Genomic DNA, 55,749 nt, shown 5'->3' with positions numbered 1-55,749 from the left:
CCTGGCAGCGTCGCTATGGCTTGGTCACCCCGCAACGCACCCCCAAAGGGCATCGCCTCTACTCTGAGCAGGATGTTCAACACATTCAGGAGATTTTGTCTTGGTTAGACAAAGGGGTACCAGTCAGCCAAGTGAAAGAGTTGCTTGGGGTAAACGAGAACCATGTCGAGAACGTCCAAAATTTGCCGGAATGGGATACGTTAAAAAATCTGGTGACCAATTTCGAAGTGAAAGCGTTGGAAGCCAGGCTTTATGAGCTCACCAAAAACTACCCCATTCAGGTATTGGAATCGAAGCTGTTCGAACCGTTAACCGATTGGTTTGACAAACAAACCTCTGAAGCCGGTGCCTTGTGCGCACAGATATGGCGTGCGCAACTGAACAACGTACTGGTTCACTGCTTGCATATGAACAAGAAAGTGAAGGGCAAACAGAAGTGTTGGATTGTCAGTGTTACGCGGGACCAAAGCTTCCGCTTTTACCTGAAAGCGCTGGCGCTACAGTCTGAGGGTTACACTGTCACTACTCTTGGTGGTGTGGGTGCAGGGTTGTCCATCCTCGGTAAAAGCATGGTGGATAAAGGGGTTTCACGGTTTGTTATTCATTCCGATCAGGCCTTTACGCCCGCGATGAAAAGGGAAATTGCCGAATTAATGATGTCGGCTGATCTCCAGGTAGAAGTATCAGGTGAATGCACCAAGATTCACCCAGAACTCGCAATGGCAAGCATGGGCTTGGCCAATAGACCACATAACAGCATGTAGAGGGAGCGTAAGGATGAAGCTGGTTTGGTTTAGGAGAGATCTCCGAATAAAGGACAACATCGCGTTGACCGAGGCCTGCCGCAGTGGTGAGCCTGTGATTGCCATATACTATGAAACGCCAATTCAGTGGCGTTCGCATCGTCTGGCTCCTATCCAGGCAGATTTAATCCGTCGGCGTTTAGTGGTGCTTCAACAGGAATTGGAAGCGCTGAAAATCCCTCTGTTGGTGCGTTCGGTAGATACTTATAAAGACATCAATTACTCCCTTGCGCAGTTGTGCCAGCAATATCAAATTGCCGATATCTACTGCACACGGGATTACGAGTCTGACGAAGTTGATCGTGATAACTCGATTGCAGGCATGCTCAGCTTGACAGGGACCCAACTTCACCGCTTCGATTACAAATGCATCTTTGCACCTGGCACGGTCACGAACGGTGCTGGCAACACCTATCGTGTATTTACCCCGTTCAAGAAGGCGTGGATTGCCAGAGCAAGAGCGGAAAACATAGCACCACTGAGTGCGCCAGAACCAGTGCAAACTAATGCGCTCACGTCCTCGCTTCTACGTCAGCCTAGTAATGTGTCTTTCAGGTATCCGCAAAGAGATTCTGTAGGCTGGCCGATTGATGATAGTGCCATCATTCAGCGCTTACGAGACTTCTGCCGCTATCGTGTGGATCAGTATGACACCACACGAGATTTCCCAGCTGTTCCTGCTACCAGTCAGCTGTCTCCATACCTTGCGATTGGCGCAGTATCGCCACGTCAGTGCTTAGCACGATTGCTGGTGGAAGAGCAGAGCTGTTTTGATAAGGACTCAGGAGGGGCCAATGTTTGGCTGTCAGAATTGGTGTGGCGGGAGTTTTATCAGCACATCGTCGCAGCATATACCGATATCAGCAAAGGCAAAGCATTCCTCGATTGGACTGAAACCATCGAATGGAACCGCGATGAACTGCTGTTCGAACGATGGAAACAAGGCCGCACGGGTTTCCCTATTGTGGATGCCGCTATGCGCCAACTCAAAGACACAGGATGGATGCATAACCGCCTTCGTATGATCGTGGCGAGCTTCCTGGTTAAAGACCTTCATATAGATTGGCGATGGGGTGAGCAGTACTTCATGTCCAAGCTGATTGATGGCGATTTTGCCGCAAATAACGGTGGTTGGCAGTGGTCTGCATCAGTAGGTACCGATGCCCAACCTTATTTTCGTGTGTTTAATCCCACCGCTCAAAGTAAAAAATTTGATCCTAATGTGCGTTTCATCCGTAGATGGTTGAAAGAACTGGAGTCTGTTCCAGACAAGGCGCTTCACGAACCCCATGTTTGGGCAGAGAAAAATGGTATTGAGCTCTCCTATCCGAAGCCGGTCGTTGACCACAAATTGGCAAGAGAGAGAGCCATCCAAATGTTCGAGATGGCGAAGAGCTATCAGAACACGCACAGGGCAGAATCATGATGCAAACAGCAGCCACATCACAAAGCGATACACTAGACAGATTCATTTCTGTCTACACATCTCTACGCAAGGACAACCTGAACTCCTTGGATGAGATTTACAGCGAAGATGTTGTGTTTGAAGATCCCGCTCACCGCATTGAAGGGTACGACAATCTTTCACGGTATTTCGAATCCATGTACACCAATGTCACTGACTGTCGATTTGATATTCATGACCATGCTGTAAATGGTGACGTCGCCTTCATCAGCTGGACCATGACGTTATCTCACCCAAAGCTGGAAGGCGGTGCTGAGCGCGCAGTGAAAGGATGTACTCGGCTGGTATTGAAAGAAGGGCGTGTGGTTGTGCACCGCGACTATTTCGATTTGGGTGAAATGCTGTACGAAGCGTTACCTGTACTTGGCTCTGCCGTCAAAATGATCAAAAAGAGACTGGGCCAATGAAACGTGTACTCATTACAGGGGCAACATCAGGTATTGGTTTGCAACTAGCAAAAGACTACTCCGCTGATGGCTGGGATGTCACGGCATGTGGCAGAAACGTGATTGCTTTGCTTTCCTGGTCAAAAGGGCGTGACAACGTCACCGTCTTGAGTTTTGACGCCACAGACTCATCGGCCACTAAACAGGCGTTAATGCAAAACGAAACGCCTTTTGATCTCATTATCCTGAATGCTGGCACCTGTGAGTATATTGACCATGGTGAAGTTGACGTATCGCTGTTTAGACGCGTTTTCGACATCAATTTGTTTGGCGTACTGAATTGTATAGAAGCGCTTCAGAGCAACTTCCAACAAGGCACCCATTTAGCTCTCATGGGCTCAACCGCTGCGTATCTTGGTCTTCCCAGAGCAGAAGCATACGGCGCATCCAAAGCGGCAATTTCCTATCTTGCACGCTCTCTCTCGGTAGACTTAGAAAACAAAGGAGTGACGGTGTCACTTATATCGCCAGGTTTCGTGAAAACGCCGCTCACCGATAAGAACGACTTCGATATGCCTATGCTGGTGACGCCAGAAGAAGCGTCAGAATCCATTCGGCATGGGTTGGCCAAAAAGAAAGTAGAAGTGCACTTTCCGAAGAAGTTCAGTTACTTCCTAAAATTTCTTTCTTCACTTCCAATGGCAATGCAACTCGCGCTGGTAAGAAAAATAACAAGGAAAGCATAATGAAAATTGCAATTATCGGCTCAGGCATTTCTGGCCTGACGTGTGCGCACTACCTGCATAAAGAACATGACATCACGCTGTTTGAATACAACGACTACATCGGTGGACATACCGCAACAGTAGATGTCGAAGTCGCCAGCGGTCACTATGCCATTGATACCGGCTTTATTGTTTTCAACGATCGTACTTACCCAAATTTTCAGCGCTTGATGGCGGACATCGGCATCGGTGCGCAAGAAACCGAAATGAGCTTTAGCGTCCACAATGATGATAATGGCCTCGAATATAACGGCCATAGCGTGGCTTCGCTGTTTGCCCAGAAACGGAATCTTTTTAACCCGCAGTTCTATAAGTTCATCTCTGAAATCCTGCGGTTCAATAAAGAGGCGCGTGAAGCTTATGCGCTTTCTACCCATGGTGATCCGCTAATTGAGCAGACGCTGGGAGACTTTCTGACCCATCGCAATTTCAGTGAGTATTTCTGCCAGAACTACATCCTGCCTATGGGTGCTGCGATCTGGTCATCGACGCTGTCTGATATGCGAGCTTTCCCATTGAAGTTTTTCCTGCGCTTTTTTGCCAACCACGGCTTGCTGGAAGTAGCAAACCGCCCGCAATGGTATGTCATCCCAGGAGGCTCTCGAGAGTACGTGCGTAAGATGGTGCCTGCTTTTGAAGATAGCATTCGTCTCAATGCCCGAGTAAAACAGGTGATTCGATACCCTGACCATGTCGTTGTTGAGTCTGAAAAGGGTGAAGAGTACTTCGATAAAGTCATTTTCGCCTGCCACAGTGATCAGGCGCTTGCACTTCTGGCTGACCCAAGCCAACACGAAACGGAGGTGCTTGGAGACATCGATTACCAGGACAACGATGTTGTTCTGCATACCGATGAAAAAATGCTGCCAGAGCGTAAAGCCGCATGGGCGAGCTGGAACTATCATCTCGGCAAGAATGACGGACGCGAATCCCGCGCCGCTGCGCTGACCTACAACATGAATATCCTTCAGGGCATCAAGTCTCCTGAAACCTTCTGCGTGACGCTCAACCAAACCGATCACATAGACGAATCCAAGATCCTGAGAAAGTTCGTATACGCCCATCCGGTGTTTGACCAGAAATGTATCGCGGCACAGAAAAAACGCGAACTGGTTTCCGGTGTAAATAACACCTGGTTCTGCGGCGCATACTGGTACAACGGATTCCATGAAGATGGCGTTCGAAGCGCACTCGACGTTGTGGCAGGCATTAACAGCAATGTTGAGCCAATGCCGCTACGGAGTGCGTCATGAGTGGTGATTCGCTCAGCGGCCTGTTCGTCGGCAGCGTTCGGCACCGCCGATTTACGCCGGTAGAGCATGTATTTTCGTACCCGATGTTTATGCCCATGATTGATTTGGATGAAGTCGACTCGCTCACTAAATCGGTAAGAGGTTTCACAACCAAAAAGTGGGGAATGGCGTCGTTTCACAGGCCTGACTACATGGAAGGTCGGGAGGATACGAAGAAAGCGGTTCAAGACAAAATCTACACGCTGACCGGGAAACGCTACAACGGCAAGGTATTAGCGCTTTGCCATCTCCGATACTTCGGCTTGTATTTCAGCCCAGTGAATTTCTACTACCTCTATGACGAGGAAGATCGTTGGACTTATATGCTTGCAGAAGTCAGCAATACGCCGTGGAACCAGCGACATTACTACGCGGTTCCTGCGGGTAGACATTGGGAGAACAATAAGGCATTTCACGTCTCTCCCTTTAACCCGATAGATCAAAAGTACGTTTGGAAGCTGCGTCCTGTTGATAAAACAGCCTTTGTTCATCTCGAAACGCATCGGGAAGGGCGGGAGTTTGACGCCACACTCGCCATGTCGAAGAAGCCATTCACTTCGTCTGAGCTCACCAACCTTATCGCTAAAACGCCCGTGATGACGGTAAAGGTCGTGTTTTCGATCTACTGGCAAGCGCTAAAACTCTGGATAAAAGGCGCGCCATTTTACGGTCATCCTGAACAGGCAAAGGAGTAATTATGTATTCAAGCAATATCGAATCATCAGCCTGGCCAGTCACGAAGAAGGATACCTTCGCAAGAAGCATGTTGGTTTCCACGTTTGGCTACCTTGAAGGCGCTTCATTGACCTTGGTCGATTTCGACGGGCAGACTCAAAAGCTGGGTGATCCTAATGCTGATCTTCCTGCAGAAGTGATTATCCGCCACCCAGGATTTTACCGTCGTGTGCTGACAGGCGGCAGTATTGGCGCAGCCGAGGCATATATCGATGGTTGGTGGGACTCTCCCGATTTAACCGCTGTCATCCGTGCTGTGTGCAGAAACCTGCCAGCTTTGGATCGACTAGAAAGCAAAGTGGGATGGATTGCCAATATTGCTACCAAATTTGCGCATTGGAAAAATCGCAATACCAAAGAGAACTCGCGTTCTAATATCTCTGCGCATTACGATTTGGGTAACGATCTTTACGAACGTTTCCTGGATCAGGAGATGCTTTATTCCAGCGGTATTTATGAGAGTGACACCGATACGCTAGAACGCGCTCAGTTCCTCAAAATGGATCGTTTGTGCCGACAGCTCAAACTGACGCCTTCTGACCACCTCTTAGAAATAGGTACCGGCTGGGGCGGTATGGCTATTCACGCGGCTAAACATTACGGCTGCCGCGTGACAACAACGACGATTTCCAACGAGCAATATGAGTGGGCGAAAAGTCGCGTCGAGCAAGAGGGGTTAAGCGATAGGATCACGCTACTGAAAGAAGATTATCGTGATTTGGAAGGACAATACGACAAGCTTGTTTCCATTGAAATGATCGAAGCGGTAGGCAAACAGTTCCTGACGACCTACATCAAAAAGTGTGAATCTCTATTAAAGCCAAATGGTCTGATGGCCATTCAGGCGATCACCATTGCTGACCAACGTTACGAGCACTACAGCAGCAATGTGGACTTTATTCAAAAGCATATTTTCCCTGGTGGTTTCCTGCCTTCCGTTAGCGTGTTGCTGGACCAATTTACGCGCCAGAGTGACCTTGTGGTGCGTGACTTGAAGGACATTGGCCTGGATTATGCCAAGACCCTTGAAGAGTGGCACCAGCGCTTCAACGACAACCTGACAGAGCTGGCCGAATTGGGTTATGACGAGCGTTTCGCGCGTTTGTGGCGTTATTACTTCTGCTACTGCGAAGGCGGGTTCAGAGAACGTACCATCAGCACTGTCCAGCTGGTGCTAAGCCGTCCTGATTGGCGTGATTAATCCCGATGTAACTAAGGAGGAAGCATGCGAGTTGTCTTGATATCACTGGCGTTCAATGCCTACTGGTTCGCTGCTGTGCTGGGTCAAAACAGTATGCTTCCTTTCCTGGTGCTTTCCCTTATCGGTGCTGTGTTGCTTGATAGAGGCGTGTTGTTTGCGACACCGCTTTTTACGCTGATCGGTGTGGCTGGCGACAGCGTATTAACCCACTTACAAGTGTTGAATTTCGACACCTCCTACATGCCTCTATGGCTTGGGTTCCTTTGGGCAGGATTTGGAACGTACATCTGGCTGGTTCGTGATTGGCTGATGGAAAAGCCGCTCTGGCTACTAGCCATTGTTGGTGCAGTCGGCGGTGCAGGGAGCTGCTTAGGAGGAGAGCGCCTTGGCGCGGTTGAGTTCTCTATGACGCTTGTAAACACTGCCCTTGTCCTAGCTGCAGCTTGGTTCATCTACAGTGTTGTATTCCTTGTCATCTTAAAACGTCTTTCAGGGAAGGGGGAGACATGTTCAAAATCACATCTTTCCATGACAGAAAAATCGCTGGCCGAAAAAGAGTAACGGCACTTTTTTCTGCATTCCTCTTAGCGTTCACGCTGTCTGCATCAATCTCAGCCAGCCCCACAGGCATGCAAACCTCAGAAGATTGGGCTTGGTGGAAACCTGTTGGCGCGGCATCTCTGACTTGGGGCTTCTGGAAAATCTATGACAGCGAACTCCGCACGCCGAGTGGTCAGTTCGAACCAGCCAATGGTGATCCGCTCGCGCTTGTTATTACATACAGCCGTGACATTGATGCGGACGATCTTCTCGATGCAACAGTAGAACAGTGGGAGCACCTTGGATTCAGTCAACAGCAAATTGAAGCATGGTTGCCGAACATGGAGGGCGTATGGCCAGACGTCAAAGAGGGAGACAGATTGATCTACGTGCTTTCCCAGGACAAAGGCCAGTTTTTCTATCAACCCAAACAAGGAAAAGCAGAGCCAACAGGCACCCTGAACAATGCCAATCTCGCTAACGCTTTTTCCGCGATTTGGCTATCACCAGCCACTGCCTACCCATCACTTCGTCTTGCTTTAATTGGAGGAAATACTGAGTGAAGAAACTCATCGCTGCTTTTGCATTGATCACCGCATTGGTTGGTTGTTCAGCGTCGTTAGAAGATTACAAAGCGACGAGTCCCGCCTTTAATCTGTTTGAGTATTTTGAAGGAGAGACCTTGGCTTGGGGAATGGTGCAGGATTATACCGGGAAGCAAACCCGTCGTTTTGAAGTCAGCATTGTCGGCACCGTTGAAGGTAGCAAGATCACCTTGGATGAAGACTTTATTTTTGATGATGGTGAAAAACAAAAACGGATATGGACTATTACTCGGCTCGAAGACGGCAGCTACGAAGGCACGGCGGATGATGTCGTGGGAATCGCGACGGGAAGTGAATCTGGCAATGCCCTGAACTGGGTTTACGATCTCAGTGTGGAAGTCGGCGACAGTAGTTATGTGCTGACACTCGACGACTGGCTTTACCGTCAGGACGAAAAGCGTGCTTTCAACTTAACCTCAATGAAGAAGTTTGGTATTGAGGTAGGAAGGATCTCCATTTTCTTCGAAAAGCAGGATTAACCCGCTCCCCGCGCCATACTCACCACCCGCTGCACTATCCATCTCAGAAGCAGCGGGATATCATCTTCTAAATGTTGCTCCGTGTATTCGATGATGGCTAATGCGGCATCTGGTTTGGCGTACTTTTTCAATGCACGCGCAATGATTTTCTTAGGAGCAATGTAGGTATTACCTTCAATGTGCGCCATTTCCCGGAACAGTGGTTCGTATCCGTGGTTAAACAGGTAATGCTCGATGTCTCTGTCTGGAAGCACAGTCAGTCGGTGCTTTTCCTTTTCCCCGTCTAGTTTGCTCCGCGCTGTGTGGGCATATTTTTGGCCTGCCATGTCACCGTCTGCAATCACATGCCATTCCATGCCCAAAGCAATCGCGAGTTTGATAAGGGGTTTCAAGCCACTCTGAGCAAACTCTATCAGTTGGACACCTTCCGCCGCTAAGTCATAGCCTTGAATGCGTGCCATCTCATTGAACAGCCAAACTTCTGTTTCACCTTCTACCAGAAGCCAACATCGAGCGAATAGGGCGCTTGGGCGGTGAAAACGGACATGAAAAGACACTCTACGTTCTTCGTCTTTGCTTAAACGATTCGGTGGAACTTGATGGGATTCTGTTTGTGTCGCGCCACGTTCCAAACGTCGAATACTGTTGAGTGGCACTGCAGATAGTAAATCACCACTGTTGGTGGTCAGGATTTTCTGCATTGGCATGATGCTGATAAGTCGCCACGCCTGATTAAGCAGGGTTGGATGTAGTCGACTTTCCGGATCTTCGAAGATCACAATAGGACGCGCGTTGGCTTTTAGCTGTTTTGGCCCACGGGCACGAACGAAAGTACTTAGCAAACCCATTAACAAAAGACGACTGTGATTAGAGGTGTTATTGGCCACCATCTCAAGTGGATGCACATAATTCGCACGCATGTTCAGGTGTCGGGAAGGTTCGATTTCCGCGGGTGAGCGGTTGTGGCTGTCAAACGCAAAGTAATGGTCAAGCAAGGTCCGCATGGCCTTCAAGCCGCTGCGGACTTCGCCTTTATTCACGTGACCGGGTTTCTGCTGCAGTCGTTTAACCGTATTTTCCAGCCGTTTTTCCAGCCTGGTTTTGTTGCCATTCAAATCAAGGTCGCTGTCGCGCAAACGACGTGCATCCTGAATACGGATAATAGGATGCAAAAGAATCAGCTTACGGGCGAGGGCTTCACTGTTTGGGGTCTCAATGACCTTCCCTTGCTCATCGAGAAAGTCGCGGGAAATGGTGATTTTGCCGTCAACGTGAAGCGCATTAATGTGGAAGTCTAGTCGGCGAAGTCCATTGTCATCACTCCCGTTCCATACTTCATTAAACTGGCGGTAACGGCGTGCTCTATGCTCACCGGAAAAGGTCTCAATCCAACGAAAAATGATCTGGATTTGGTTGGTTTGCGCGTTGCCAAGCGTATGGTCAATATGGAAATCAGAGCGAACAAATTCGTAATGCTCACCTGATGAGGGTAAACAAAGGGAAAGAGCGTCTAAGAGTGAGCTTTTACCCCAAGCATTTTCGCCGATGAGCACGGTAAGCTCATCAAGACTTAAAGACAGGCGGCGAATGCCTCTGAAACCAGAAATCTCAATGCGGTCTAACTTCATAATCACCTCTTTATTAAGCCTAAGACACATAACGAGCGAGTGGAGGTGTGTGTTTCACGGATTTACTGATGTAGAAGATTTTTCTGTTTTCTATCAGCTGATTGTGACACATTTGAAATAGTCATAATTTTTGGTGTATCCCGAAACGAATACAAAATGACTCTTATCGGGTCATATAAAGACCTAAGCCCGAAACGACATCAAAAATGGCTTTGGAACTAGAACAAGGAACGAATTAACCCATGCTATCTTTCGAAGCTCTTCAAGTACTGGATGCAATCGACCGCAAAGGAAGCTTTGCGGCTGCCGCTGATTCTCTTAATCGCGCGCCTTCCTCTTTAAGTTATCAGGTTCAAAAGCTCGAACAGGAGCTGGATTTGGTGATCTTCGACCGTTCCGGTCACAAAGCGATTTTCACCGATGCAGGGAAATTGCTGCTTGAAAGAGGCAGGATCCTGATGAATGCCGCCGATGAATTGGTGGCGGATGCTAAGTCTCTGGCTCATGGTTGGGAGTTGGATATCACCATTGCATTTGATGGCTTACTCACTGCGAGACACTTTTTCCCGCTGGTGGATAAGTTGGGTAGAGAGGCCAGCACGCGTGTTCGTTTACAGGAAGAAATCCTCGCCGGTGCCTGGGAATCTCTGGAAGAAGACCGCACGGATATTCTCATTAGCCCCAAACCGCCTGCTGCGCCGCCAGGTATTAAAATGCAGGAAATCGGCTTTTCAGATGGTTATTGGGTAGCGGCAGCTAATCATCCTATTCACCGTCATGCCAATCCTTATGATGCGGATGTTCGTCGGCTTTATCGCAGTATTTCGGTTGCTGATTCTGCGCGAAATGCCAAGACGTATACGTTCAATATCCTAGATGAACAGCCACGCCTAACGGTTTCTTCGATGACGGAGAAATACCACGCTATTCTGGACGGTTATGGTATCGGAACCATGCCAGACTGGTGGGTGAATAAAGATATTGAAGAACGGCGCTTGAAAGTCATCAAAGGTAGCGAACCTTACAAGCTCTATTGGGTAATGGCTTGGAAACGCAACCGTATGGGAAATGCGAAGAGCTGGATGATCCGCGAAATTCCGCGATTACTAAAAGTGATTCAGCCAATCCCGTCAGAGAAAGTAGGATAAACAGGACTTGAGGTTTTCTTTCACCTCAATGGAAATCGCCTTTAAATCACTGCATGGAGCACCTCATGATCAGACACTTGCTGTTGGTAAAATTCAAACCGACTTCTAATGAAGCCGATCACGAAGAAATCCGCGAAGAGTTTATGTCTATGCCCGAACGTGTTGAAGGCGTCGTCTCTGTTGAATGGGGGGAGAATGACAGCCCAGAAGGGAAAAACGAAGGTTATACCCATGTTGTCTTCATGACCTTTGCTGATGAAGAAGGGCGACAGAATTATTTGTTTCACCCTGAACACGAGGCGTTGAAAGAAGTGTTTGTTCCACACATTGAAGACATCATTGTGGTGGATTACACCTTACCTGCCTGAGATGGACTATTGAGATAACAAAAAGCCGCATTATGCGGCTTTTTTGGTTTTGACTGTTTGTTCCGGAAGTGCTTATAGTGCCATGTCCATCTCGACGATGCCGTCTTGCAATTGCACGTCAATCTCAAAGCCCACTTTCTGAGCCAGTGCAATCATTCCGGAGTTTGATGGCATGGTCATACCGTTGAAACGTTTGATGCCACTCACTCGGCCATAGCTGATCACCTTCTCCATCAAAATACGGCCTAGGCCCATTCCTTTAAGATCAGAACGAACCAACACGGCAAACTCAGCATCTGTGTGGTCTGGGTTAGCAAGCGCCCGGACAACGCCCAGAATTTCATCGCTTCCATCATCCAAACGGTGAACGGCGACAAAGGCCATTTCTCGGTCGTAATCAATTTGCGTCAGATTCGCCAAGGCTTCGTGGTTCAACTCGCCCACATCGGAGAAAAAACGCTTGTAGAGATCTTCAACAGAGACATGCTCGATAAAAGACTTATGGTTAGGTTCGTCTTCGGGAAGAATAGGACGTAACAGAATGGCTCGGCCATCTTTCAGTTCAGCACGTTCTTCCAGCTCTTTCGGATATGGGCGAATCGCCAGTCGTGTGCTGCCATCGCCATCAAAAGGGCTCAGCTTGATAGAAGCATCCAACACAGTGAAGCTGTCGCCGGTCACGAGTAATGGGTGGATATCAAGTTCTGTGATTTCAGGAAAATCAATCAACATCTGTGACAGTGTCACGAGAAAATGGCAAAGCGCATTCACATCTAAATTGTACGGATGGCCGCGTTGACGTAGCTTTCCACTCTTAATGGCACCAATAACCAAATACCTTGCAAGCGCCATGTTGAGTGGTGGAATGGCTACTGCAGCATCTCGGTTTACATCCCACTCGGAACCGCCTTCACCCAATAGAATCACTGGGCCGAAAACGGGATCATGGCGAACACAAACGCGAAGTTCCTGTGAGCCCGCGCGGTTAGCCATGCTTTGGATTTGCAGGCCTTCAATTCTTGCCGTTGGGTAGGTCATGCTGACTCGGTTCAACATTAGCTGTGCTGCATTAGCCACTTCGATGGCGTTGTTTAAATCTAGCATCACGCCATTTACATCGGACTTATGAGCGATGTCAGGTGAACGAAGTTTAACCGCGACAGGATAACCGACCTGTTCAGTGATTTGCGCGGCTTCAGCAGCATCAGATGCCAACCAGGTTGCCATCACGTTAATACCGTATTTTGAAAGGAAAGGACGGGCTTCATGGGTGGTTAAGGTGCGCAGATTTTCTTCCAGTGCCTGCTCAATAAGCGCTTTCCCACCTTCAACGTCATAATCTATTTGGCCGATAGAGGTTGGTGTTTCCATTAATTGCTTCTGGTTTCTTCTGTACTCAACCAAGTGCATGAATGCGGTAACAGCACTTTCTGGTGTGCGGTAAGCCGGGAAGCCTGCGTGGGCGAAAGCGAGTCGTGCTACGGTGGCATCATCACTTTCACCTTGCCAGTTAGTGAGAATATTGAAGCGCTTTGCTCGTTGAGACTTTTTCAGCATGTCTGCCAGTGCTTTTGCTGTTTTTAAGCCAGGCGCAGTCACAGAGGGAGAATGAAGAATCAGCAGTGCATCGGCTTCATCACTCTCTAACAGTATTTCAGTGACCTTCTTGTAGCGCTCCGTGTCCGCATCACCCACGATATCGACAGGGTTACACTGAGACCAACTTGCAGGAAGGATGGCATCCAGCTTGGCTTTGGTTTCTTCACTCAGTACAGCCAGTTTGCCACCCATTTCCAACAAGGTATCAACGGCCATCACCGCAGGGCCGCCTCCGTTGGAAATAATCGCTAATCGCTCACCACGCAGTGGCACAGAGTGCGAAAGAGTTTCTACAGCCGCAAACAATTCGTGCGTGGTGCGCACACGCAGCATACCGGAACGTCGAATCGCAGCATCGTATGCGCCATCGAGCCCTATTTCATTCTCCTGCAAGTGAGGAAGAAGCGATGCACCTTCCGGCGTACGCCCACTTTTTAGAACCAAAACACGACGGTTACGGGAAGCCGCTCTTGCTGCGGAGATAAAGGCGCGGGCATCTTGAATATTGTCGATATACAAAAGAATGGCGTCAGTTTTACTTTCGCGGCTCAGATAATCGAGCAGTTCGGGAAAGTCGATGTCACTGGCTTCCCCTAAAGAAATAAACGTAGAAAAGCCAATTCGGCGGTTGCGCGCCCAATCCAAAATGGTGGTGCATACCGCCGCGGACTGTGAAACAAACGCGATATTCCCGCGGTTAGCGGGGATGGGAGAGAATGACGCGTTCAGGTTCAACCAAGGCAGGATCAATCCGAGGCTATTCGGGCCAATCACCCGCATCGCGTATTGAGAGGCGATGTCTCTCATCACTTCAAATTCGCTGCGACCGTCTTCTGCTTTGGTCTTTTTCATGCCGGCAGCCAGAATAATAGCCACCTTGACGCCTTTTTCGCCTAACTGGCGAATGAGTTCGCTGTTGCGAGAAGCCTGTGTGCAGAGAATGGCGAGATCAGGGACCAGAGGCAGAGCTTCAACAGTTGGATAAGCAAGGATTCCCGCCACAGCCTGATATTTGGGGGTAACTGGCATGATTGGCCCTTGGAAAGCACCAGACTGTAAGTTGCGAATAATCACGTTACCTGCGCGTCCCTGTGTGTCAGAAGCGCCGATAACGGCAATTGATTTTGGTTTAAACAGCGTATCCAGGCTGGTCATTTCGCTCTCCGACTTGGTAACCCGTAGACAGTTTACTGTTTTTCACGGCACTATGATTCAATCGGTTAGCGTGGCTGTGATCCGTAACGAAAAGCATCGCGCGATTGCCCATAAAGGCAAAATGATGTGTGACATGTGGCAGATACTTATCAGAGTGCGCTTGGTTTAAGTTGAATGAATGGCAGGGTGGGTACAGAATAAAGGCAGTGGCTCCTAAAAGTAGAATATTCATGAAGAAAATCCTTTCGATCGCTTTCACACTTGTGCTTGCTGGTTGTGCTGGTGGAACCAGTACCACACAGATTTTGACCCAGTCTTCGGAAGAAGAAGTCATGCCAGTGACTGACACTATGGCACCAGCTTCAAAACCAGAAATGACGAAACCTAAGCCAAAACCGGTAGCAGCTAAGAAACCTAAAGCGCCAGCGCCAAAACCAGTTATGACGGCTCAGAAGAAACCTAAACCGACACCAAAGCCGGTGAAAAAACCTGCTGCAGCGTCATCCACGTACACCATTCAAGTGATTGCACTGAGTCATAACAAAGGCTTCAGTGAGTACATGAACAAATTGCCTTCCGATAAGCCGGTCTGGTCAAATAAAAAGATGGTTGATGGCTTACCTTGGTACACCTTACTTTATGGCGAATTTAATTCGAAATCTGAGGCACAAAATGCGTTAAAGGCACTGCCGAATGATATCAAGCAATATGGGCCGTTTATCCGTTCCTTTGCTTCGATTAAATCGTCTGCGAACCCTGAAGTTAAGCGTTTGAACTGAATGGCGGTATCGGAGTAGTGATTCACAGAAAAGAGAGCTAATGCTCTCTTTTTTGTCGCCTTTAAAAAGCAATCGAGACAAAACGTTGGCTTCTCAGCCAGTGGTCGACGGGTTTTTGCGCGATCACGCAAAAATTGTCAGTTATTTGCGTTTGATTGAGTGAAAGCGCGAATGTGTTTGGGTATTGTAGTTGCCTCACGGATTGTGCGATTGGATTTTTTATCCCTGAACGAATTATCAGGGCGAAGTAGGAATGGTCATGAAACCAACTCAAGTATTGTTGCTGTGTGGTGGCGGTAGCGCTGAACATGAAGTATCGATGGTGTCAGCAAACTATCTGGAATCTGAATTAAAAAAGCTGCCATCCGTTTCAGTTATTCGCGTTGAAATCACCAAAGAGGAAGGCTGGAAAGACGGCCAAGGACAAGATTGCCGACTGAATCTGGATAAAACCCTCAAAGTCGGTGACGAGATCATTAATATCGATTATGCCGTCCCTTGTATTCACGGCTTTCCTGGCGAAACGGGAGATATCCAGTCCTTGTTTGAACTTGCAGGTGTGCCATACATGGGCTGCGATTCGTCAGCCAGCAACGTTTGCTTCAATAAGATCACTTCAAAATTGTGGTTTGATGCGATTGGCATACCCAATACTCCCTATGTTTTCCTAACTGACAACAACGAAGAAAGCATTCAAAAAGCGGAAGAGGCTTTTGAGCGTTGGGGTGCGATATTCGTTAAAGCTGCGTGTCAGGGCTCTTCTGTTGGTTGCTATAAAGTGACGGATAAAAAAGCCGTGCGAGAATCTGTCGAAGGCGCATTTGGCTACTCCAATCAGGTACTGGTTGAGAAAGCCGTTCGTCCACGAGAATTGGAAATTGCGGCGTACCACTATAACGGTGAAGTCGTTGTCACGCGTCCAGGTGAGATTGCTTGTCCTGAGGACACTTTCTATACCTATGACGAGAAATACAGTGCGGGAAGCCACAGCCAAACGACCGTAGAGCCGGAAAATCTAACGGAAGATCAAGTTGAGAAAATGCGCGAATACGCTGAGAAAGCGTTTGTTCACCTGAAGCTCAAAGATTTGTCGCGTATCGATTTCTTCCTGACGCCAGAGGGTGAGGTGCTGTTGAATGAAATCAACACCTTCCCTGGTATGACGCCGATTTCCATGTTCCCAAAACTCGTTGAGCACAATGGTCATCCGTTCTCTGAGTATTTGGCTAGCTGCATTCGCTCGGGAGTTAACGTCGGCTAAAGCCAACGGCTCCTAATCTTTATCCAGCTTACGTTTAAACTTATCCATTGCCTCGTCACGAGCCTGCTTATTTCCCACATATTGAGCTGGCATGGCGGGGCTTTTCCATCTGCCCTGTTGTTGAATCTCTTTGATAGTCAGACCTGAATCTGACAAATCCTGACTCGCGCCAACCCGCGGTGATTGACCCGAAAACGTCAATGTACCTTGAACACCTAACTCTTCGGCTGCGCGCCTGAAAACACGATAAATCGATGAGTGATCCATGGGTGCATCACCAAGCTGTTGGTGTTTATTGATTCGGCGCAGCAATGGGCCTTCCGATATCGCCGTCATTTCAAACCATTGTTCAATCAAAGCCGAAGCTTCCGAAGAAAGCTCCATGACGCTATCTGAAATGCGGAGCGTATAACCGAGGTCGGTTTTCTCAATGTCGTCATATTGGATAGCAGCCAGTTCGCTTCGTTTTAACATGCATTCGAAGCATAGGGTCCAAATGAGTAAGTCCCGGATATCTTTGAGCCGATCACTGTTGCTAAGTCTTGAATGTAGCGATTGAAGATGATGGTAATGAAAAGCGTTGGCTTGACCGGCTTCGTCTGCTTTCTCTTGGTAAAGTTTATTGAGCGTAAAACGCACTTCTCTGTGACGAGTTGGATCAGAAAGCGCATGGATGCGATGCAACATTGAAATCGTAATGATATAGCGCTTAATGCTGGATGCTTTACGCGTTGTGGCTTTGCTCTCCACAAAGCGACGAACAGCAGTGACGGCAGCGGGCAGGGGGGAAACATTTACCTCTCGGCAATATTCAATAAATACCTGCCAATCGTTTTGAAAACTGAGTAGTGAATTCTTGCTATACAACCCGAGTGTCAAAGCCTGCCAATCTTCTAAAGGCACATCTCCTTGTTTAAATAGGGAGATGCTGTTTTTGGCTGTTACCGGGTCAGAAATAGGGTCTATTTTTTTCACTTTAATGCACTATAACTAGAGTTTTCTGATTCAATTATTTCATTCGTAAGGCGATATGGAAAGCGCGACTGATCACATAAACTCATGAAGAATTGTCAGTATTTCTAGTCTAACAAAGTCAGAAATTTGGTTGTTAACGTTATTTTGGTCTAATTTACATAGTGAAACGTGGTTTGTTTCATATCATTCTTTAATTTGTATCCAAGACGGGTTCTACAAGAAGGTAGCAAGCGCTTGGATTTTGCTCCAAGAGGAGAGAGTCGATGAGAAAGCGCTTATATCATCGTGGATACAACATCGAGCTGGATGATGAAAAGACACAACAATACAGTGCCCGTTTAGGTGGCAAGCGTGTGACCGGTACTTTGCTGGGTGTTAAACAGTCTATTGATTGGTGGTGTGAAACCAACGTTGTTTGTATGCCGGATGAATTCGAAAAACAAGAATTCAGTGCGCCCAAAGAGAAGAAGACGGAAGAGTACAAAGGCATTCAAATCATGAATGACAGCCCAGTAGATGAAAAGGGCTGGTACATGATGGTCAGGGGAAAACTCTTGAAAGGGTCTCTTCCTGCGTTGAAAAATTTTATCGACAAAAAGCTCGTTATCAAGTCTTAATGCTTTTGTTGCCAACCATTTATCGAATCGTGTTTAAGACGATAAATCTTAGGCAGATATCACGTTAATTGTCGAACTATCCATTCTTTTTCATTAAAATCGCCCCGATAACAAATTTATACTCAATTTTCTTCTAACTGCCTGATCCTTGGCGGTTAAGTCAATGGGTAAGCAATCCATAGAACAGGTAGCGAATGAAAAAGCGATATTCTCATCGTGGTCATACTATTGAATGTAAGGACGATGTTTATACGTCAATTGTCGCAGGAAGAACGGTGTCCGGAACGATGCTGGGCGTAAAACAGTGTATTGACTGGTGGTGCGACACGAGGATTTTCCGAAAACCCTCTGAATTTGGGCGACAGACTTTTCGTTCTGCTCAGGGGCCTTCAACGGAAATGTACAAAGGCATTCAGATTATGAGTGACGATAAACAACCAGGGCTTTGGTACATTCTGGTTCGAGGGCAACTTCTGAAAGGTCCTTTACCGAAGATTAAGCAGTTTATCGACCAAAATGCGCTTTCACGCTAATTCCGTCGTTAACGTATTCTGATAGCGCCAGTTTTGATAGCATTGTCGCTATCAACAAGCGTCAAAGAGTGAAATATGAGAGACGATAACAGCCGCCTGGTGTATTCAACCGATTCCGGGCGTATTAAGGAAGAAAAGCAGGCGCCAGTTCGTGATAAAGGCGACGGGATCGTTCGGATTCAGCGTCAAACCAAAGGCCGCAAGGGCAAAGGGGTTTGTCTGGTGACAGGGTTGGACATTGATGATGCCGCGCTGAAACTGGTCGCCGCTGAGCTAAAGAAAGTTTGTGGTTGTGGCGGTGCCGTAAAAGATGGCGTGATTGAAATTCAGGGTGACAAGCGCGACCAAATCAAAGCGTACCTTGAGAAGAAAGGTCACACAGTCAAACTGGCCGGTGGTTAATTTTCCTTCCAGAAAGACATAAAAAAGAGATGCCAAATGGCATCTCTTTTTTGTTATGCAAGAGGGGCTGTGCGATTAGCCTTTGTAGCGTTGGATAGCACCGCTTTCCAGACGCGCTAGGTAATCGTTCATGTCCGCTTTGATTTCTGGAACCAGACGGTACAGACCGACGATGTTAACCAGAGCCATTGCGAAGATCATTGCATCAGAGAAGTCGATAACTGGACCCAGGTTCATCGATGCACCAATAACAACGAAGCAGCAGAACATGATTTTGAAAATCATCTCTGCACGCTTGCTCTCACCGAACAGGTAAGTCCAAGCTTTCAGGCCGTAGTAAGACCAAGAAATCATGGTTGAGAACGCGAACAGTACAACTGCAACCGCAAGAACCAGAGGGAACCAAGACAGTGATGCTTCAAATGCTGCTGACGTCAGTGCAACACCGCTCAGCTCCTGACCTTCATACAGCTGGCCGGTAATGATAATAACCAGAGCAGTCATGGTACAGATAACAACGGTATCGATGAACGGTTCCAGCAGAGATACGAAACCTTCAGACATGTGTTCTTTGGTTTTTACTGCTGAGTGAGCGATTGCCGCCGAACCAACACCCGCTTCGTTCGAGAACGCGGCTCGTTTGAAGCCCTGAATCATGGCACCGATAACACCACCCGCGACACCTTCACCAGTGAATGCACCGTTAAAGATTGCGCCGAATGCTGCACCTACTTGGTCGATGTGCATCAGGATGATAATCAGAGCTGCACCAACGTAAACAATCGCCATGAAAGGAACGACTTTCTCAGTCACTTTCGCGATTGACTTGATACCGCCGATGATTACCACACCAACGATAACCGCCATGATAAGACCAAACAACCAGCCTTTATCCGCGAAGAAAGACATGTCGCCACCGGTAACGCCAACAACTTGTTTGAACGCCTGGTTAGCCTGGAACATGTTACCGCCACCCAAAGCACCGCCGACCGCACAAACTGAGAATAAAACGGCAAGGGTACGACCAAATGCTGGGTTACCTTTGTTAGCCAGACCTTTGCTCAGGTAGTACATAGGACCACCGGAAACAGAACCGTCTGGGTTAGTGTTACGGTATTTTACACCAAGCGCACACTCTACAAACTTGGTAGACATACCGAGCAGACCCGCAAGGATCATCCAGAATGTTGCACCTGCACCACCGATCGAGATTGCTACTGCAACACCAGCGATGTTACCAAGACCAACCGTTCCGGAGAGTGCTGTTGCAAGGGCCTGGAAGTGCGAGACCTCACCTGGCTCTTTAGGGTCTGTGTAGTCACCTTTAACAAGGCGAATTGCATGGGTGAATCCACGAACGTTAATAAAGCCCAGATACAGCGTAAAGATGACAGCGGCAACAACCAGCCACATTACGATCCATGGCGCTTCAGCATCTAGAAAGGGGAGTGGAACAGAGGAGAAGATCATACCCACGAATGGGTTTACAATTGGAGCGACTATTTCATTGATTGCTTCATCGATCCCTGCCGCAGAGGCTGAGCTCGCAAACAACGAAAGTCCAGCAGTCGTCATTATACGTTTCATTACCGAGTCCTTTTCTTTTTTATATAGCTTCATACTTACCGCAATATGCTGTGTTACATGATTGTTAACAACCATTGCGCTGCGGATTATTTCACGTATAAACATATTTGCAATATATTTCGACCCCTCGATTTTGCATTTTTTATAACAAGATAAAGCGCTCACACTTTTCTAACTTCACTCCCCTTTGATAATTTATTCCGCGAATTTTGTTCGATAGAAAATAATTTCGACAGCATGTGTATAAATAATTGTGCAAATATAGTTTTTGCTTTCTTTAATTCATTCAGATGCCTGCAAGCGCTTTCTCGTGGGGCATTCATTGCACCGCTGTAAAGCAAGCTGATAAAGGTTGTTGTTAACAGATGAATTTAAATAACTATTTCATCAATCCTCAAATATGGCACGTGAAGCATTATTGAGAACCAATTAAATTGGTAAGAAATTAACACTGGAATTAGAAAAGCATTAAGCCGCAAATATTCTGGTCATTCTTATATATGAAACAAACTAAATTCCTAGTAAATGTTTAGGCGAAGTAAAATAGCATGGTGAGATTGGATGGTTTTTAATCGTTCGAATCTGATAATTAGTGATGGGAATCACATTAAGAATATCTATCCGATTAAGTTGGTTTTTTAAGCATAATTAGTCATTTTATTTTCCTATTCAGTCATGCTGTGGTTAGCTAAGTTCACTGCTTCACCAACGCTGATCTTCCTGTCGATTGTCGTGGGTACGATAGCGTCTGATGTGGTGATGCAGAGACAATCCGAGTCGAGTCGGGTGCTTTTAACAAAGTACCTGGAAGTGCTGCCGTCTATTTCTTTGGAAATGGTTAAAGCACAAAGTGCACTGGAAGCATCTGATGGCACAGTACTCGTTCCCCAACAAGTGAATATGCTTGAAGATACGCTCGCCAAGTTGCTCACTAGCCAATACTCAACTTTCGAACAACGAAGACTCGCCATGAAAATTGAGATCCTTCGCGCCAGCCGAATGACCAGCGATGAGTATGAAAGAGAGCTTCACCGTATTGGTGATGATGGCTGTGAACCAAATACCCAATTAGTCAATCAAATTGCTAAGCTTGAACCACTGACACTTAGACCTCAGTATCAGGTTACCCTTTGTTATCTTAACAGTGATGGTACAACCATGATGTCCAGTGCTTCATCCCTAGACTTGAGCGCAAGTGAAGAGCAGGAGCCATAGCAGCCTGTCGTATTTGACCATGTTGCTAATTCTCATTGAATCAATGTTGAGTAATTTGGAAGGTGCTCAACAAAGCGCTGCTGCACATCCAAATACGTTTTTCTATAGATATCATCAATCTTATCTGCGGCTGGGAAGAGAGCCGAGAATCCCGGGTGCTTCAGGTCTATCGTCATTTCCGCCGCCCGCTGCATATGAGCAATAAAAACTCGCGGGTCTTCTAAACCCACTGCAATACGCAGCGTTGTCGGTTTAATACCTGCTTCATTCAGAGCTTCTTTGGAAAGTTCTGAATGTGTCGTCATCGCAGGGCACAATGCAACTGTGTTAGTCTGACCAAGGCTGACCTGCATGCCAATGGCAGGTTCAAGCATGTCAAAAAATTGCTTAAATGCGGTTTGTTCTATGGCTCTGCGGTTAGCTTTGCCTTCCATGTCGATAGTGAATAAGGAAGCCGGTAATCCCAGGCGCATTTGAGATTGCATTAACGCATAGTTTGGGCTGTCAGGTAGAGCAGGGCATGACACGTTGATATCGGGGTGAAGTGCGAATATGCGCGCCAGAGACAGGGTGTTGATGGCTTTCTGCAGTACACGTAATTCAAACGTCTTCATCCCATTAAGAACCTCAAATGCTTTGTCAGCATCGAGGAACGCGCCTTTGATGTAATAAACGTTCCAGAACAGAGTGTTATTCCAGTTAACTTCACGCTCCTTTCCACTTGGTGTTTTTCTTGTGACGCTGTCACCTTTTGGGATGAACATATCTTCGTTCCGCCCGATGACGACACCAGCGGTTGTGCTTCCTGAACCCGCCAATTCTTTCGTATACGAATGAATAACGAAGTCGGGGCGCTCCATAGGGTCATTTCTTTTTAATACAGGATGAAGAAAGGGAGTGCCAACCGTGGTGTCCACCATGATTGTCCAATCACGGTCATGGGCCGCTCGGCTGATGCCAGCAACATCGAGAACGAAACCGTGAGGGTTGCAGGGACTCTCGAGATACACGTAGATCTTACGGCCAGCTTTTATCCTGTCCGCATATTTCTTCTCAGCTGCATCCATGGCTTTAGCAAAGGTTGTTGCATCGTAGCCATCCACCCATTCTATCGCCACGTCCAAGTTTGAGGATTTGCGATACCAGTCTTGAAGCAGTTGGTAACTACCGCCATAAATATTTCGCGAGGCCAGAACGATATCTTCCCGTCCAAGAAGGTGACTTAACAAACCATCAATTGCTGCCATTCCTGAGTTAAAGTTCCAAGCGAGATATTGGTCTGCCATGTCACCGGCTTCGATATCGACGATGTGATTCGCCAACGCGATGGATGTTGGATTCAGTAGTCGGGAATAAATTTCATGTAATGGCTCCCTGCCATTGAAAGCATCCTCCACCCATTCAGTACAGGCAAACAAATAAGTGGCAGTGCGTGTGATGACAGGTGCAGCTGAAAAAATCGCCGCCACATTATCAAAAATAGGGTAAGCGCCTTTCGCCGCGAAATGTCCGTTTTTAGTTGCAATGGACTTGTAGGTTGCGCGCATTGGGTTTTGAAGGTTATCGAGAATTTTCGCTAACTGGAATGAAAGGAACCGTTTAGCGTTAAACCAGGCAATACGATCGTTTCTGTCTAAATCATTCAGCCTATCCAATGTAATGGCCCAAAGATCGTGCGTATGATGATTCGCGGTATATAAGGTAGTAGCAAGGGAGATCAGCGCTTGACCGAAGTCTGACTTCGTATCTATGCCGAAGTGTTTTGCCTGCTCGGTGGCTAAAGATGCGGCATCTTCCAGCTTTGTCGTATTTCGCAAAGGGCTGAGTTGAGTTGCTTTATTCATCGCTAATCCCCTTAACTACAGGTTGCTTAGGTATATAAGGATCACATTAGCCAAAGCAGCGATAAGGATGATTGCGAAATCCCTCCTATAATTGTTAACAAATGGCAGATCCTGCCAATAGAAGAGTTTTAAGCGCTAGTTATGGAGGTTATAGAAGGATATGGAGCATAATCTTGATAGCATCGACAAGAAAATTTTGGACGAACTCCAAAAAGAAGGGCGCTTGACCAACCAAGAGCTATCAGACCGTGTTTCTTTGTCCCCATCACCTTGTTTACGTCGTGTTAGGGCACTTGAGAAAAGAGGGATAATTACTGGCTATCATGCCCATATTGATCAAGAAAAATGTGGGCTACCCATTAATGTCTTTGTGTTGGTTAAACTCGAAAAACCGACCGAAGACAATATGGTCAAATTTGAGTCGTTGATAGACCAAATGGATGAAGTGCTTGAATGCTTTCTGATGACAGGCACTCACGATTATCTTCTTCATGTTGTGAGTGAATCGCTGAAAACGTATGAACGTTTTATTCGCAGAGAATTGACCCGTCTCCCCAACATTGCTGCCATAGAGTCCAGTTTTGCTTTCGGACAGGTCAAAAAGCGTTCCCGTTTACCCATCTAACTGTTGCCGTTTTAACTCCTGCTTGAACAAATCGAGAAGGGCTTTAGCTCCTCCTGTCAGACGCCTTCCTGGCCAACTGGCAAAAATATAAATATCAGGCATGACAACATGATCAATTTTCTCTAATCGGCCTTTTTCGAGATAGGGTTTTGTGGGAAGGCCGGTGAATAGAGTTGCTCCTAGTCCGTCATATGCCATTTGCTGTGCGGCTATGGCATTGTCTGACGCTGCAACCGTTTTTAGCTTAAGCATCGTGTCCGTGCTTTTTAGCTTCATCTCCTTAGTTTCCGGCAAACGAAGCAAGCGAATAAAAGGAGCGCCTTCTGGATACATACCGTCGCGGATGTTCTGAATGATCTCAGGAGAAGCAGCCAGGAAAGGACGAGTTTTCATGATCACATCTTCATGACTGTCTGCTTGGCCTTGAAGTTTGCCCACACGAATAGCCAAATCGATGTCTGCTTCAGACATATCCATGACCTGATCAGAAGCAAACAATTTCACTTCCACATTCGGGTACTCCTTATTGAAGCTTAATATAACGCTCGGCATCAGGTGGGTGCCAATATCGACGGGCGTGGTAATAGACAACACCGAAGGAATGGCGTCAGGATCGATATCCTCGCTCACAGTGTCGAGTAAGGTGTAAACCAAGTGGTGATAGCGTTCATACGCTCGTTGGCCAGCATTAGTGAGTTTCATTTGTCTGCTTTCGCGGTGGAACAACTGAACATTCCAAATCTCTTCTAAATATTTGAGAGATTCACTAATCCTTGACGGCGCAATTCCCAACGCTTCTCCAGCATGCGTGACAGATTGGTTCGACACGACTGCTAAAAAGTGGGAGATGGGCTTTATCATTGACAGAGATTTCTTAAAAGACGTCATACTTCACCTAACTTTCCAGAATCCGTAATGATTTATACAAATATCACTGTTTACGATATCAACTTGAGTGAGCACACTATAAGCGCAATGTGAATATGCCTTGTATTAATTGTGGTTATTATATATTCCCGCAGCAATGTTAAGGTTAGTTCAGTGCAACTGCATAACTCCGCTACAGAGCTACCCCTCTTGCTCATGTAGCTAATCAAATTAGTACCTTTTTTGCCAACTTGCGGCTTATAAAATGTAAGCCGCACTCTTTTTCAAGCAAGCGCTTGCACAGAAAAATATACTTAAATTCAATTACATTAGGCTGTCGTCTTTCGGACTCCATATATTCTTTTGCCTTTCTCTACGACAAGTGGCACTTTACAATGCGACAAATGGCGCACATAATTTAACCAAGGCTTATGGGAGGTTGGTATGTACGCAGAGCAGTTAATGTCGCTTGGTATCGTAAAAGAGGGCCAAGTCATCAATCAGGATATGGAACTGGATATCATCCGCCACGGACTGAAAGTTAAACATGCGCGCAAAGTCATGAAAGAAATGGCGATGAGCAGTGGCGAGTGGGTCACTTTGATTGGCCTAAGCCCAAGAAGCCTCCAGCGTAAAAGCGATTCAGACCTTTTGACACCTTCGCAATCAGAAAAGACACTCGCTATTCGTCGTGTTGTTGATTTGGCCGTTGAATATTACGAAGACCGTGCAACAGCGCTGGATTGGCTGAAAACACCACAAGTGGCTTTTGGTGGGAAAGCTGCTGTTGATTATCTTGATACCAACACCGGCATTCAATATGTAGAAAACGTGCTTAACCGCCTGATGCATGGCATGACCGCTTAATGGAAGTATTTCGACTCTCCGTAAAGCGGTTTGCAGATCTCAGTGGGATGGGGGGTATGTTTGGATCTGGCCGTTGGCATCAGAAAGGCCAACCCATTCTCTACACTGCAGGCTCACGCTCTCTGGCTGCGCTTGAACGCTTTGTTCATGAAAGCCCAGTTCAAATGCCTCCTTTGGTCATGATGACCATCTACATACCCGACGATCTGCCAATCAAACGTGTCTCTGAACAAGAACTCCCAAATGGTTGGGACGCAGTGCCAGATGCAGATACGTCACGTAACTACGGAACCGCCTGGCTTCGAGAAATGACGACACCAGTCATTCAGTTACCATCAGCGATCATCGCCAGCGAATACAACTTCCTGATTAATCCCGCGCATCCTGACAGTCACAAAGTCAAAATCATCGACCAACGCGATTTCTACTACGACAGTCGTCTGAAGAGAATGATGCGTTAGGAAAATCATTCCAAACAAAAGGCGCTGATGACGCAGCAATCGCCAGCGCTTCTTCAAAGATAATTGCAGAGACGCGAAGAGCTCAGTTGGAACAGAATGATCCAACATGAGCGTCTTAGAGAATGGGTAATTATCTATTTTATGGTAAATAGATAATTACGTTTAATAGACTGAAATCTTTGAAGAAAGTGGGTAATGACAGACGTAGGAGAGTCAGATTTTGCGTAGCCGCACATCATATTTAACATAAGATAGATAATGCGTACTAAGGTTTTATATATTAACAACTCGGTTCAGGCCGAATCTACATAGATTGGTCTATGAGTTTACTGTATATGCTGTATTCGTACTTTCAACCAAACATGACACCATCCGCAGATGTTTGGCCATGTGATACATCCAATTGCTTCAGTTCAGAGAATTACTCGTAAAGATCTGAGACTGACCAGCTTCGTCTATGAACATCTGAGCTGACTTTCGTTACTCTCGTCATGTGTTCACAGTAAACGGAAAACTGCCTTAAGGACATGTGAAACTATCAGGTTGTTTTTTCACAATGAATTCCACGAGAACACCTATCGAACTATTTCAAATTAATAAGGGATAAACCAATGAAAGCAAGCAACCTTTGCATCATTACATTGGCTATGACAACGTCATTCGGTGTGTTGGCAAAAGACGCAAACGCGCCGGTATCAGACGCTGTTATTTCAGAGCAACGTCAAGAGCTGGCTGAAAACACAGAAGATGAAGGATTTGGTCCTCAATCACCGCGTGATATTGATTCTAAAGCAGGCAATAACACCACTTTGTTCAGCACTGCACCGTCTTACACAGAAATGAACCTGTGTAACATCCACTTCCACAAAAATGCTGAGCACAAAGGCGGCGAATTTACGCTTTATGCAGGAAATGGCGATGGTGAAGGCTACCACACCGGTTACCGCTACTCTGGTAAGTTGTCAGATGCTGAACTCGCACCAGTAAAAAATAAGGTTTGCCCGAGCAAGCATGGCGACCTGAAACCTGGTGATACCATTGAAGTTCACTATGTTCATTCAACGGCGCAGGTTGAACCCGGCCCGACGCTTGGTGCGTGTTTGAGTGATGCCAACAAAAACCCGCAGCTTCGCGTGGAAACGCAGGTTTACGTGCTGGTGAACGATAAAAATGCTTACGACTTTGAAGAGCTGACAGAGCATGAAGTTCAGGATGGCGTGCATCAGGCGGTTGCGATTCCTACTAATACGGGTAAGCCAATTCAATACATGGGCTCAACCACAGGCCCTGGCTACAACGAGAAAGGATCGCCATTCCAGGTGACTTGGAGCGTTCGTCCGAAAGTGGCGAAAGTAAATATCGAATCCGTTGGCGAATGGTGTGAAGGCAATGTCTTTGACGAAGACCATGCGCACGGCGTGCGTAACCTTGTAGTCAATAAAGATCTACTGTCAGAAATCGTTAACTAAGGTTCTCTGAACAAGGGCGTAGACAGTGTTATGCGCCCTATTCTTCTTACTGTTTTGTTTGCCTTAGTAAGACAAAAAGAAATGGCGCTTTCGCGCCATTTTTCTATTCGTAACAAACCGCTTGGAGCTTATTTCCGTCTGGATCTCTAACGTAAGCAGCGTAGTAATTCGGCCCATAGTGCTCCCTTAAACCCGGAGCCCCTTCATCCGCGCCACCATTGGCCAATGCTTCAACGTAAAACTCATCGACCGCTTCACGGCTTGCCGCTTTAAAGGCGACGTGTGTACCGTTGCCCCAGGTTGCAGGCCTGCCATCAAACGGCTTGCAGAGATACAGGAACGGCATTTGGTCATCTTTGGCGTAAAGCGGTGGTTTACCGGGTGGTTTGGGTACACGTGTCATTCCCAACGGCTTTAATACCGAATCGTAGAAAGCTGACGCTCTTTCATAGTCATTAGTACCCAGTGTGATGTGGCTGATGATAGACATGCCTGAATCCTTATTTTCTTTCGCTCGGTACCGCTGAGCCTGATTTATCTGTCGTTTTCGACCAAGGTGATCACATCCCGCGCTTTAACAAAATGGTCGAGTTCGTGAGTTTTTATCCACCAAGTCGCCGCTTCCATGAGTAGTTCTGGGTCGTCATTTTTGTTCGCAAAGAATGCATAAAAGGAGACGTTTACGTTATCTCCTTTCGTCAGGATTTTCTTTTTACAGACCTCAATAACTTTTGTGCGCAATGAATCTCTCATGTTTTACCTGAATTAGGGCTATCCGAATTGCAATACTGTATATAAACACAGTCCATGTTAAAAGTGGCACTTGTGAGAATTTGAACCACCCTACACTTCTTTTGAATCTAGGGGCGCGATACATTGAGTGGTATTGATAGGATGTTGATAGTGAGAATTGCATGGCGGGAACTGTTGATTTAAATGCCCTTTTAGATTCGATGAAGCCAGAGCTGATGCAAGATGAGTTTGTGTTTTGCACCGTTTCGGGCGAGCTTGCAGATTTTGTTGAGCTAGCCCCACTGGCTACGTTTCAGGAAACCGAAGGGTTGACCTTATTGCTGGAGAAATCAGTCGCTGACTCTGCAAACATGGTATTTGAAGGTGTCTACCGTCAGATAACCCTGACGGTGCATTCAAGCCTCGATGCTGTGGGTTTAACGGCCGCAGTATCGACGAAGTTGGCAGAGAAAGGCATCAGTGCCAACGTGCTTGCCGCCTACTACCACGATCATATCTTTGTGCAGGCAGAAAAAGCGGAAGCAGCGCTGGCGGCATTGCTGGAGTTTTCCGTCTGAATAAACTGGCTTCTAGTGAGAAGATGCCAGTTTTACTATGAAAGCCCGAAGGTCAATCTAGCGAACTCGTTTCGCAATATTTGCGGAGATCTTCACTGACCTTAAGCTTGTGGCTTTGTGCTAAATGGAAGTGCACTAGCATCAACAGATCACTGGCGAAATATCTCTCGAAATCATCTGCGTCATTTTCAATGCATATTGCTTCACAGCGCTGTGCATGTGTTCGCGCTTCCTCATATCGGCCTGCTTTAATGAAGCTCATAGCCAGTCGGTATTCAGCACGCTCTTCTTGCATCCAGCCTCCTGCAACTCGCCAAAACTGTAAAGCCAGTTGCGCTGATTTTATCATTTGTTGGTCTTGCTCTATCGAGCGTTCTTCCAACCCCTCAAACTGACACGCTAAGTTATTACCAGTGATAGCAAGAGCACGCGCAAGGGGTTTTGATACTGAACTCGTGCTAACGCCTTCCGTTGCCATCGTTAACCATTGAGAGGCTTGAGCTGTGTTTTCTAATGCGGCGTACTCATTGGCAATTTGTGCAGAAACCCGGTGCTGATCATCGATCGCCAAATGACTCATGTCGGAAAGCTTTTTGGTATGAAAGTAATCTGCCACGACTTGCGCACGAAGGCTTGATGGAAGATTTGCTCGGTTAGGTGGCAAGGATGACAGTAGGTGTAATAGCTTGTCAGGAGCGTACAGGTGCCCTATTGCTGTATGGAGCAATAAGGTCATCGCAGATTCGGTTTGCTCCGGCTCCAAGCTACCTAACATAGAGGCCATCGAATCAAAAACCGCGTTTGGTTCTGACTCATGTTTTTGCCACCCTTGGTTCAATAGTGAATTGAAGTCTTGTTCTTTATTGTTCGACATAATGACTATCCTTGTCCTGTTGAGTCTTCATTATGAGGTTTGAACAGGCGTAGTCGATCGCGATGCAAAGGCTCTGGAAGGACGTCACTATTTTTTTAGCGACTAAAAAGCATTAATAAGCAGATACATAGGTGGTGCCAGAAGTACTAAGCTACTGGACCATGATGGGTTTACCTTCAGAAAGTACAACAAAGTACTCTCCTCGCATAAATACCCCTAATACTTTATTGCTGCTGATATCTTCCCAGGCTGCACCATCGTCAGATTGTGAAAATGCGTCGATGAACATCAACTTAACGTATTGCTCATAGGTCAGTACTTCGCGCTTCACGAAGCCACCAAATGGATAGTAAATCAAACTGCCGTCTCTCAAGTAGGCAGGGATCATCTGACCTTTTTGGTGCTCGTCAGAGCCGCTCATCACAACGGCTTTATAATTGTGTCGGTATCGGATTGCAGGCATAACAATAAATACTGTTTATATATACAGTATAATTCTACTCTGTTTATGAAGAACGGCAAGCGGCTTTGATTAGACGGTTAACGGTAACGGTCTCAATTTCAGCGTTCGGGTATATGGACTTGTAGTGAAGACTGGTGAGAGTGGCGGATAGTCACCCGCCTAGATGTGAAAACTTCTATTTGTGATTCAGCAGCATGATGATGTCGTCTAACATCTCTTGCTCACCCTGCTTGTTCACGGGATAACTCATGTCGACTTCCAACTCTTTCGCGAACTTTTGGAAGTATTTTGGAACATGAGAAAGGATGTAATCTGAACATTCGCAGTGTTTGTTGTGGATGAAGTTACGAATAATATGCTCGTAATCAACGTCTACATCACTCCCTGACACTCTATCCAAGAAGAACTCTCTCTTATTGTCTTCCAAAAAGCGGATATAGCGGTTTTCAGTGAGGTATTTGTCCAGTAGTGCTTGCCTGATACAGGCCAATACAATACGTGAAGCTCGCTTAGGCTTTGTCTCTCCAGATTCTTTCAATGATTCAAGAATCCTAGCTTCAAGGTATGGCGCATACTTTTTTTTATCGAAGAAGTCTTCTTCCACACGGGTAAAAAACTTCTCAAACTTCTTCTTGCGAATCCAATTCGTCAGAATCCATTTCATAGGCTTTATAGTCTTGGGGCTGTTAACGGCGCTAACCTACCACTGTTCCATGCGTATTGGTTAGATCTATGAAAAAATTTTGCGCTTTGAGCGCCATTTTTTAATGAATAAGCACATCGAGTATAAATAATTGCTCTCAAATTGATGTGATCTGAAACATGCATGCTTAAGAAGCATACACACCAATATGCCACTAGTTGGTTATATTTGAGATCTTTGTCGAGTTAACAACAGATTAGATGCGGTTTAATAGCTTATGTAACGTACTTGTCACAGAGAAAGTAAAGGTGTCGGGAGGCATCATGACAACGTTTGCACTGGGCCGAAAGACCATTATCAACGAAAGCTCCCTGGAGTATGACTGGATAAGACGACAGGTTGAAGAAGGCACAGAAAGATCGGAAATCATTGGCTCGATATTGCGGTGTTTTGGCGGCGATGAAGAGATAGCTGAGCTTTTCTATTCTATTGCCTTGGGGGAAAGTTCGCCTGGCATTTTACTGACACACTTAAGCTTGTGCGATTGGTCACCGACACCAGATCTAGAACATGAACGGCTAGAAAAAATATAAAGCAAAAGAGGATGGGCTTGCCCCATCCTCTTTATTCGATTCGGTATACAGAGGCAGTGAAGTCAATTACTGCTTAAATATTTCCATCACCATTGGAACGACTTTATACCAAACTGCGGCGCCGATACCCACCCAGACCAGTAACCAAAACAGGCGCGAGAGCCATGTATTTCGTGAGTGATAGCGGGCTGGATCCGGTTCTCCGCACCCTGGGCAAGATAACGCTCGTTTGGATACCTGTTTTTCACAAACCGGGCAAGCTACTAATGGCATGTAAACCTCTTATTCCTTTTTGACTCTTTTATAATGATCGTCCGCGAAATCACTTATCGTGGAACGTTAGGCGATACATATTATTACGAGTCGCCTCACCTAACTAGATAGTTCGCATAGAAATCACTGAAACGATCAAGTTCCTGAGAAAATTCATGAAAAACACATACTTTCTGACGGGAATAAGGTGAAGGATAAGCTGGCCAGCTTCCCCTTCGAGTGAGGTCACGCTTGATTTGGTACGATTTGAACCTCAACACGTCGATTCTTTGCTCTACCTGATGAGGTTTCATTGGAAGCAATGGGTTGGGTTTCACCATACCCTGTCACATACAAACGCTGTGCGTTGACCGCCGAGCGAAGCAGATACCCTTTCACACTCTCAGCACGTTTTTCAGATAAGGTGATGTTATATGCGGCATCACCTGTACTGTCCGTGTGTCCTTCAATACTCAAGAAGGTTTTGTCATATTCGTTCATGACCCGGGCTACTGCATCAAGAGATTGGTAGAAGCCAGGTGTGATGCCACTCTGGTTGGTGCCGAATGTAATATTAGAAGGCATTACCAGACGGATATTGTCACCTTCGCGTACGACTTCGATCCCCGATCCAGACAACTCTTCACGAAACGCGGCTTCCTGTTGGTCCATATACTGGCCGACAGCAGCACCTGCCAAAGCTCCAATCGCGGCACCGATAAAGATTCGTTTGTCTTTGTGGTTACCAGTAGCTTATTCCTAATACCGCGCCAGTAGCTGCCCCGATGGCTGCTCCTGTCCCTGTGTTTGAGGCACAGCCTCCAAGCGCCAGCGAAGCTGCAAGTAAAGTCACAACAGGAATAGATTTACGCATAACAATATCTCCTTCTTTCCACCCCCATACTTCGAGGGGCTCTACTCAGCCAGTTGGGCCAAGAGTATGCGTATTGATAAGGTGGCCAATCATAGATATCTGTAAGGCACTGATTGTCAGCACATTGCAAACTCAATTTAATAATTGAACACTGTTTTATACCCACATTGTGTATGACTACGGAACTCAAGATTAATTCAACGAGCTAGACGAAAGTGACTGAGTTATTTTGACCGCGAATTTGTTAGGGTTAGCGAAAAGCTTTTAATCCTATGTAGTTAGTACTGAACTATTGAAAACAAATTAAGTTATAGTGCGTTAATGCATTAAAATAAAGGAGCAGTTGACGTCCCTGCTCCTCTTCCAAAGGCGACTTAATCACCGAAGTCGTGGACTGCGAGCTGGTAGATGTCGACTGGATCAACCCACTCAACCGTACCACACACAGTACAAGTGCACTCAGTATAGTCTTTATAATCGCCACCGGTTGGTGGTGTTGTCAGTGCACGAATAGCTGGATCATGGTGAGCTTGCTCACGTACTTCATGTCCAGTTTCTTTTTTGCAGCTCGCGCAGTACCAAGTGTGTACACTCATCGTTATCTCCTTGCTTTAAATCTTGCTCCGTCGCGGTGAGTGTAATTTCATATAACCTTCAATTTGTGATGCAATATTGAGACAGGAAGCAATTAGTCGGAAATAGACTTTTTCCGGCCACTTTTTAGCAAAGTAGTCAGCATGACGTAGGTGTTTCTAGGCAGCTTCCTATGTGTTTACACGTTGCGTTAATGCTTTATGTTCAACAGGTTGCTATCCATGGGGTCAGAAAAGATGTTCAAACAAGGAAACCTCTTTAAAAGCTTGCCAAATGCCAGAATTAACGAGGTTTTTGAAGATTTAGTCAAACACCCGTTTGTCAGGATTGAGAGAATAGTGTCGCGAGGGCAAACTTCTCCTGAGACAGGCTGGTACGATCAAGACGAGAATGAATGGGTTGTCGTGTTACAAGGCAGCGCTGAATTAACGTTTGAAAGTGGCGAAGTCATGCCTTTGCAGGCTGGTGATCATGTCAATATTCCGGCCCGCACCAAACACAAGGTGAGCTGGACAGAACCCGAAAAAGAAACTGTTTGGCTGGCAGTATTCTACCCAGCTGTCGATGCTGAGTAATCAATGAAGTTGGTCAGTACAACGCCCTTTAACTTGTGACTGCGGACATGAGGCGTCACCATAAGCGCAAAACACACAGCACATACCATCCTGAACTATCAAAACCTCACCACAACTCTCACACTCGTAATGTTGTAGAGGTGTGTCGATCGGCATGAGTTCTGACTTAACGTGTCCGCATTTTGGGCAGGTTATGTTTGATTTCAGCAGTACTTTCATTGGAGAAAATGCCCTTCTATTGAGGTGTCCATCAGTAAGCGTGGAACACCTTGAAGACACTTGCCAGCACCAGACGCCAATTGCGTTAGATTCAACCATTAAAAGATGTAATTCTAGATACAAATACCTTCCTCTTTTCACTTTTTGACACTTTAAACAGACAATTTGTGGATTCATGTTATTCAAATGAGGAATCGATTTAGGTTCAAAAACTCTCTTTTTCCATCCCATAGAGTTATCCATACTGATGCCTGTCCACACTATCGTTGAAACCGTGAAATCAGAGGTTCACATGACGTTATTTCCGAAAGATTTTCTATGGGGCGGCGCCATTGCGGCCAACCAGGTTGAAGGATCTTATGCTATCGAAGGCAAAGGCCTTTCGACGTCCGACATGCTCCCCTCTGGGAGTCTAAGCCCGCACCAAACCCGCCAAGAACGCACGCCGGGTATTAAAGATGTGGCCATAGATTTCTATAACAGATACCCAGAGGACATTGCCCTGTTCAATGAAATGGGCTTCAACTGCCTGCGTCTTTCCATTGCCTGGACCCGTATTTTCCCGAACGGTGATGAGGAATCACCTAACGAGGCTGGCCTCGCCTATTACGACCGTATTTTCGATGAATTGGCTACACACAATATCCAGCCTTTTGTGACGCTCTCACATTATGAAATGCCTTACGCTCTGGTAGAAAACTATGGAGGCTGGGCAGACCGACAACTGATCGGCTTCTTTGAGCGGTATGTCAGTACCGTTTTCGAACGGTATAAGGACAAAGTTAAGCTCTGGCTGACATTCAATGAAATCAATATGTCGCTACATGCGCCTTTTACCGGCGTTGGGCTTCAGGAAGATGCCAGCGAGCAGGAAATCTATCAGGCGATTCACCATCAGTTGGTGGCTAACGCAAAAGCGGTGAAGCTCTGCCATAAGATTATTCCAGACGCTAAGATCGGTAACATGCTGTTGGGAGCTATCAATTACCCATTTACTTGCAACCCAGACGACGTCATCGCTGCCATGCATGAGAATAACAAATGGCTGTTCTTTGGTGATGTCCAGACGCGCGGCAAATACCCGGGCTACATGCTTCGTTACTTCAGAGAAAATGGTATCGAAATCGCAATGGAAGATGGCGATCTGAACGTGATCGCCAGTGCTTCAGTTGATTTTATCTCATTCAGTTATTACGCCAGCGGCTGTGCGAGTGCTGATCCTAAACAAAAAGAAGTCGGCAATATCGTCGCCAGTGTGCCAAACCCTTATCTGGAGAAGAGCCAATGGGGCTGGCTCATCGACCCGAAAGGCCTACGTATTCTGCTGAATTTCCTCTATGACCGTTACCAGAAGCCTCTGTTCATCGTTGAAAATGGGCTAGGCGCAATCGATGAATTGGATGAAAACGGTGAGATTCAGGATGACTACCGCATTGCTTACCTTAATGACCATTTAGTTCAGGCCAGTGAAGCCATGTTAGACGGTGTGGAGTTAATGGGATTCACAACGTGGGGACCGATTGATCTCGTCGCGAATTCCACCGCGGAAATGCGCAAACGTTATGGTTTCATTTATGTCGACCGACATGACGATTTCAGTGGCTCTCTCGAACGAAAACGCAAGAAGAGCTTCTTCTGGTATCAAGACGTGATTAAAACCCAAGGCGCTTCGCTGACAGTGAAATAATCCGTACCACCGCTCCAGAAAGTAAAAAGCCCTGCTGATGCAGGGCTTTCGTCTAAGGCGTTGTTTGTAATTAGCCAACTTGAAGGTTGCCATACAGGGTTTGATAGACCCCCTCTTCTTGCACCAGTTCGCTATGGTTACCGCTTTGCGCGACCTTGCCATCTTCCAGTACATAAATCAGGTCAGCTTGTTTCACTGCAGACAAACGGTGCGCCACAATCAGTGTGGTTCTACCTTGCAGGAAGTTATTCAGCGCCTCGTGCAACGCTGCTTCTGTTGCAGTATCCAGCGCTGAGGTCGCTTCGTCCAAAATCACCAGCTTAGGATTGGTCAGAATCATACGGGCAATTGCTAAGCGCTGACGCTGTCCTCCAGAAAGCTTGAGGCCTTGTCGACCCAGCTGGGATTCCAATCCGTTATCCAGCTTATCGACAACATCACTTAACTGAGCAATTTCCAGCGATTGCCACAGCTGATCGTCGGAGAAATCGGTTCGTCCCAATGTCAGGTTTTCACGCAATGTATCGTTAAAGATCATCGGCTGCTGCAAGACCACAGCCGTATGCTGTCGAAGCGTCTCGTAGCCAATCTCTTCGACGGGTTTGCCATCAATCAGGATTTCACCGTCAGACTTGCGATAAAGCCCCAGCAGAAGTTGAATCAGTGTGGATTTACCGCCACCCGATGCGCCAACCAGCGCCACACGCTTGCCTTGTGGGATATTAAGAGAAAGACCATTCAACACCGTTTTCTCACTGTCATAGCTGAAAGTTAGATCACGACATTCCACACCAAAGGTGTCTTTGTCTTCCAGCGGATCTTTCTCGGATGCGTTACGTGGCTCTTCATCCAGTGCAAGCAGACCGTTCAAACGTTTCATTGCTGCAGAAGCGCTGAACCAAGCGTATTGAATACCCAGCAGTTCTTGAATCGGGCTGAGCATAAACCACAGATAACCAAACACTGCAAAGATCTGGCCAATAGTCAGGTCGCTGAACAGTACCATCAGCATCGCCGCCGCACGAAACAGCTCAAAACCGATCAGGAACATGAGGAAGGAAACACGCCCCGCCGCTTCTGACTGCCAGGCGTACTTATCAGCATCGTGGCGAATGGCTTCAGCATCTGTCTTCAGAACATCAAGGTAAGCGCGTTCACGGTTAGCAGCACGAAGCTGATAGATGCCATCCAGCGTTTCTACCAGACGTTGCTGGAACCGCTCAAAAGATTGGTTTTCAGCCTTTTTGAGGTGCTTAACGCGTTGGCCCATTTTGCGTGAGAGGTAAATCACCAGCGGGTTAACCAGCAATATGAATAAGCCAAGCGCCCAGTCGAGCCACAGTAGGATAATTGCCGTACCAAATACTGTCAGTACACCCACCACAAAGCGGCTCAAACTGTTGCCAAGGAAAGAGTCGATAGTCTCGATGTCCGTCACCAGATGAGAACTCACGCCGCCGCTGCCACGCTCTTCGTATTCTTTCATACTGATGCGGCCAAGCTTATCGAGGAGCTGCTGACGGATATGGCAAGTGATGGATTTGGACACCAGCGTGAACTGGCGGCTTTGCCAGATATTCAGCGCCTGACTGACAATCCTCATCACAATCACCAGTATCAGCACCATGACGATATAACTGGCTGGTTGCTGCAGTGACTCAGGCAAAATCTGATTGAAGAAATTCACCCCACCGGCAGGTTTGTTTAGCAGCACCTCGTCGACCATTAGCGGCATAAACAGGGGAATTGGCACGCTGATGAGCGTCGCACAGATAGCGATAAGGTTGGCGGTAATCAGGCGTTTCTTGTGCTTTTTCGCCTGCTCAATCAACCAACGTGTCGAAATGGTTGTTAGCGTACTGCTAGTCACTGTATCTCCAGAATTCTTTGTCATTTTTATTATCATGTACCTTCTGAGCATAACTCAGGCTAGAACCGAAAACACCCCAGAGAAATCCGGGGTGTTTATCTTCAGAAGTTATTCTGCGGTTAGAACACGTATTCGGCTTCTATACCCCAGTTACGTCCTGGTTGCGTGCGACGATCAAGTCCTTCTGTGGATGATTCCGCACCAATCAGGTCGTTGTAGTCCCAATATTTCTTATCTAAGGCGTTAAACAGACCGGCACGCAGCGTCAGATCTGTCACCGGGCGGTAGAACGCTGTCACATCTGTTACAGCGTAACCTGGCGCACCCACGTTTTCAGTGCCGTTTGAGTTACTCCAATCAGAGCCGGATTTACCCGCAACAGCTTTCACTGACAACTTACCACCGTAAGTGTTTTCAACGTCGGCATAGCCCAGCGCAAAGTAACCAGAAAGTGGAGCGACAGTATCCAGCGCTTCACCGTTTTCTTTGTCTTCACCTTGGGTGTAAGCCACGCTCATATCACTGTATAGACCTGTTGGGGCGCCCAACAGCACATCCAATGCCAGATGTGTTTTCAGCTCAGCACCATAGATTTCAGCTTTGCTGATGTTCTCTTTGGTCCAAAGCTCTTTACCCTGACCGTTGTCATCTGCCAATTTGTGCGTTTCGATAAAGTTCTTATAGTCGTTGTAATAGACCGAGAACTCAATGCGACCGAAGTCCTGAGTGAAGCGCAGACCAGTTTCATAACCAATGCTCTCTTCCGGCTTCAGGTTAGGGTTTGCCTCGAACACAGCTCCTCTAGCAGCGTCAGTTTCGTAGAAGTAGTACAAATCCTGAAGCGTTGGCGCTTTGTAACCTTGGCTGATGTTACCGAAGCTGCTCAGGCTTTCGGTCCAGTGATAAACCGCACCCAGTTTCGCCGTTAACGCGTCACTTTTGGACTTTGGATTATCCTCTGAAGCTTGTTTTGGCTCTGCAGTAAACTTGTCGTAACGAAGACCCGCATTTACTACCAGTCGTTCTTCCAGGAAGAAAGCTTGATCCTGTACAAAGATGCCCCATTTCACTGACTCTGCGTTTGGCACTTCACCGGTTTTATCTACTGACGTACCCGCTTTGTAACCCTCTAGGTAATAATCGCGGTAATCCAGATCAAACTCGTTAGTGATGTAATTCACGCCATAGCTGATTTCGTGGAAGCTGCTCTCAAGTTCAATGGCCTTGTCGAACTGGGCATCAAACTGGGCGCTCTTATCTACACCGTTACGCATGCGCTGACGGTATCCATGTCCAAATGACGTTGGCGGCTGCGGGGTTTCATCAAAGGTGTTGTGATTACTTTCACTTTCCAGCGCGGTCACTTGCCATTTCAAGTGGTCAAACGCGGCGTTGTTCGCTTGCCATTCGTGCTCGAAGGTTACGCGCTTGCGTTTGTCCTCATCACTGGCACTGTTACGCGTGTATACGAAGCCTGGCATGATTTCATAGCCTTCGTTAGATAGCACCAGGCCATCTGCTTCTCGGTTATAAATCTCACCCGTCAAGCCAATTCGATGCGCATCATTCAACTGATAGAAAGCTTTCAGCAAAAGGTTGTCTGAGTTGATATCAAATGGGTCAGCCTGTCCACGTTCGCGGCCTTCAATATCAGCGCCACTGCCGTGGGTCGCTGTTTCGTGACCATCACGATGTGTAAAAATCAGCAAGGTTTCCAGATCGCCAGTACGGTTTGCCAGAGTTGCAGTCGCTTTGTAGCTCTCATCAGCACTGTAATAACCGCCTTTCACGCTGGCATAGGTGTCATCACCCTCAGCGACCAGAAGGTCGCCCGGGTTCTTGGTGCGGATGATCACAGCACCGGCCAGTGCATCACTGCCGTATAGGCTGGAGGCAGGACCTTTGCTTATCTCAACACGCTGCAAGGTGTCGGTCTCAACGGTGTTGTTGTATTTGCGCATCACATCTGCGCCCGGGTTGAACGATGAAGGTTGTTCAACACCATCCACCATGGTTTTTACGTAGTTATCGCTCAAACCACGAATATTAAAGCCTGAGTTTCCGAAACGACCCGTGCCCGGCATCGACACACCCGGCTCATTCGCAATCGCCTGCTCAAGATCTTGAGCAAGGTTCTCTTCGATTGTTTCGCTGTTCACTACATCAACAGAAGCGGCTACATCACTGATGTTTTGCTCGCTTCGGGTTGCAGAGACAACCACTTCGTCAAAAGTATAAACGTCTTGGGCTGAAGCACTGCCCGCACAGAGAAGGCCGACTAAAATCGCCAGCTTGTTTTTCTTGATAGTCATAATTTCCACTCTTTAAAGCGCCTGAGAAATCCCAATCAGTTTTCTTCAGGCAAAAGAAACCTACTCACACTGGTTTCCGTGCGATTTTTATAGTTATGGGAGGTGATATCAGGCCCTCAGAATGAGGGCCTGATAAAAGAGATTAAGCGTTCTCTTCTTTCATCTTCTTCACGTGACCTTCATTCAGGTGGATCACGGAAAGCATGTCTTCGCCCGACACATCAAATGCCTGACCGAAGCCTTTCACGTAACGGCCGATGACTGGATTCAAACGGTAGAGATTGAAATCGCCGAGTTGGCTGAGGTTGTCGATCATCTCGCCCAGACGATCACGCATCACTTGAATTGCTGTGGTCCAGACCTCTGAATCACGCTCAATCAGTTCTGCATTGGTGTCAAACGAAAGGCGGCGACGCGCAAAGATCGAGCGCGCCTCGCTTTCGTCTTCGATCATCATGATAGAGACGGCTTTGCAGTGCTTGAGGTTTTGACCATGGGTAGCAAGATCTGAAACCAGAATGTAGTAACCCATTTCAGAGAAAGCGAAAGGCGCATAGCTGGTATGTGGCTTACCTTCTTTGTCTACAGTGCCCAATTGAAGCGTGTTGCGAGAATCACGAAACTCCTGAATTTCTGGGCCTAGACGGTTTTGTAGACGTTCTGCTTTGTCACTCATTTTGCCAACTCCTGCTTCATGGCGTTAAACAGTTCAATTTGTTCTGGGAATAGCTGACGCTTTTTGTCACGGCCAAGGTAAATCTTAAATACACAGTGACCAGTGTTGTCGAAGAAACCAATATAGTGGCTCTCAGTACCACGGAATGGCTTGCTGACAAATGCAATATCAGACACTAAATCCAAACGAAGATGGCCGTGTAACTGACCTTCACGTCCCATTAGGTTGTAGTAACCGTGTGCAACTTTTCCTTTCGGAAATGGCGCTTTAAATTCAAAGACAGAACCACCAGAATGTACGATGGTGGTGACCTTACCCCATGCTGGCATTGCTTCCAGAATGGTCTGCGCAATTTCACCCTTCACGTGGGAAATCATACTTTCTGGGAGTGCCAGCGTAATTTCACCTTCCGTCAATTTCAGTGAGTCCACCATGTTTGATACTGGTGTGTGCTCATCCTGGGCCAGATATTCAGCCACGCGCTGTTTGGTTTCTTCCGTCACGATGATCGCTTGTTGCATCGTTTAACTACTCCTAAGCTGCGACATTTGCCGCTTTTCTTTGCACTTTCTGCGCTGTTTGATTTTGTAATACTTCAATCAGGATTTGGGCCAGTGTGACCGCCCAGAACTGTCCGGCGAGAGTCAGCGAGAGATAACTTCTGCCATTTTCATTCTTTTCAAGATAGACCAGACCGTTTTCCTGCCACGCTTCGAACAAGGGAGACAGCGCTTCAAACGAGCCTTGCCCAGCCACTGAATCCAACTTGTGTTGAGCCAGCACACCGGCATCAAATCCGCTTTTCACTTCAGCAGACACACCTCTATTGGCAGGTGCTAGCGTCATCATGGTGACAGGGTAACGCAAATTGTTAATCGCTGAGATGTAGGTATCCATATCGCGGGTTTGCATCATCTGACAGCCATTGACATTGCCACCAGCCCCGGCTCCTAAAGGCATGATCTCCGCAGTTGTTTTCGCTAACGAGTTGTAAATACTGCGTTCACGGTTGTCTGAAGACCAGTGGTTAACGCTGAGACGTTTCTGATGGTGCTTCGCCATGAAGTTCACGCCCATCTCAAACATACTGGCCTTCATTTGTGTATCTGCCGGATACGGCAATTTGCCCTGCTCAACCAATTTTGCCATTGGCAAGCCCTGCATTTCGATAAGCTGATACAGGTCGACACCATGAGCACCGGACTCAAGATAGTCATTCAAGTCCTGCTGCCAGATATCCAGAGTTTGGTGAGGCAAGCCATAAAGCAAATCCAGAACAATCGGTGCCGCATTGTATTTGGCCAATTGCTGGATTTTGTCCAACACAACTTCACGGTCATCAAGCCGCTTCGCACTGCGACGGACCTGAGTGTTGAAGCTCTGAACGCCGAACGAGAAGCGGTTAACGCCCCCTTCCAGTGCCGCTTCAAATTTGTCCAATCCAAAACGGTTGATACGACCTTCGAGTGTGATTTCGCAGTCCGGTGTCAGCGGAAATTGGCTGCGGATATCAGAGACGATCATTCGGATTTGTTCGCCACTGAGATCGGTTGGGGTTCCCCCGCCAATGTATACCGCTTGGAACGGCGCTGACTGACTCCAGACTTGCGAGGCTTTCCATCGAATTTCTGCGCGCAGTGCTTCAACGTAACCTTCGATCAATGACTTGCTGGATGCGTATTGGAAGAAGTTGCAGTAGGTACAACGCACGCGACAAAACGGAATGTGAATGTACAGGCAGCGTGGTGCATGCGCCGATGACGCTGGGATTGCATGTGCTTTTTCAAGCGTGGTTTGGATATCTTCAGAATTAACTGAACGCATCATGCCACCGGCATGCGCACTCTTCTTGCGTTGAAAAGCAAAACGAAGTGGATCAGGTGTTCTTAGCCCGACCAATTCCGGATTGTGAAGATCAACATTCATCTCATTTTGCAACCTTTAACATTAACAGCGTCAAACTGCGAGCTGTTTCCTAGTGATTTCAATCATATTCATAAAAGATAATAATGCAACTGATAATTGATCTCATTTGCATTTCGTGCATAATGCACCTAATCACTTATTAAAATCAGTTCTTCAGGAGTACGTGTGAACACTCGACGGTACGTAGTTTGTGGTGTCGTTTCAGTTGCACTGCACAGTTTGGCGATTTGGGCTCAACCGCCCTCGCCTCAATTCACAGTTAACGATGCCAATACGGGTAACCGTGTGGCTATCCAGCTCATTGCGTCGACGAAACAGGTACAAAAAGCGCCCGAGCCCGAGCCCGCTCCTGTCGAAGATCCTCCACAGCAAGAAACGACAAAACCAGAACCTAAACCGGTTAAATCTCCTTCAGTAAAAAAGGAGCCACCAAAAAAGGCAGAAGTCCAACCTCAGAAAAAAGAGAAACCAGAGGTCAACCCGCCAAAAGAAACCAAGAAAAAACCACTTGAGAAGGTGACGAAGAAGGAACGCAAAGAAGAGAAAACCAAGCCTCTTCCGCCGAAAAAACCAATAGAAAAACCAGAGGAAAAACCGGAAGAAATTGCTGAAAAGAAGAGTGAAGAAAGTCAAATGACTCAGGCAAAATCATCTTCTCCTATGTTGGTCGAAAGGCCCACATTTAAAGTCCGCCCTTCCCAACCTAAGTACCCGAGAATGGCAAAACGTAAAGGGATGGAAGGCACAGTGCTTATAGAAGTCTGGCTGGACGAAGAAGGCCATCAAACCCATCGCTCCCTACTAAAAAGTTCCGGGTTTGAATTGCTTGATGGCGCTGCAATGGATGCAGTGGAAAAGTGGCGCTTCAACGGCCACGAAGAAAACGGTGTCGCCCTGGCGCACAGAGTAAGAATTCCTGTTCGTTTTAATTTGGATTAATCATGTTCGACTTACAATTTTTCACGTCAATCCACGCTCAACTGGGCATCATGACCTGGCCTTTGACACTGCTTTCCGCACTCATGTTGATGCTCATTTTTGAGCGTATCGTTTTCGTTGTCATGAACACAAAAACGGGCAGCAAACCTTTGCAAAAAGAGATCTACTCACTTTCGCTGACCAATGACAAACAACTAGAAACGTATGTAGAACGTCATCAGCAGGATAAAAGCACCCTATCCCAAGGGATCTGCATGCTGATCAATCATCGTCATTTCACTAAATCTTTGCGTGAAGAAGCTGTTTCTATCTGGCTTCAAAAGAAACGCCGTCAATTCACTGCAGGTCTCAAATTGCTGAACATTATTGGCGTGTTGAGTCCTTTGATCGGTCTGCTGGGAACCGTTGTCGGCCTGATAGAAATGTTTAAAGGACTTTCTGCCACACAAGGTGGTATTTCACCTGCAGAATTGGCCGATGGCTTGGGATTGGCGATGTCTACAACGGCAGCGGGTTTGCTGATTGCCCTACCTGCTATTGCTTCATCACAAGTTTTTGCACTGTGGGCAGATCGCACACTGGCAAAAATTGAATACGTGCTGAACCACTTCAATTTGCATCTCGCCGGTGTGTCATTCGATGAAAGCGCGGATTGTCCGAAGCATTGCAAACCTTGCGCTGGCTCTGGCTCAGAGTCACCGAGGGAAAGCGCCGCATGATCCGCTCTCAACCAGAAAGTGAATCAACATCATTCACTCCGGATCTCACGCCGTTGCTCGACATTATTTTTATCGTGATGGTGTTTTTGCTGCTTACGGCAAACATCCAAATTAAAACCATGGATATCGCGATTCCCCAAACCAATGATTCAGAAGTTCTGGAATCTCCAAACCGTGAAGTTATCGCCATCAACGTGTTGAGCGGTTCACCTTCGTGGGCACTTCAAGGTGAACCTCTTAACGACTGGGAATCCTTTACGGCACAGCTTCTGGAAGCCATTCAGCAAGCCCCTGATAAACCGGTGGTGATCGCTGCGGACAAACAAGCCAATGTGGAAAGCATGCTTAAAGTCCTCGCCTTCATGCAAAACAACAATATCAACGCCACCAATATTGTGATGGAAGAACAATGAAAAAGAATTTCAAACTTGGCGCTGCTGCGCTGCTTTTTACTGGCTTATTTACTTCACCGGCGTTCGCCCAGGATGCAAGAATCATCAGCGCCGGCTCAACCGTTACTGAACTTTTGTTTGCACTAGGCGCAGAAAAAGAAGTGGTTGCAGTAGATTTAACCAGCCGTCATTACCTTGATGGCAGAGAGATTCCCGTACTGGGCTATCATCGCCAGTTATCAGCCGAAGGCCTATTAGCACTAAGCCCTACCCATCTCGTGGGCTCGCCAGAGATGGGGCCGGAAAGCACGTTGAAGCTATTGAAATCGGCAAATGTCGATGTTCAAAAGCTGCCAACAGGGACCTCCATTGAAGACTTTAATCAGCGCGTGGATTCAGTCGCGTCGATTACCGGCACAGAAGACAAAGGCGCTGAAATTAAAGCGGATGTCGCTGATAAAATAGGAAAGTTGAACGCCTCAGCACCTGAGAAACGCCCTTCAGTGATGTTCATGATGATGTCTGATGGCCGCCCAATGACCGTCGCGGGTGATGAAACCACGGTGAACACAGTGATCAAGTTGGCTGGCGGAATGAACCCTGCGGCAAAAGAAACCACCAGCTACAAGCCGCTGTCTACCGAGTCGATCGTAGAGATGCAGCCTGAATACATTCTGGTATCAGAACGCACCCTTTCGCAGGTTGGCGGCATTGAAGGTATGGTGAAGCAGCAGCCTTTGTTAAGTGCAACACCAGCATTCAAGAACGACAACATAATCCCTATTTCTGGCTACGCAATTCTTGGTGGCTTTGGGTTGGCGAGCCTAGATCTCGCTACCGACCTTAACAAACGCATTGTGGCTGGTGAGTAGTACGTTTCCATGAATGATTTGCTGACTCGCCGCGTTTCAGCGCGGTGGATGATGATCGTATCTTCGATCTTGTTGTACATCACTGTCGTAAGCTCAATTACTTTGGGGCCGATGAATATCGGTTTCTTCGACAGTTTGAAAGCACTACTTCCCGTTCAATCTGACCTTCCTGACTATGTCTCTGTGATCATTCAGGAAGTCCGTTTACCACGTACTCTTCTGGCCATTGCTGTAGGCGGAATCCTTGCGATGTGCGGTACCGTCATGCAGGGGCTTTTCAGAAACCCTCTGGCAGATCCCGGTATTATTGGGGTGTCTGCCGGTGCTTCACTTGGAGCAGCCATTGCGATTGTTCTATTTGGTGGCGTGATTACCCATACGGCATTTCTGGTGCTGGGCACGGTGCCGGTATTTGCTTTTCTGGGTGGTGCGCTGACGACCTTCGCAATCTATTACATGGGCACCAGTAGTAACGGCACTTCAGTCACCATTATGTTACTCGCTGGCGTAGCACTTGGCGCGATTGCAGGCGCCGGCATGGGGCTTCTAAACTATTTTGCTGACGACCAAGAGCTTCGCGACCTTTCTCTGTGGACGATGGGCTCTTTAGCCGGCGCTTCGTGGGATGCGATTGGGTTGGCTTTTGTTTCATTAGCCTCATTGGGCATCCTGTTCCAACGCTACGCAAAACCTTTGAATGCCTTGCTGCTGGGTGAAGCTGAAGCCCGTCATCTCGGCATTAACGTCCAATCGCTCAAGCGCAATCTGATCCTTCTCACAGCTGCAGGCGTTGGCGTGACAGTTGCCCTTTCCGGCATGATTGGTTTTATCGGCCTTGTTGTTCCCCATATTGGACGCATGCTAACTGGCCCGGATCACCGCACTCTCATTCCGGTTTCAGCGATTTTAGGTGGTTTGGTACTGCTGGCATCAGACATGATCGCTCGCACCATTGTTGCACCACTTGAAATCCCGGTAGGCATTATCACAGCGGCTCTAGGGGCGCCTTTCTTCCTGGCATTGCTGCTTAAACAAAAAGGTCGTTTGGCATAATGGGTATTGATATTCGACAAGCGTCGCTCACGCTGGGTAACAAGGTTCTACTGGATAACTTCAGCACGTCTTTCAAATTGGGTGAGCTAACTATTATTCTTGGACCAAACGGAACCGGTAAAAGTAGCCTGCTTAAACTGATTAGCCGCGAATGGCCATGTAATGGCGAACTTCGCTTCTATGGAAAATCCGCGAAAGATTGGAAACCTGAACACCTCGCCGCATCGATGGGGATACTCCCGCAGTCCAGTAGCCTGACGTTTGCTTTCACCGCTCGGGAAGTAGTTGAATTGGGCGGGCTGGCGTTGAGTGCATCCCAAGCCGAACTCGCTGAGATCGCATCTGAGAATATGGCAAAGACCGATGTACTTCATCTTGCTGACAGGCTTTACCCAAGCCTTTCCGGGGGCGAGAAGCAGCGCGTACACCTCGCCCGCGTGCTAACACAAATAGCAAAATCTCCAAGAGACACCATATTGATGCTGGATGAACCAACGAGTGCGCTGGATATTGGCCACCAACACAAGACTTTAAGCTTGGCGAAAGAGATGGCACAAGCCAGATCGGCGGTGATCGCCGTGATCCATGATCTCAACCTTGCTGCACAGTATGCAGACCGTATCTTAATATTAAATAAAGGAAAAATAGCGGCAGATGGCATCCCAACAGATGTGCTGACGCCTGAAATAATCGAGGAAGTCTACGGCTGGCCCGTCTCTGTTATGCCTCATCCAACGGGTGATTATCCTGTTGTACTGGCTTGACGTTAGCAAACTCTGTAAGCGGCCCTCTGATGAGGGCTTTTTTATATATGCTCACGTATACTAGCGCTAAACGAACACAAAACAAGGAACGACAAATGATTCGTACTGGCATCGTAGGATTTGGCTTTGCTGCCCAGACTTTCCACCTTCCTTTTCTCTCTATTCATCCAGATTTCGAACCTGTCGCGGTTGTTTCTTCAAATCATGATTTAGTGGCAGAGAAGCTCCCCTCCGCGGCGTACTACTCAAACATTGAAGAAATGCTTCGTGATGCAGAGTTGGATTTGGTCATTATCACCACACCAAACCACACGCACTTCGATCTTGCCAAACAATCACTCGAAGCGGATTGCCACGTGTTGCTCGAAAAACCTTTCGTGGTAAACAGCGGTCAAGGCTTGGAGCTAATCAAAATCGCCAATGCTCGCGGTAAAATCCTTTGTCCTTACCAAAACCGACGCTGGGATGGTGACTTCCTTACAGTAAAAGCGTTGATTGAATCTGATGAACTAGGACAGGTTCGTGTTTTCGAATCGAACTTCGACCGTTTCCGTCCTGAGGTTCGCCAACGCTGGCGTGAACAGGCAGGAGAAGGATCGGGCATTCTTTATGACTTGGGTTCACATCTAGTAGACCAATCGCTTCACTTGTTCGGCTCCCCCTTAGCGGTCTCCGCTCATTGCAAAGCGATGCGTCCACAGTCTCAAGCTACCGACTACTTCAAGATGACGCTGCATTACGCAGATAAAGAAGTGGTGTTGAATTCCAGTCCATACCGTTCAGGCAAAGGGTCTCGCTTTGTCGTACAAGGAGACAAAGCCACGTTCTCGTGCGCCGGTTTGGATATTCAGGAACAACAACTACGTGACGGCGTCACGGTAACAAATTCAGAATTTGGCCGCCAGCAACATATTGGAAAGCTAGAAATTGGTGACAACGTCACTGAAAAGGATATCGAATTGGAACACGGTTGCTACTCCGAGCTCTTTGCCAGCCTTGCATCCGCCATTTTGAATGGCACTACACCACCAATCGACCCTTATGACGCGGTAAAAGGCATTTACGCGTTAGAACTTGCCCAACATGCCTCAGAAGCAGGAAAGACTGAGCGGTGGGAGTTTTAGGGTTCTACCAAAGCGCCGAGAAGCTTCGGCGCTTTTATATCTTTCCTGAGAGTCCTTCTGTCTTTATCCCCTTCCCAAAAAATCCACTCAAATTCATAAAGTAACACCATTCCCAAACTGTCAATCAACATGCAAAGTTAATTAGTTATAGTGCGTTGAGCTGGGTGGATTATTCCCTCAAAAACAAAAAAGCCCGCATTTTCGGGCTCAATAATGAGTGACCAATTTAGTGTTACATCATGCTCTTCGCAATGGCGTAAACCAGCATACCTGCAAGCAGCCAGAATACTGACAAGTTAAACTTACGCAGAGCCGCAAAGCCAACAATGACTGCCACGACATCAGAAACACCATGCACGGCCGACATCCAAACTGGCTGGTAAAATGCAGCAACCAGAAGACCTACCACTGCCGCATTAATCAGTATCACAGAACCTGCAAACTTATGGTGGTTCATCACAGCCTGCCAAACAGGAATGGCAGCAAACAATAGCAATGCCCCGGGAAGGAATATTGCAATGGTTGCTACTGCGCTACCTAGGATTGGATTGATCCCTTCCATTGAAGCACCAATGTAGCTCGCAATAGTAAACATCGGCCCCGGAACCAACTGTGCTGCTGCGTAACCTTCAACCAAAGCATCACTAGAAACCGAGTCGCCAATCAAAGGTTGCAACAGTGGAAGCACAACGTGACCACCACCGAATACAAAGCTACCTGCTTGATAGAAGTGATTAAACAGGCTGATAACCGGTGCACTGCTCAGAGCAGGAAGTACTAATAACGCAGCAAACACGCCGAAAAGAATGGCTGTTTGCTTAATACCTGTTGGCTCTTTGGCTTCAGTCGCTACTTCTGGCTTACGAATAAACAACCAACCAAGAATACCAGCGATAAGTATTGGCATCAGTTGAGCTACGAGGCCTGTCTGCCAAAGGATCCAGCCAGCAGAAGCCACGCAAACAACAAATGTGACAGCGTCACTGATGAACTTTCGTGCCATCGTCCAAATAGCATCAGCTACTACTACGACTGCCAGCAGCTTTGCAGCAGAGATAAGTAATGCCAACGCTGAAGACTCCCCTAGGCTCGCGCTATACATAGCCGCTGCCGTCAATAAGGCAAAAGATGGGAAGGTAAAGCCAATAAAAGCGGCAATTGCCCCAATGTAGCCCGCACGATGATAGCCAATAAACATCCCTAGCTGACTGCTTGCAGGCCCAGGTAAGAACTGACATAGGCTTAACGCCATCGAAAACTTTTCTTCTTCAATCCACTTACGTTTTTCAACAAACTCTCTTTGAAAATAGCCAATATGAGCGACAGGACCACCAAAGCTCATGCATCCCAGCACAAAGAAACGAAACAGTACTTCTAACATCCGAAAACAAACCTCCTTAATGAACCAGGCCATTGATGAGTTTCACATCAAATACCTGAATTTCTCCCGCAATTTTAAATCTCATGCCCCATGAATAGAAACAATTCTTATCAATCCTTCATATCGATTTGATTAATTTTCTATTTAGTCATGTTCACCATCTATTCAAAGTAACGACAAAAGATCCTCTCGATCTGTAGGTTTACAACAAATGTATGTTAGCGCTCACTTACATGGGTTCGCATTGTTTCCATTTGAAAACAAAGCATGTAAGACATTGTTATAAAGAGCCTTATTGAAATCAAAACCAAGAGTTTGGCTATCAACTCAATTTCGTAAATCCCTTTCAGAACGCGATCTGGAATCTGATTTGGGCAGATTGAGCACTAGAGTGCGGATCATTGAACACAATCCTTACGCAGCATCTTCTAGCCTTTTGGTTGAATGAATCTTTGATGACAACAGCGCAGAAAAATGTTTTTCATGCCTCTCCTTTCCCAATTGAAGGAATGTTGGCAGAGACCTACTAACTTCAAATTTAAATAAAGGAGTTTTACTTCTTTGTGACAACGTCACTCAATGAATTTGAAAGAGATGTGATACGCTATCCTCCTCTCGATAACTAACGAAAATTCCATATGTTAGATAACCTTCAGCAAATGGTGGTCCTGGCGACTGTGGCGCATGAACAGCACTTCACCCGTGCTGCCGAGTACCTTGGTATTTCCAAGTCTCAAGTCAGTAAGCAAATTCGCTATCTAGAAGAACGATTAGGTGTTCAGCTGGTTCAAAGAAATACCCGCTCTGTTGCCCTAACCGAAGCCGGCGAACAATATGCAGCCTTCGGGCGCCAGATTGTCGAGACCATGCAAGACGCTGAAGCCATGGTTGCTGGTTTTAGAAATGAGGTTTCTGGAAGATTAAAGGTTGGTGTCGCTCAGTCTTTTGGTAATGCTCAAATCACGAAATTGCTCTCAGCATTTCAAGCACAGTTTCCTGCCCTCGAGTTGGAAGTACATTTGTTCGATCACCGCCCGAACTTGGTAGAGGATGGATTTGATTGTTGGTTAGCGATTCATGAAGCACCGCCGGAAGGCATGGTTGCCAGGAAGCTTGGTGATTGCCAATTTAAGCTCGTTGCCTCTCCCTCTTATCTCGAAGCACATGGTTCACCAAAGCATCCCTCTGATCTTCGCGAGCACAATTGCATCACTTACCAAAGCGTTCAACGCACCTATGATCAGTGGTCATTTCAACGAGATGGTAGCGAGCAATCAGTAACTGTCAGAGGCTCTTACCGTATCAACAATGCCCCAGCGGTTTTGGAAGCGACCAAATCAGGTGTAGGTATCGCTTATATCGCTACTTATCTATTAGATAGTGAAATTGAAAACGGCGAATTAAAGGTATTAATGAAGGATTGGAAGCCGACAATGAAGCTGCCTGTTTATGCGGTCTATCCCCGCCGAGAATACCTGGCACCTAAGGTCAGACACTTTGTAGACTTCCTTTCGGAAAATATTCGGGTCGTTTAAGCTGATAAAGAAAAAGGGGATGTGACAATGTCACATCCCCTTTTCGTTCAATAAATCAACGTTATGCGTCAGCTTTTTTATCGGTCGGCATGGCGTACATTGCCTTAACAATCTGAGCTACACCTTCAGGCAATGACGAAAGCTTGCTATCAAACTGGGCGCGGTCACTATCGGTGATTGAGCTGTGCTCTTTGCCCGCAGCAATGTAGTTTGCTGGGAACAAGTGATAGTTTTGATAAATCTGTCGATCAATTTCTGCAGCCAGCGCTTCAGGTGAATCGAACTCGTTACCAATCACGTCACCAAACGCGACATGGATTCTGCGTTTCTGGCCAACAATACCCTGAACGATGCTTTCGATATCTTCAAACTCACCTTTTTCATATCCACCTTCTTGCTGCTTACGGTAAAGCTCGTTCGCTTTTGCTGCATCACATGGATCGTTTTCGTAAGAGATAGTCACCGGAACAATACGCAGCGAAGCCACATAATCAGCGAATTCAATTTTCTGGCGACGCCCTTCCATGAAGAACATTTTCAAAATCGCAGGATCAGTTTTATCGTTGCCGTCTTTTGCACGACCTTCTCTCTGAGCAATCCAGATAGACTGCTTCTCATCCAAAGAGGCTTTGATGTAAGCAGATAACTGACCCAACGCCTTCATCATTTCTCTTGGGCCTTTCGCAGAGCGCTTAACGATGAAACTCTTATTCAGTTTCATCAGTTCAGTTGCGCAAGGCTTTTTAAGCAGGTTGTCACCAATGGCGATGCGAACCGTATCAAACTGATTCTCATGCAGACACCAGTTGACCATCGCTGGGTCCATCGCAATATCGCGGTGATTAGAAACAAACAAATAGCTGTTGTTAGGATCCAATTTGCCCAAACCACTTGTCGTCAAACCTTCTGACGTACTTTTAATCATTGAGTCCATGTATGTAGCGATATGGAGCTGAACGTCGCGAACAGTTTTGATTTTGTTCCACTTGGAATGTAGGTATCGCTTCAAGATTGGTTTAAGGAGCCAACCTGCTATGCCAGAAAACTGTGGAAAGCGGTACTTTAAAATGGCTGAGATGAATTCTTCATCTTCGATCAGACGATCAATCGCACCAGGCACTTCATCGTCATTGTATGGACGAATTTCTAAGAAAGGATCGTTAGTTTGTTGCACGTGATTCTACTTGCTCCGATAAAAACCGCGCCATTTTACGCGGATATAGGATTTCGAACATTGTTTTAATCAGCATTATACAGAGGTTGGAGGTCTTACCTCATTTCCCTTGCTAATGATTGTAACAATGCGGAGGATTTTTGGACAACAGAGCACGACTAAACCCTCTCTTTGCTTGATCTCATTTTGAAAACCCAACACTATGTGCGCCTCGCAATGAGAGAAAGTTAACATGAAGCAAGCCATAGAATATTTTTACCAAAAAGCTGACTACCTAAATGTCGGCCCTCGAAAAAAACAGCCTCAGTCTTCCTATATTTTGGTTCACCAAGGTTTAGTTCTAATCCGCCTTGGCAAAGTAGAACTCCCGGTTTGTAAGGGTCAAGGCTTCTGGCTACCTTCCGGTTGCCTGAGTGCGGTCACCGTATTACAAAACTCCGTGATTTCTTCGTTTGATTTCTCTGTTCGATCCACAGTATCAATGCCTAATTCAGCCGGTTACGTTTTGCCATCTTTGTTGGTAGCGGGTATTGCGGAGCAATTGGGAAAAACAGTCGAGAGTAGCTGGGATGGTGCACATGGCAGGTTGCTCCGCTGTGCTCGCGATTACTTCTCTTCTGTCACGCCGGATGACAAGTATGATACCAAGACCTTGCAGTTAGCAGATGCCATAGCCCGCCTTGATGGCAGCGAGCGACTCAAGCGTAGTGAAGTTTTGGAATGTACGGGCTTTAGTGAAGATCAGATTGCGCTGCAACTGAAAGTCAGAGACTGCGTAAAGAAAATGAAGTCGGGCCAGAAACTGACAAACATTGCCCAGCAAGCATCAATGCCTGAAAAGGAACTGATGCTGCTGATAGAAAGAACGGTTGGTGCTATTTAATTGGCACCTGCATTTGCAGTAGAAACTCGGTATTGGTGTCTTCATGCCATCGCATATCCAACCGATACCGGGTATCGCTGTTATTAGATTCGGTGGTAAAACTGAAGTTCAGACCGTGGTTTAAAATCCAATCTTCCATTCCAATCTCAGTAAAGCTTTGCTTTTGGTACTCTTCCGGTTTCCAAACACCAAATCCGTAGTACGAGGCTCCAGTTTGTGTGGAAAGGAAGTGTGGTATGTCCCAGTCATGCTTCCAGCTGTCCCAGATAGTTGGTATTACCTGATCTTCCACCTGCCATTCAATCACGCTGCGATTTTGCGATTGTGAAAAGTTGATGGATTCAACGACATCTACATCGTCTATGGCATTGCCGGATTCAATAAAAGCAGCAGAAACAAATGACGGCGTAACAATAAAAGCAGCCGCCATCAATTTTGGTATCAATATAGAAATCATGAGTATGCATCTTCCCTTGCTCTATCGTGCGCCTCCAAATTGCCTATCGCGTCGGGATTTCGCTCAAGGCTATATCAAAAAATCTGCGCCGATAAAGTCATTGTTTCTTATAACTGGCTGAAGTCTTCAGACCTCAATTTGTTAGCCAGTACTGGCGTAGTCAAGTCATCAATGGATTCCCCTGCCAGCAATCGCTCCCTGATCGTCGTACTCCTGACGGGTAGACTCTCAGGACAAGCAAGTACGTTCCATCTTTGCAAAATGTCTGCCGATTTGTGGAACTTGGAGAAGTTTAAAAGATTATCAGGCCCAAGTACGAAGGTGAGATCAGAATTGGGATGTTGCTGCTGAATATGGTTAAGCAAAGCCCAAGTAGTCACAGATTCTTCTGCGTATAAGATTTCTTCTTCTCGGTAAAGCGTTAAATTTTCACAGTTTGAGTCATCAATGAAATCACTGACCCATTCACAGCGCTTAGAAAAATCTGCCATTTGTTTACCCCAAGCATGAGCATAACTTGGCACTAATAAAACGCGGTCGAAATGACTCAATCGCTGGACGACGCTGAGGTGCCCCAAACTAGGTGGGTTAAATGCGCTGCCAAAGATGGCAATGTTTTGCCGTAATTCCGTTTTACTCATTTCTTCTTGTATTGTTCTGCATCCATTTTCTATTGATAACCGATTCAATCAGCCCCCTTCAATCTATTTGCAGCGAAATCGAGATTGGATGAACAAGAAACCATCAGCCGAGCCTGTTTTTGCATCATTTTGGTGAGAAGAACACATGACTCACGCCCTAAAACGGGGAAATCTTCGCTAAGAGAAGTTTGAGATAAGAATGATCATGATTTTGCGCGTAGGATGTTGCAGAATAAACGAAACATGTCACAAGGGTCTGTCTTGAAATGGAACAAGCTATCCGCGAAGAAATGCGAGTATTGCCAACAATCGATGCTGAATTTGAAATTCAGCGTCGTATCACCTTCATCAAAAACCGTTTGAAAGCCTCTGGCACAAAATCTTTGGTTTTGGGCATCAGTGGCGGCGTCGACTCTTCCACATGTGGTCGTCTAGCGCAATTAACCGTTGAACAACTGAATGAAGAAACAGGTTCATCTGATTATCAGTTCATTGCTGTGCGTTTACCTTACGGTGTTCAGAAGGATGAAGATGAAGCCCAGTTGGCACTAAGCTTTATCCAACCAACACACTCTGTCAGCGTGAACATTAAAGATGGTGTTGATGGCTTGCATGCTTCAACACTGACCGCGCTGGACGGCACCGGTTTGATTCCAACAGACAATGCCAAGGTCGATTTCGTCAAGGGTAATGTAAAAGCACGTGCTCGTATGGTCGCACAGTACGAAATCGCAGGCATGGTTGGCGGCTTGGTGCTAGGTACCGACCATTCCGCCGAAAACATCACCGGCTTCTACACAAAATTTGGTGACGGTGCATGCGATTTGGCGCCACTGTTTGGTTTGAGCAAGCGTCAGGTCCGCCAACTTGCTGCGCACATGGGTGCACCTGAACTTCTTGTTGTGAAAACCCCTACAGCAGACCTCGAAGAGCTGTCACCACAGAAAGCAGATGAAGATGCACTTCAACTGACTTACGACGAAATTGATGATTTTCTGGAAGGCAAAGCTGTTGAAGATCGCGTGAAAGATCGTTTGGTGGCTATCTACAATGCCACACAGCACAAACGCCAGCCAATCCCGACTATTTACGACGACGAATAAACTCGTCCTTAACAATACAAAAGCGCTCTTGATGAGCGCTTTTTGTTTGTCTGCGGTATCTGATACCAATCGTAGTAAATATCTGCTCATCCTAGCTTGTTAAAATGCTCGATAACTGCGTTGGGAAATTTGACTGTAGAATAACTACTTATC

The 55,749-nt window shown here is 46.9% G+C and carries 61 protein-coding genes and 1 pseudogene (1 of these 62 only partly in view); 36 read left to right on the top strand and 26 right to left on the bottom strand.

Going from position 1 to position 55,749, the window contains the following annotated elements; translation table 11 throughout:
- The 10 genes in view from RN22_RS05120 to RN22_RS05075 are tightly spaced (at most 24 nt apart) and all read left to right on the top strand, a layout consistent with a single transcriptional unit that may run on beyond the window.
- On the top strand, positions 1–764 hold the 3' portion of the coding sequence (locus tag RN22_RS05120; RefSeq protein WP_046303379.1) for a MerR family transcriptional regulator. 76 nt of this gene lie to the left of the window's left edge; only the last 764 of its 840 coding nucleotides appear in the window; the start codon falls outside the window, past its left edge; its stop codon occupies positions 762–764.
- Positions 765–777: 13 nt separating this feature from the next.
- Entirely contained in the window at positions 778–2,229 is a 1,452-nt protein-coding gene (phrB, locus tag RN22_RS05115; RefSeq protein WP_046303378.1) for a deoxyribodipyrimidine photo-lyase, read from the top strand.
- Positions 2,226–2,675 (top strand): nuclear transport factor 2 family protein, encoded by a 450-nt coding sequence (locus RN22_RS05110; RefSeq protein WP_046303377.1) that lies wholly within the window; start codon positions 2,226–2,228, stop codon positions 2,673–2,675. The genes phrB and RN22_RS05110 overlap by 4 nt, the downstream gene beginning before the upstream one ends.
- A complete protein-coding gene (locus RN22_RS05105) occupies positions 2,672–3,400 on the top strand; it encodes an SDR family NAD(P)-dependent oxidoreductase (RefSeq protein WP_046303376.1) in 729 nt (242 codons plus the stop codon). The genes RN22_RS05110 and RN22_RS05105 overlap by 4 nt, the downstream gene beginning before the upstream one ends.
- Positions 3,400–4,692 carry an NAD(P)/FAD-dependent oxidoreductase gene (locus RN22_RS05100; protein WP_046303375.1) on the top strand — a complete coding sequence of 431 codons (1,293 nt, stop codon included), beginning with the start codon at positions 3,400–3,402 and terminating at the stop codon, positions 4,690–4,692. Before RN22_RS05105 ends, RN22_RS05100 begins: the two co-directional genes overlap by 1 nt.
- Positions 4,689–5,426 (top strand): DUF1365 domain-containing protein, encoded by a 738-nt coding sequence (locus RN22_RS05095; RefSeq protein ID WP_046303374.1) that lies wholly within the window; start codon positions 4,689–4,691, stop codon positions 5,424–5,426. Before RN22_RS05100 ends, RN22_RS05095 begins: the two co-directional genes overlap by 4 nt.
- Positions 5,427–5,428: 2 nt before the next feature.
- Positions 5,429–6,667: a cyclopropane-fatty-acyl-phospholipid synthase family protein gene (locus RN22_RS05090; RefSeq protein ID WP_046303373.1), complete on the top strand. Its 1,239-nt coding sequence runs from the start codon at positions 5,429–5,431 to the stop codon at positions 6,665–6,667.
- A gap of 24 nt (positions 6,668–6,691) precedes the next feature.
- Positions 6,692–7,228 carry a DUF2878 domain-containing protein gene (locus RN22_RS05085; protein WP_046303372.1) on the top strand — a complete coding sequence of 179 codons (537 nt, stop codon included), beginning with the start codon at positions 6,692–6,694 and terminating at the stop codon, positions 7,226–7,228.
- Positions 7,174–7,770, top strand: coding sequence for a chalcone isomerase family protein (locus RN22_RS05080; protein WP_231590850.1), 597 nt, complete (start codon positions 7,174–7,176; stop codon positions 7,768–7,770). Before RN22_RS05085 ends, RN22_RS05080 begins: the two co-directional genes overlap by 55 nt.
- The gene (locus RN22_RS05075) at positions 7,767–8,291 is read left to right on the top strand and encodes a DUF3833 domain-containing protein (protein WP_046303371.1); all 525 of its coding nucleotides are present in this window, start codon (positions 7,767–7,769) and stop codon (positions 8,289–8,291) included. Before RN22_RS05080 ends, RN22_RS05075 begins: the two co-directional genes overlap by 4 nt.
- On the opposite strand, the gene RN22_RS05070 is transcribed toward RN22_RS05075, so the two are convergent.
- Positions 8,288–9,919 carry a DUF2813 domain-containing protein gene (locus RN22_RS05070; RefSeq protein ID WP_046303370.1) on the bottom strand — a complete coding sequence of 544 codons (1,632 nt, stop codon included), beginning with the start codon at positions 9,917–9,919 and terminating at the stop codon, positions 8,288–8,290. The two genes, RN22_RS05075 and RN22_RS05070, sit on opposite strands and share 4 nt — an antisense overlap.
- A gap of 242 nt (positions 9,920–10,161) precedes the next feature.
- Here RN22_RS05070 and RN22_RS05065 point away from each other — a divergent pair, with 242 nt between their 5' ends.
- Together RN22_RS05065 and RN22_RS05060 are read left to right on the top strand one after the other, a co-directional pair.
- Positions 10,162–11,067: a LysR family transcriptional regulator gene (locus RN22_RS05065; protein ID WP_046303369.1), complete on the top strand. Its 906-nt coding sequence runs from the start codon at positions 10,162–10,164 to the stop codon at positions 11,065–11,067.
- A 65-nt stretch (positions 11,068–11,132) separates the two neighbouring features.
- The gene (locus RN22_RS05060) at positions 11,133–11,435 is read left to right on the top strand and encodes a Dabb family protein (RefSeq protein ID WP_046303368.1); all 303 of its coding nucleotides are present in this window, start codon (positions 11,133–11,135) and stop codon (positions 11,433–11,435) included.
- Between the two features lie 72 nt (positions 11,436–11,507).
- Here RN22_RS05060 and RN22_RS05055 read toward each other — a convergent pair whose 3' ends face one another.
- Positions 11,508–14,189 (bottom strand): bifunctional acetate--CoA ligase family protein/GNAT family N-acetyltransferase, encoded by a 2,682-nt coding sequence (locus tag RN22_RS05055; RefSeq protein WP_046303367.1) that lies wholly within the window; start codon positions 14,187–14,189, stop codon positions 11,508–11,510.
- Positions 14,164–14,421, bottom strand: coding sequence for a hypothetical protein (locus RN22_RS05050; RefSeq protein ID WP_046303366.1), 258 nt, complete (start codon positions 14,419–14,421; stop codon positions 14,164–14,166). The genes RN22_RS05055 and RN22_RS05050 overlap by 26 nt, the downstream gene beginning before the upstream one ends.
- Between RN22_RS05050 and RN22_RS25585 the strand changes: the two genes are divergently transcribed.
- Both RN22_RS25585 and RN22_RS05040 read left to right on the top strand, forming a co-directional pair.
- Positions 14,420–14,968, top strand: a complete 549-nt coding sequence (locus RN22_RS25585) for an SPOR domain-containing protein (protein ID WP_046303365.1) — start codon at positions 14,420–14,422, stop codon at positions 14,966–14,968. The two genes, RN22_RS05050 and RN22_RS25585, sit on opposite strands and share 2 nt — an antisense overlap.
- Positions 14,969–15,227: 259 nt before the next feature.
- Positions 15,228–16,229 (top strand): D-alanine--D-alanine ligase, encoded by a 1,002-nt coding sequence (locus tag RN22_RS05040; RefSeq protein ID WP_046303364.1) that lies wholly within the window; start codon positions 15,228–15,230, stop codon positions 16,227–16,229.
- Between the two features lie 12 nt (positions 16,230–16,241).
- Here the strand turns inward: RN22_RS05040 and RN22_RS05035 are convergent, their stop codons facing one another.
- Positions 16,242–17,204, bottom strand: coding sequence for a tyrosine-type recombinase/integrase (locus RN22_RS05035; protein ID WP_046303363.1), 963 nt, complete (start codon positions 17,202–17,204; stop codon positions 16,242–16,244).
- 263 nt (positions 17,205–17,467) lie between these two features.
- On the opposite strand from RN22_RS05035, the gene RN22_RS05030 reads away from it, so the two are divergent.
- From RN22_RS05030 to yciH, 3 genes and pseudogenes are all read left to right on the top strand, one after another.
- The gene (locus RN22_RS05030) at positions 17,468–17,821 is read left to right on the top strand and encodes a DUF3319 domain-containing protein (protein ID WP_046303362.1); all 354 of its coding nucleotides are present in this window, start codon (positions 17,468–17,470) and stop codon (positions 17,819–17,821) included.
- A gap of 194 nt (positions 17,822–18,015) precedes the next feature.
- A pseudogene (locus tag RN22_RS25540) lies at positions 18,016–18,237 on the top strand (DUF3319 domain-containing protein); the annotation flags it as partial.
- Between the two features lie 192 nt (positions 18,238–18,429).
- On the top strand, positions 18,430–18,756 hold the full coding sequence (gene yciH / locus RN22_RS05020) for a stress response translation initiation inhibitor YciH (protein ID WP_046303361.1): 327 nt from the start codon (positions 18,430–18,432) through the stop codon (positions 18,754–18,756).
- A gap of 75 nt (positions 18,757–18,831) precedes the next feature.
- Here the strand turns inward: yciH and RN22_RS05015 are convergent, their stop codons facing one another.
- The gene (locus tag RN22_RS05015; RefSeq protein ID WP_046303360.1) at positions 18,832–20,343 is read right to left on the bottom strand and encodes a sodium:alanine symporter family protein; all 1,512 of its coding nucleotides are present in this window, start codon (positions 20,341–20,343) and stop codon (positions 18,832–18,834) included.
- A gap of 675 nt (positions 20,344–21,018) precedes the next feature.
- On the opposite strand from RN22_RS05015, the gene RN22_RS05010 reads away from it, so the two are divergent.
- Positions 21,019–21,558 (top strand): hypothetical protein, encoded by a 540-nt coding sequence (locus RN22_RS05010; RefSeq protein WP_046303359.1) that lies wholly within the window; start codon positions 21,019–21,021, stop codon positions 21,556–21,558.
- A gap of 32 nt (positions 21,559–21,590) precedes the next feature.
- Here the strand turns inward: RN22_RS05010 and RN22_RS05005 are convergent, their stop codons facing one another.
- Positions 21,591–23,402, bottom strand: coding sequence for a PLP-dependent aspartate aminotransferase family protein (locus RN22_RS05005; RefSeq protein WP_046303358.1), 1,812 nt, complete (start codon positions 23,400–23,402; stop codon positions 21,591–21,593).
- 160 nt (positions 23,403–23,562) lie between these two features.
- Here RN22_RS05005 and RN22_RS05000 point away from each other — a divergent pair, with 160 nt between their 5' ends.
- Positions 23,563–24,027, top strand: a complete 465-nt coding sequence (locus RN22_RS05000) for an Lrp/AsnC family transcriptional regulator (RefSeq protein ID WP_046303357.1) — start codon at positions 23,563–23,565, stop codon at positions 24,025–24,027.
- Here the strand turns inward: RN22_RS05000 and RN22_RS04995 are convergent.
- Positions 24,016–24,888, bottom strand: coding sequence for a LysR family transcriptional regulator (locus RN22_RS04995; protein WP_197076253.1), 873 nt, complete (start codon positions 24,886–24,888; stop codon positions 24,016–24,018). The genes RN22_RS05000 and RN22_RS04995 overlap by 12 nt on opposite strands.
- A 450-nt stretch (positions 24,889–25,338) precedes the next feature.
- On the opposite strand from RN22_RS04995, the gene RN22_RS04990 reads away from it, so the two are divergent.
- The 3 genes from RN22_RS04990 (at position 25,339) to RN22_RS04980 (ending at position 27,691) form a co-directional block, all read left to right on the top strand.
- On the top strand, positions 25,339–25,761 hold the full coding sequence (locus RN22_RS04990; protein WP_002535846.1) for an antitoxin Xre/MbcA/ParS toxin-binding domain-containing protein: 423 nt from the start codon (positions 25,339–25,341) through the stop codon (positions 25,759–25,761).
- Positions 25,761–26,222: an RES family NAD+ phosphorylase gene (locus tag RN22_RS04985; protein ID WP_046303355.1), complete on the top strand. Its 462-nt coding sequence runs from the start codon at positions 25,761–25,763 to the stop codon at positions 26,220–26,222. The genes RN22_RS04990 and RN22_RS04985 overlap by 1 nt, the downstream gene beginning before the upstream one ends.
- 647 nt (positions 26,223–26,869) lie before the next feature.
- Complete coding sequence (locus RN22_RS04980; protein ID WP_369700089.1) at positions 26,870–27,691, top strand: delta-class carbonic anhydrase; 822 nt, start codon at positions 26,870–26,872, stop codon at positions 27,689–27,691.
- Positions 27,692–27,794: 103 nt separating this feature from the next.
- On the opposite strand, the gene RN22_RS04975 is transcribed toward RN22_RS04980, so the two are convergent.
- Positions 27,795–28,181, bottom strand: coding sequence for a VOC family protein (locus RN22_RS04975; RefSeq protein ID WP_002535850.1), 387 nt, complete (start codon positions 28,179–28,181; stop codon positions 27,795–27,797).
- 44 nt (positions 28,182–28,225) lie between these two features.
- Positions 28,226–28,444, bottom strand: coding sequence for a DUF6500 family protein (locus RN22_RS04970; RefSeq protein WP_002535851.1), 219 nt, complete (start codon positions 28,442–28,444; stop codon positions 28,226–28,228).
- A 161-nt stretch (positions 28,445–28,605) separates the two neighbouring features.
- Between RN22_RS04970 and RN22_RS04965 the strand changes: the two genes are divergently transcribed.
- The gene (locus tag RN22_RS04965; protein ID WP_046303354.1) at positions 28,606–29,001 is read left to right on the top strand and encodes an ACT domain-containing protein; all 396 of its coding nucleotides are present in this window, start codon (positions 28,606–28,608) and stop codon (positions 28,999–29,001) included.
- Between the two features lie 52 nt (positions 29,002–29,053).
- Here the strand turns inward: RN22_RS04965 and RN22_RS04960 are convergent, their stop codons facing one another.
- The 3 genes from RN22_RS04960 to RN22_RS04950 all read right to left on the bottom strand — a co-directional run bounded on the left by RN22_RS04960 (position 29,054) and on the right by RN22_RS04950 (position 31,002).
- Positions 29,054–29,875, bottom strand: coding sequence for a hypothetical protein (locus RN22_RS04960; RefSeq protein ID WP_046303353.1), 822 nt, complete (start codon positions 29,873–29,875; stop codon positions 29,054–29,056).
- 151 nt (positions 29,876–30,026) lie between these two features.
- Positions 30,027–30,338 (bottom strand): hypothetical protein, encoded by a 312-nt coding sequence (locus tag RN22_RS04955; RefSeq protein ID WP_039849546.1) that lies wholly within the window; start codon positions 30,336–30,338, stop codon positions 30,027–30,029.
- Positions 30,339–30,513: 175 nt separating this feature from the next.
- Positions 30,514–31,002, bottom strand: a complete 489-nt coding sequence (locus RN22_RS04950; protein WP_046303352.1) for a hypothetical protein — start codon at positions 31,000–31,002, stop codon at positions 30,514–30,516.
- A gap of 302 nt (positions 31,003–31,304) precedes the next feature.
- Here RN22_RS04950 and RN22_RS04945 point away from each other — a divergent pair, with 302 nt between their 5' ends.
- Positions 31,305–31,574: a hypothetical protein gene (locus tag RN22_RS04945; protein WP_046303351.1), complete on the top strand. Its 270-nt coding sequence runs from the start codon at positions 31,305–31,307 to the stop codon at positions 31,572–31,574.
- A 66-nt stretch (positions 31,575–31,640) separates the two neighbouring features.
- On the opposite strand, the gene RN22_RS25395 is transcribed toward RN22_RS04945, so the two are convergent.
- The 4 genes from RN22_RS25395 to RN22_RS04935 all read right to left on the bottom strand — a co-directional run bounded on the left by RN22_RS25395 (position 31,641) and on the right by RN22_RS04935 (position 33,296).
- Positions 31,641–31,847, bottom strand: coding sequence for a hypothetical protein (locus RN22_RS25395; protein ID WP_082111362.1), 207 nt, complete (start codon positions 31,845–31,847; stop codon positions 31,641–31,643).
- 225 nt (positions 31,848–32,072) lie between these two features.
- The gene (locus RN22_RS04940; RefSeq protein WP_231590849.1) at positions 32,073–32,525 is read right to left on the bottom strand and encodes an OmpA family protein; all 453 of its coding nucleotides are present in this window, start codon (positions 32,523–32,525) and stop codon (positions 32,073–32,075) included.
- 43 nt (positions 32,526–32,568) lie between these two features.
- Positions 32,569–32,700 (bottom strand): hypothetical protein, encoded by a 132-nt coding sequence (locus RN22_RS25535; protein WP_255350064.1) that lies wholly within the window; start codon positions 32,698–32,700, stop codon positions 32,569–32,571.
- Positions 32,701–33,074: 374 nt separating this feature from the next.
- Positions 33,075–33,296, bottom strand: coding sequence for a hypothetical protein (locus tag RN22_RS04935; RefSeq protein WP_002535858.1), 222 nt, complete (start codon positions 33,294–33,296; stop codon positions 33,075–33,077).
- A 219-nt stretch (positions 33,297–33,515) separates the two neighbouring features.
- Here RN22_RS04935 and RN22_RS04930 point away from each other — a divergent pair, with 219 nt between their 5' ends.
- Complete coding sequence (locus RN22_RS04930; protein WP_156168169.1) at positions 33,516–33,869, top strand: cupin domain-containing protein; 354 nt, start codon at positions 33,516–33,518, stop codon at positions 33,867–33,869.
- Here RN22_RS04930 and RN22_RS25580 read toward each other — a convergent pair whose 3' ends face one another.
- Positions 33,870–34,088 (bottom strand): GDCCVxC domain-containing (seleno)protein, encoded by a 219-nt coding sequence (locus tag RN22_RS25580; protein WP_082111363.1) that lies wholly within the window; start codon positions 34,086–34,088, stop codon positions 33,870–33,872.
- Between the two features lie 292 nt (positions 34,089–34,380).
- Here RN22_RS25580 and RN22_RS04925 point away from each other — a divergent pair, with 292 nt between their 5' ends.
- Positions 34,381–35,775, top strand: coding sequence for a glycoside hydrolase family 1 protein (locus tag RN22_RS04925; RefSeq protein WP_046303382.1), 1,395 nt, complete (start codon positions 34,381–34,383; stop codon positions 35,773–35,775).
- 70 nt (positions 35,776–35,845) lie between these two features.
- Here RN22_RS04925 and RN22_RS04920 read toward each other — a convergent pair whose 3' ends face one another.
- From RN22_RS04920 to hutW, 5 genes are all read right to left on the bottom strand, one after another.
- Positions 35,846–37,669 carry an ABC transporter ATP-binding protein gene (locus tag RN22_RS04920; protein ID WP_369700088.1) on the bottom strand — a complete coding sequence of 608 codons (1,824 nt, stop codon included), beginning with the start codon at positions 37,667–37,669 and terminating at the stop codon, positions 35,846–35,848.
- Between the two features lie 95 nt (positions 37,670–37,764).
- A complete protein-coding gene (locus RN22_RS04915; protein ID WP_046303349.1) occupies positions 37,765–39,957 on the bottom strand; it encodes a TonB-dependent hemoglobin/transferrin/lactoferrin family receptor in 2,193 nt (730 codons plus the stop codon).
- A 142-nt stretch (positions 39,958–40,099) separates the two neighbouring features.
- A complete protein-coding gene (gene hutZ, locus RN22_RS04910; protein WP_046303348.1) occupies positions 40,100–40,633 on the bottom strand; it encodes a heme utilization protein HutZ in 534 nt (177 codons plus the stop codon).
- On the bottom strand, positions 40,630–41,154 hold the full coding sequence (hutX, locus tag RN22_RS04905) for a heme utilization cystosolic carrier protein HutX (RefSeq protein WP_046303347.1): 525 nt from the start codon (positions 41,152–41,154) through the stop codon (positions 40,630–40,632). Before hutX ends, hutZ begins: the two co-directional genes overlap by 4 nt.
- A 13-nt stretch (positions 41,155–41,167) precedes the next feature.
- A complete protein-coding gene (hutW, locus tag RN22_RS04900) occupies positions 41,168–42,559 on the bottom strand; it encodes a heme anaerobic degradation radical SAM methyltransferase ChuW/HutW (RefSeq protein ID WP_046303346.1) in 1,392 nt (463 codons plus the stop codon).
- A gap of 285 nt (positions 42,560–42,844) precedes the next feature.
- On the opposite strand from hutW, the gene RN22_RS04895 reads away from it, so the two are divergent.
- From RN22_RS04895 to RN22_RS04865, 7 genes are all read left to right on the top strand, one after another.
- A complete protein-coding gene (locus RN22_RS04895; RefSeq protein WP_231590848.1) occupies positions 42,845–43,498 on the top strand; it encodes an energy transducer TonB in 654 nt (217 codons plus the stop codon).
- A gap of 2 nt (positions 43,499–43,500) precedes the next feature.
- Positions 43,501–44,217 carry a MotA/TolQ/ExbB proton channel family protein gene (locus RN22_RS04890; RefSeq protein WP_046303344.1) on the top strand — a complete coding sequence of 239 codons (717 nt, stop codon included), beginning with the start codon at positions 43,501–43,503 and terminating at the stop codon, positions 44,215–44,217.
- Positions 44,214–44,630, top strand: a complete 417-nt coding sequence (locus tag RN22_RS04885) for a biopolymer transporter ExbD (RefSeq protein ID WP_046303343.1) — start codon at positions 44,214–44,216, stop codon at positions 44,628–44,630. The genes RN22_RS04890 and RN22_RS04885 overlap by 4 nt, the downstream gene beginning before the upstream one ends.
- Entirely contained in the window at positions 44,627–45,481 is an 855-nt protein-coding gene (locus RN22_RS04880; protein WP_046303342.1) for a hemin ABC transporter substrate-binding protein, read from the top strand. Before RN22_RS04885 ends, RN22_RS04880 begins: the two co-directional genes overlap by 4 nt.
- Positions 45,482–45,490: 9 nt before the next feature.
- On the top strand, positions 45,491–46,534 hold the full coding sequence (locus RN22_RS04875) for an iron ABC transporter permease (protein WP_046303341.1): 1,044 nt from the start codon (positions 45,491–45,493) through the stop codon (positions 46,532–46,534).
- Entirely contained in the window at positions 46,534–47,298 is a 765-nt protein-coding gene (locus RN22_RS04870) for a heme ABC transporter ATP-binding protein (RefSeq protein ID WP_046303340.1), read from the top strand. Before RN22_RS04875 ends, RN22_RS04870 begins: the two co-directional genes overlap by 1 nt.
- Positions 47,299–47,393: 95 nt before the next feature.
- The gene (locus RN22_RS04865; protein WP_046303339.1) at positions 47,394–48,422 is read left to right on the top strand and encodes a Gfo/Idh/MocA family oxidoreductase; all 1,029 of its coding nucleotides are present in this window, start codon (positions 47,394–47,396) and stop codon (positions 48,420–48,422) included.
- Positions 48,423–48,654: 232 nt separating this feature from the next.
- On the opposite strand, the gene chrA is transcribed toward RN22_RS04865, so the two are convergent.
- A complete protein-coding gene (gene chrA, locus RN22_RS04860) occupies positions 48,655–49,803 on the bottom strand; it encodes a chromate efflux transporter (protein ID WP_046303338.1) in 1,149 nt (382 codons plus the stop codon).
- Between the two features lie 638 nt (positions 49,804–50,441).
- On the opposite strand from chrA, the gene RN22_RS04855 reads away from it, so the two are divergent.
- On the top strand, positions 50,442–51,338 hold the full coding sequence (locus tag RN22_RS04855) for a LysR family transcriptional regulator (RefSeq protein WP_046303337.1): 897 nt from the start codon (positions 50,442–50,444) through the stop codon (positions 51,336–51,338).
- A gap of 61 nt (positions 51,339–51,399) precedes the next feature.
- Here RN22_RS04855 and RN22_RS04850 read toward each other — a convergent pair whose 3' ends face one another.
- Positions 51,400–52,512 (bottom strand): 1-acyl-sn-glycerol-3-phosphate acyltransferase, encoded by a 1,113-nt coding sequence (locus RN22_RS04850; RefSeq protein ID WP_046303336.1) that lies wholly within the window; start codon positions 52,510–52,512, stop codon positions 51,400–51,402.
- Positions 52,513–52,744: 232 nt separating this feature from the next.
- Here RN22_RS04850 and RN22_RS04845 point away from each other — a divergent pair, with 232 nt between their 5' ends.
- Entirely contained in the window at positions 52,745–53,395 is a 651-nt protein-coding gene (locus RN22_RS04845; RefSeq protein ID WP_046303335.1) for a hypothetical protein, read from the top strand.
- Here RN22_RS04845 and RN22_RS04840 read toward each other — a convergent pair.
- Both RN22_RS04840 and RN22_RS04835 read right to left on the bottom strand, forming a co-directional pair.
- Entirely contained in the window at positions 53,388–53,852 is a 465-nt protein-coding gene (locus RN22_RS04840) for a hypothetical protein (RefSeq protein ID WP_046303334.1), read from the bottom strand. The genes RN22_RS04845 and RN22_RS04840 overlap by 8 nt on opposite strands.
- A gap of 107 nt (positions 53,853–53,959) precedes the next feature.
- Entirely contained in the window at positions 53,960–54,493 is a 534-nt protein-coding gene (locus RN22_RS04835; protein WP_046303333.1) for a nicotinate-nicotinamide nucleotide adenylyltransferase, read from the bottom strand.
- A gap of 266 nt (positions 54,494–54,759) precedes the next feature.
- Here RN22_RS04835 and nadE point away from each other — a divergent pair, with 266 nt between their 5' ends.
- Entirely contained in the window at positions 54,760–55,596 is an 837-nt protein-coding gene (gene nadE, locus RN22_RS04830) for an ammonia-dependent NAD(+) synthetase (RefSeq protein WP_046303332.1), read from the top strand.
- The last annotated feature ends 153 nt before the right edge of the window (positions 55,597–55,749 follow it).

Origin of the sequence: Grimontia sp. AD028, from assembly GCF_000973155.1 — a bacterium.
Classification (GTDB): Bacteria; Pseudomonadota; Gammaproteobacteria; order Enterobacterales; family Vibrionaceae; genus Enterovibrio; species Enterovibrio indicus.
Note: the sequence above shows the minus strand (reverse complement) of the source record. Positions and strands in the feature narration are given on the sequence as shown.

Excerpts from the sequence above, each read along its gene's own strand:
- RN22_RS05095 (WP_046303374.1), top strand. The coding sequence starts at position 4,689 with ATGAGTGGTGATTCGCTCAGCGGCCTGTTCGTCGGCAGCGTTCGGCAC.
- RN22_RS04840 (WP_046303334.1), bottom strand. The coding sequence starts at position 53,852 with ATGATTTCTATATTGATACCAAAATTGATGGCGGCTGCTTTTATTGTT.
- RN22_RS05050 (WP_046303366.1), bottom strand. The coding sequence starts at position 14,421 with ATGAATATTCTACTTTTAGGAGCCACTGCCTTTATTCTGTACCCACCC.
- RN22_RS04980 (WP_369700089.1), top strand. The coding sequence starts at position 26,870 with ATGACAACGTCATTCGGTGTGTTGGCAAAAGACGCAAACGCGCCGGTA.
- RN22_RS25535 (WP_255350064.1), bottom strand. The coding sequence starts at position 32,700 with ATGCGTAAATCTATTCCTGTTGTGACTTTACTTGCAGCTTCGCTGGCG.
- RN22_RS04835 (WP_046303333.1), bottom strand. The coding sequence starts at position 54,493 with ATGAGTAAAACGGAATTACGGCAAAACATTGCCATCTTTGGCAGCGCA.
- RN22_RS05060 (WP_046303368.1), top strand. The coding sequence starts at position 11,133 with ATGATCAGACACTTGCTGTTGGTAAAATTCAAACCGACTTCTAATGAA.
- phrB (WP_046303378.1), top strand. The coding sequence starts at position 778 with ATGAAGCTGGTTTGGTTTAGGAGAGATCTCCGAATAAAGGACAACATC.
- yciH (WP_046303361.1), top strand. The coding sequence starts at position 18,430 with ATGAGAGACGATAACAGCCGCCTGGTGTATTCAACCGATTCCGGGCGT.
- nadE (WP_046303332.1), top strand. The coding sequence starts at position 54,760 with ATGGAACAAGCTATCCGCGAAGAAATGCGAGTATTGCCAACAATCGAT.
- RN22_RS05005 (WP_046303358.1), bottom strand. The coding sequence starts at position 23,402 with ATGAATAAAGCAACTCAACTCAGCCCTTTGCGAAATACGACAAAGCTG.
- RN22_RS05080 (WP_231590850.1), top strand. The coding sequence starts at position 7,174 with ATGTTCAAAATCACATCTTTCCATGACAGAAAAATCGCTGGCCGAAAA.
- RN22_RS05100 (WP_046303375.1), top strand. The coding sequence starts at position 3,400 with ATGAAAATTGCAATTATCGGCTCAGGCATTTCTGGCCTGACGTGTGCG.
- RN22_RS04990 (WP_002535846.1), top strand. The coding sequence starts at position 25,339 with ATGTACGCAGAGCAGTTAATGTCGCTTGGTATCGTAAAAGAGGGCCAA.
- RN22_RS25580 (WP_082111363.1), bottom strand. The coding sequence starts at position 34,088 with ATGAAAGTACTGCTGAAATCAAACATAACCTGCCCAAAATGCGGACAC.
- RN22_RS05000 (WP_046303357.1), top strand. The coding sequence starts at position 23,563 with ATGGAGCATAATCTTGATAGCATCGACAAGAAAATTTTGGACGAACTC.
- RN22_RS04970 (WP_002535851.1), bottom strand. The coding sequence starts at position 28,444 with ATGAGAGATTCATTGCGCACAAAAGTTATTGAGGTCTGTAAAAAGAAA.
- RN22_RS04880 (WP_046303342.1), top strand. The coding sequence starts at position 44,627 with ATGAAAAAGAATTTCAAACTTGGCGCTGCTGCGCTGCTTTTTACTGGC.
- RN22_RS05040 (WP_046303364.1), top strand. The coding sequence starts at position 15,228 with ATGAAACCAACTCAAGTATTGTTGCTGTGTGGTGGCGGTAGCGCTGAA.
- RN22_RS04995 (WP_197076253.1), bottom strand. The coding sequence starts at position 24,888 with ATGATAAAGCCCATCTCCCACTTTTTAGCAGTCGTGTCGAACCAATCT.
- RN22_RS05065 (WP_046303369.1), top strand. The coding sequence starts at position 10,162 with ATGCTATCTTTCGAAGCTCTTCAAGTACTGGATGCAATCGACCGCAAA.
- chrA (WP_046303338.1), bottom strand. The coding sequence starts at position 49,803 with ATGTTAGAAGTACTGTTTCGTTTCTTTGTGCTGGGATGCATGAGCTTT.
- RN22_RS04935 (WP_002535858.1), bottom strand. The coding sequence starts at position 33,296 with ATGAGTGTACACACTTGGTACTGCGCGAGCTGCAAAAAAGAAACTGGA.
- RN22_RS04930 (WP_156168169.1), top strand. The coding sequence starts at position 33,516 with ATGGGGTCAGAAAAGATGTTCAAACAAGGAAACCTCTTTAAAAGCTTG.
- RN22_RS04960 (WP_046303353.1), bottom strand. The coding sequence starts at position 29,875 with ATGTCGAACAATAAAGAACAAGACTTCAATTCACTATTGAACCAAGGG.
- RN22_RS04875 (WP_046303341.1), top strand. The coding sequence starts at position 45,491 with ATGAATGATTTGCTGACTCGCCGCGTTTCAGCGCGGTGGATGATGATC.
- RN22_RS04890 (WP_046303344.1), top strand. The coding sequence starts at position 43,501 with ATGTTCGACTTACAATTTTTCACGTCAATCCACGCTCAACTGGGCATC.
- RN22_RS05010 (WP_046303359.1), top strand. The coding sequence starts at position 21,019 with ATGCTGTGGTTAGCTAAGTTCACTGCTTCACCAACGCTGATCTTCCTG.
- RN22_RS04950 (WP_046303352.1), bottom strand. The coding sequence starts at position 31,002 with ATGAAATGGATTCTGACGAATTGGATTCGCAAGAAGAAGTTTGAGAAG.
- RN22_RS25395 (WP_082111362.1), bottom strand. The coding sequence starts at position 31,847 with ATGCCATTAGTAGCTTGCCCGGTTTGTGAAAAACAGGTATCCAAACGA.
- RN22_RS05085 (WP_046303372.1), top strand. The coding sequence starts at position 6,692 with ATGCGAGTTGTCTTGATATCACTGGCGTTCAATGCCTACTGGTTCGCT.
- RN22_RS04870 (WP_046303340.1), top strand. The coding sequence starts at position 46,534 with ATGGGTATTGATATTCGACAAGCGTCGCTCACGCTGGGTAACAAGGTT.
- hutZ (WP_046303348.1), bottom strand. The coding sequence starts at position 40,633 with ATGAGTGACAAAGCAGAACGTCTACAAAACCGTCTAGGCCCAGAAATT.
- RN22_RS05015 (WP_046303360.1), bottom strand. The coding sequence starts at position 20,343 with ATGAAACGTATAATGACGACTGCTGGACTTTCGTTGTTTGCGAGCTCA.
- RN22_RS04925 (WP_046303382.1), top strand. The coding sequence starts at position 34,381 with ATGACGTTATTTCCGAAAGATTTTCTATGGGGCGGCGCCATTGCGGCC.
- RN22_RS04975 (WP_002535850.1), bottom strand. The coding sequence starts at position 28,181 with ATGTCTATCATCAGCCACATCACACTGGGTACTAATGACTATGAAAGA.
- RN22_RS05070 (WP_046303370.1), bottom strand. The coding sequence starts at position 9,919 with ATGAAGTTAGACCGCATTGAGATTTCTGGTTTCAGAGGCATTCGCCGC.
- RN22_RS05090 (WP_046303373.1), top strand. The coding sequence starts at position 5,429 with ATGTATTCAAGCAATATCGAATCATCAGCCTGGCCAGTCACGAAGAAG.
- RN22_RS05105 (WP_046303376.1), top strand. The coding sequence starts at position 2,672 with ATGAAACGTGTACTCATTACAGGGGCAACATCAGGTATTGGTTTGCAA.
- RN22_RS04945 (WP_046303351.1), top strand. The coding sequence starts at position 31,305 with ATGACAACGTTTGCACTGGGCCGAAAGACCATTATCAACGAAAGCTCC.
- RN22_RS25585 (WP_046303365.1), top strand. The coding sequence starts at position 14,420 with ATGAAGAAAATCCTTTCGATCGCTTTCACACTTGTGCTTGCTGGTTGT.
- hutW (WP_046303346.1), bottom strand. The coding sequence starts at position 42,559 with ATGAATGTTGATCTTCACAATCCGGAATTGGTCGGGCTAAGAACACCT.
- RN22_RS04885 (WP_046303343.1), top strand. The coding sequence starts at position 44,214 with ATGATCCGCTCTCAACCAGAAAGTGAATCAACATCATTCACTCCGGAT.
- RN22_RS04920 (WP_369700088.1), bottom strand. The coding sequence starts at position 37,669 with ATGACAAAGAATTCTGGAGATACAGTGACTAGCAGTACGCTAACAACC.
- hutX (WP_046303347.1), bottom strand. The coding sequence starts at position 41,154 with ATGCAACAAGCGATCATCGTGACGGAAGAAACCAAACAGCGCGTGGCT.
- RN22_RS04865 (WP_046303339.1), top strand. The coding sequence starts at position 47,394 with ATGATTCGTACTGGCATCGTAGGATTTGGCTTTGCTGCCCAGACTTTC.
- RN22_RS05030 (WP_046303362.1), top strand. The coding sequence starts at position 17,468 with ATGAGAAAGCGCTTATATCATCGTGGATACAACATCGAGCTGGATGAT.
- RN22_RS04915 (WP_046303349.1), bottom strand. The coding sequence starts at position 39,957 with ATGACTATCAAGAAAAACAAGCTGGCGATTTTAGTCGGCCTTCTCTGT.
- RN22_RS05055 (WP_046303367.1), bottom strand. The coding sequence starts at position 14,189 with ATGACCAGCCTGGATACGCTGTTTAAACCAAAATCAATTGCCGTTATC.
- RN22_RS04985 (WP_046303355.1), top strand. The coding sequence starts at position 25,761 with ATGGAAGTATTTCGACTCTCCGTAAAGCGGTTTGCAGATCTCAGTGGG.
- RN22_RS04845 (WP_046303335.1), top strand. The coding sequence starts at position 52,745 with ATGAAGCAAGCCATAGAATATTTTTACCAAAAAGCTGACTACCTAAAT.
- RN22_RS04955 (WP_039849546.1), bottom strand. The coding sequence starts at position 30,338 with ATGCCTGCAATCCGATACCGACACAATTATAAAGCCGTTGTGATGAGC.
- RN22_RS04965 (WP_046303354.1), top strand. The coding sequence starts at position 28,606 with ATGGCGGGAACTGTTGATTTAAATGCCCTTTTAGATTCGATGAAGCCA.
- RN22_RS05110 (WP_046303377.1), top strand. The coding sequence starts at position 2,226 with ATGATGCAAACAGCAGCCACATCACAAAGCGATACACTAGACAGATTC.
- RN22_RS04855 (WP_046303337.1), top strand. The coding sequence starts at position 50,442 with ATGTTAGATAACCTTCAGCAAATGGTGGTCCTGGCGACTGTGGCGCAT.